At 62.7% G+C, this 55,895-nt stretch carries 51 protein-coding genes, 4 tRNA genes, 2 rRNA genes and 1 pseudogene (1 of these 58 running past the window's edge); 27 read left to right on the top strand and 31 right to left on the bottom strand.

The window, feature by feature from the left end; translation table 11 throughout:
- The 5 genes from HGB41_RS17035 to HGB41_RS17055 form a co-directional block, all read right to left on the bottom strand.
- A 23S ribosomal RNA gene (locus HGB41_RS17035) occupies window positions 1–1,161 on the bottom strand; it reaches 1,446 nt to the left of the window's first position.
- 243 nt (window positions 1,162–1,404) lie between these two features.
- Window positions 1,405–1,480, bottom strand: a tRNA-Ala gene (locus HGB41_RS17040).
- Between the two features lie 19 nt (window positions 1,481–1,499).
- A tRNA-Ile gene (locus HGB41_RS17045) sits at window positions 1,500–1,576 on the bottom strand.
- A 91-nt stretch (window positions 1,577–1,667) separates the two neighbouring features.
- Window positions 1,668–3,200 (bottom strand): 16S ribosomal RNA (locus tag HGB41_RS17050).
- The 16S and 23S rRNA genes sit together here with 2 tRNA genes alongside, the layout of an rRNA operon.
- 518 nt (window positions 3,201–3,718) lie before the next feature.
- Window positions 3,719–4,498 carry an enoyl-CoA hydratase gene (locus tag HGB41_RS17055; RefSeq protein WP_171086610.1) on the bottom strand — a complete coding sequence of 260 codons (780 nt, stop codon included), beginning with the start codon at window positions 4,496–4,498 and terminating at the stop codon, window positions 3,719–3,721.
- Window positions 4,499–4,587: 89 nt separating this feature from the next.
- Between HGB41_RS17055 and HGB41_RS17060 the strand changes: the two genes are divergently transcribed.
- Window positions 4,588–5,889 (top strand): MFS transporter, encoded by a 1,302-nt coding sequence (locus tag HGB41_RS17060; RefSeq protein ID WP_229423084.1) that lies wholly within the window; start codon window positions 4,588–4,590, stop codon window positions 5,887–5,889.
- Window positions 5,890–5,894: 5 nt separating this feature from the next.
- On the opposite strand, the gene mltA is transcribed toward HGB41_RS17060, so the two are convergent.
- Both mltA and apaG read right to left on the bottom strand, forming a co-directional pair.
- A complete protein-coding gene (gene mltA, locus HGB41_RS17065) occupies window positions 5,895–7,130 on the bottom strand; it encodes a murein transglycosylase A (RefSeq protein WP_171086613.1) in 1,236 nt (411 codons plus the stop codon).
- Between the two features lie 163 nt (window positions 7,131–7,293).
- Window positions 7,294–7,668 carry a Co2+/Mg2+ efflux facilitator ApaG/CorD gene (gene apaG / locus HGB41_RS17070; protein WP_171086615.1) on the bottom strand — a complete coding sequence of 125 codons (375 nt, stop codon included), beginning with the start codon at window positions 7,666–7,668 and terminating at the stop codon, window positions 7,294–7,296.
- A gap of 178 nt (window positions 7,669–7,846) precedes the next feature.
- Between apaG and rpe the strand changes: the two genes are divergently transcribed.
- The 8 genes from rpe to HGB41_RS17110 all read left to right on the top strand — a co-directional run bounded on the left by rpe (window position 7,847) and on the right by HGB41_RS17110 (window position 14,785).
- A complete protein-coding gene (gene rpe, locus HGB41_RS17075) occupies window positions 7,847–8,518 on the top strand; it encodes a ribulose-phosphate 3-epimerase (RefSeq protein WP_171086617.1) in 672 nt (223 codons plus the stop codon).
- 1 nt (window position 8,519) lies between these two features.
- A complete protein-coding gene (locus tag HGB41_RS17080) occupies window positions 8,520–9,218 on the top strand; it encodes a phosphoglycolate phosphatase (RefSeq protein ID WP_171086618.1) in 699 nt (232 codons plus the stop codon).
- Between the two features lie 194 nt (window positions 9,219–9,412).
- The gene (gene trpE / locus HGB41_RS17085) at window positions 9,413–10,909 is read left to right on the top strand and encodes an anthranilate synthase component I (protein WP_171086621.1); all 1,497 of its coding nucleotides are present in this window, start codon (window positions 9,413–9,415) and stop codon (window positions 10,907–10,909) included.
- A 1-nt stretch (window position 10,910) separates the two neighbouring features.
- On the top strand, window positions 10,911–11,474 hold the full coding sequence (locus HGB41_RS17090) for an anthranilate synthase component II (protein WP_171086623.1): 564 nt from the start codon (window positions 10,911–10,913) through the stop codon (window positions 11,472–11,474).
- 229 nt (window positions 11,475–11,703) lie between these two features.
- Window positions 11,704–12,753 carry an anthranilate phosphoribosyltransferase gene (gene trpD, locus HGB41_RS17095; protein WP_171086624.1) on the top strand — a complete coding sequence of 350 codons (1,050 nt, stop codon included), beginning with the start codon at window positions 11,704–11,706 and terminating at the stop codon, window positions 12,751–12,753.
- Window positions 12,753–13,391, top strand: a complete 639-nt coding sequence (locus tag HGB41_RS17100; protein ID WP_171086625.1) for a LysE family translocator — start codon at window positions 12,753–12,755, stop codon at window positions 13,389–13,391. The genes trpD and HGB41_RS17100 overlap by 1 nt, the downstream gene beginning before the upstream one ends.
- A gap of 9 nt (window positions 13,392–13,400) precedes the next feature.
- Window positions 13,401–14,201, top strand: a complete 801-nt coding sequence (trpC, locus tag HGB41_RS17105; RefSeq protein WP_171086626.1) for an indole-3-glycerol phosphate synthase TrpC — start codon at window positions 13,401–13,403, stop codon at window positions 14,199–14,201.
- Window positions 14,202–14,278: 77 nt separating this feature from the next.
- Complete coding sequence (locus HGB41_RS17110) at window positions 14,279–14,785, top strand: energy transducer TonB family protein (RefSeq protein ID WP_171086627.1); 507 nt, start codon at window positions 14,279–14,281, stop codon at window positions 14,783–14,785.
- Window positions 14,786–14,813: 28 nt separating this feature from the next.
- Here HGB41_RS17110 and HGB41_RS17115 read toward each other — a convergent pair whose 3' ends face one another.
- From HGB41_RS17115 to HGB41_RS17140, 6 genes are all read right to left on the bottom strand, one after another.
- Window positions 14,814–16,127 carry an amidohydrolase gene (locus HGB41_RS17115; RefSeq protein ID WP_171086628.1) on the bottom strand — a complete coding sequence of 438 codons (1,314 nt, stop codon included), beginning with the start codon at window positions 16,125–16,127 and terminating at the stop codon, window positions 14,814–14,816.
- Between the two features lie 74 nt (window positions 16,128–16,201).
- Complete coding sequence (locus tag HGB41_RS17120; RefSeq protein ID WP_171086630.1) at window positions 16,202–18,022, bottom strand: M61 family metallopeptidase; 1,821 nt, start codon at window positions 18,020–18,022, stop codon at window positions 16,202–16,204.
- 93 nt (window positions 18,023–18,115) lie between these two features.
- Window positions 18,116–18,697, bottom strand: a complete 582-nt coding sequence (locus HGB41_RS17125; RefSeq protein ID WP_171086632.1) for a nucleotidyltransferase family protein — start codon at window positions 18,695–18,697, stop codon at window positions 18,116–18,118.
- A 4-nt stretch (window positions 18,698–18,701) separates the two neighbouring features.
- Window positions 18,702–19,160: a (2Fe-2S)-binding protein gene (locus tag HGB41_RS17130; protein ID WP_171086634.1), complete on the bottom strand. Its 459-nt coding sequence runs from the start codon at window positions 19,158–19,160 to the stop codon at window positions 18,702–18,704.
- 16 nt (window positions 19,161–19,176) lie between these two features.
- Complete coding sequence (locus tag HGB41_RS17135) at window positions 19,177–19,896, bottom strand: DsbC family protein (RefSeq protein WP_171086636.1); 720 nt, start codon at window positions 19,894–19,896, stop codon at window positions 19,177–19,179.
- Between the two features lie 37 nt (window positions 19,897–19,933).
- Window positions 19,934–21,151 carry an FAD-dependent monooxygenase gene (locus HGB41_RS17140; protein ID WP_171086638.1) on the bottom strand — a complete coding sequence of 406 codons (1,218 nt, stop codon included), beginning with the start codon at window positions 21,149–21,151 and terminating at the stop codon, window positions 19,934–19,936.
- Between the two features lie 121 nt (window positions 21,152–21,272).
- On the opposite strand from HGB41_RS17140, the gene HGB41_RS17145 reads away from it, so the two are divergent.
- A tRNA-Phe gene (locus HGB41_RS17145) sits at window positions 21,273–21,348 on the top strand.
- Window positions 21,349–21,588: 240 nt separating this feature from the next.
- Here HGB41_RS17145 and HGB41_RS17150 read toward each other — a convergent pair.
- The gene (locus tag HGB41_RS17150; protein WP_171086640.1) at window positions 21,589–23,142 is read right to left on the bottom strand and encodes a cryptochrome/photolyase family protein; all 1,554 of its coding nucleotides are present in this window, start codon (window positions 23,140–23,142) and stop codon (window positions 21,589–21,591) included.
- A 183-nt stretch (window positions 23,143–23,325) separates the two neighbouring features.
- On the opposite strand from HGB41_RS17150, the gene HGB41_RS17155 reads away from it, so the two are divergent.
- Together HGB41_RS17155 and HGB41_RS17160 are read left to right on the top strand one after the other, a co-directional pair.
- Window positions 23,326–24,021, top strand: a complete 696-nt coding sequence (locus tag HGB41_RS17155; RefSeq protein ID WP_212761012.1) for an SDR family NAD(P)-dependent oxidoreductase — start codon at window positions 23,326–23,328, stop codon at window positions 24,019–24,021.
- An 81-nt stretch (window positions 24,022–24,102) separates the two neighbouring features.
- A complete protein-coding gene (locus HGB41_RS17160) occupies window positions 24,103–24,267 on the top strand; it encodes a DUF2256 domain-containing protein (RefSeq protein ID WP_371868543.1) in 165 nt (54 codons plus the stop codon).
- 158 nt (window positions 24,268–24,425) lie between these two features.
- Here HGB41_RS17160 and HGB41_RS17165 read toward each other — a convergent pair whose 3' ends face one another.
- Together HGB41_RS17165 and HGB41_RS17170 are read right to left on the bottom strand one after the other, a co-directional pair.
- Complete coding sequence (locus HGB41_RS17165; protein WP_171086646.1) at window positions 24,426–24,866, bottom strand: FxsA family protein; 441 nt, start codon at window positions 24,864–24,866, stop codon at window positions 24,426–24,428.
- 309 nt (window positions 24,867–25,175) lie between these two features.
- Window positions 25,176–25,718 carry a hypothetical protein gene (locus tag HGB41_RS17170; RefSeq protein ID WP_171086648.1) on the bottom strand — a complete coding sequence of 181 codons (543 nt, stop codon included), beginning with the start codon at window positions 25,716–25,718 and terminating at the stop codon, window positions 25,176–25,178.
- 217 nt (window positions 25,719–25,935) lie between these two features.
- On the opposite strand from HGB41_RS17170, the gene HGB41_RS17175 reads away from it, so the two are divergent.
- Window positions 25,936–26,391 (top strand): fasciclin domain-containing protein, encoded by a 456-nt coding sequence (locus HGB41_RS17175; RefSeq protein WP_171086650.1) that lies wholly within the window; start codon window positions 25,936–25,938, stop codon window positions 26,389–26,391.
- 64 nt (window positions 26,392–26,455) lie between these two features.
- Here the strand turns inward: HGB41_RS17175 and HGB41_RS17180 are convergent, their stop codons facing one another.
- Window positions 26,456–28,528, bottom strand: coding sequence for a M13 family metallopeptidase (locus tag HGB41_RS17180; RefSeq protein WP_171086652.1), 2,073 nt, complete (start codon window positions 28,526–28,528; stop codon window positions 26,456–26,458).
- Window positions 28,529–28,728: 200 nt separating this feature from the next.
- Entirely contained in the window at window positions 28,729–29,874 is a 1,146-nt protein-coding gene (locus HGB41_RS17185; RefSeq protein WP_171086654.1) for a branched-chain amino acid ABC transporter substrate-binding protein, read from the bottom strand.
- A gap of 197 nt (window positions 29,875–30,071) precedes the next feature.
- Between HGB41_RS17185 and HGB41_RS17190 the strand changes: the two genes are divergently transcribed.
- Window positions 30,072–30,524 (top strand): nuclear transport factor 2 family protein, encoded by a 453-nt coding sequence (locus tag HGB41_RS17190; RefSeq protein ID WP_171086655.1) that lies wholly within the window; start codon window positions 30,072–30,074, stop codon window positions 30,522–30,524.
- Window positions 30,525–30,592: 68 nt separating this feature from the next.
- Here the strand turns inward: HGB41_RS17190 and HGB41_RS17195 are convergent, their stop codons facing one another.
- Window positions 30,593–31,468 (bottom strand): class I SAM-dependent methyltransferase, encoded by an 876-nt coding sequence (locus HGB41_RS17195; protein WP_171086657.1) that lies wholly within the window; start codon window positions 31,466–31,468, stop codon window positions 30,593–30,595.
- Between the two features lie 312 nt (window positions 31,469–31,780).
- On the opposite strand from HGB41_RS17195, the gene HGB41_RS17200 reads away from it, so the two are divergent.
- Entirely contained in the window at window positions 31,781–32,287 is a 507-nt protein-coding gene (locus tag HGB41_RS17200; RefSeq protein WP_171086659.1) for a host attachment protein, read from the top strand.
- 74 nt (window positions 32,288–32,361) lie between these two features.
- On the opposite strand, the gene HGB41_RS17205 is transcribed toward HGB41_RS17200, so the two are convergent.
- Window positions 32,362–33,693, bottom strand: coding sequence for a GGDEF domain-containing protein (locus tag HGB41_RS17205; RefSeq protein ID WP_229423085.1), 1,332 nt, complete (start codon window positions 33,691–33,693; stop codon window positions 32,362–32,364).
- Window positions 33,694–33,916: 223 nt separating this feature from the next.
- Between HGB41_RS17205 and HGB41_RS17210 the strand changes: the two genes are divergently transcribed.
- The 4 genes from HGB41_RS17210 to uvsE all read left to right on the top strand — a co-directional run bounded on the left by HGB41_RS17210 (window position 33,917) and on the right by uvsE (window position 38,518).
- Complete coding sequence (locus HGB41_RS17210) at window positions 33,917–34,255, top strand: zinc ribbon domain-containing protein YjdM (protein ID WP_171086663.1); 339 nt, start codon at window positions 33,917–33,919, stop codon at window positions 34,253–34,255.
- A gap of 137 nt (window positions 34,256–34,392) precedes the next feature.
- On the top strand, window positions 34,393–36,204 hold the full coding sequence (locus HGB41_RS17215) for a hypothetical protein (RefSeq protein ID WP_229423086.1): 1,812 nt from the start codon (window positions 34,393–34,395) through the stop codon (window positions 36,202–36,204).
- A gap of 320 nt (window positions 36,205–36,524) precedes the next feature.
- On the top strand, window positions 36,525–37,442 hold the full coding sequence (locus HGB41_RS17220) for a CAP domain-containing protein (RefSeq protein ID WP_229423087.1): 918 nt from the start codon (window positions 36,525–36,527) through the stop codon (window positions 37,440–37,442).
- Window positions 37,443–37,609: 167 nt separating this feature from the next.
- Window positions 37,610–38,518 carry a UV DNA damage repair endonuclease UvsE gene (uvsE, locus tag HGB41_RS17225; RefSeq protein ID WP_171086667.1) on the top strand — a complete coding sequence of 303 codons (909 nt, stop codon included), beginning with the start codon at window positions 37,610–37,612 and terminating at the stop codon, window positions 38,516–38,518.
- 179 nt (window positions 38,519–38,697) lie between these two features.
- On the opposite strand, the gene HGB41_RS17230 is transcribed toward uvsE, so the two are convergent.
- A complete protein-coding gene (locus HGB41_RS17230; RefSeq protein ID WP_171086669.1) occupies window positions 38,698–39,393 on the bottom strand; it encodes an alpha/beta fold hydrolase in 696 nt (231 codons plus the stop codon).
- 59 nt (window positions 39,394–39,452) lie between these two features.
- Window positions 39,453–40,370 carry a serine O-acetyltransferase EpsC gene (epsC, locus tag HGB41_RS17235; protein ID WP_171086671.1) on the bottom strand — a complete coding sequence of 306 codons (918 nt, stop codon included), beginning with the start codon at window positions 40,368–40,370 and terminating at the stop codon, window positions 39,453–39,455.
- 241 nt (window positions 40,371–40,611) lie between these two features.
- Here epsC and HGB41_RS23875 point away from each other — a divergent pair, with 241 nt between their 5' ends.
- The 4 genes from HGB41_RS23875 to HGB41_RS17255 all read left to right on the top strand — a co-directional run bounded on the left by HGB41_RS23875 (window position 40,612) and on the right by HGB41_RS17255 (window position 43,812).
- Window positions 40,612–42,417 carry a methyl-accepting chemotaxis protein gene (locus HGB41_RS23875; RefSeq protein WP_371868540.1) on the top strand — a complete coding sequence of 602 codons (1,806 nt, stop codon included), beginning with the start codon at window positions 40,612–40,614 and terminating at the stop codon, window positions 42,415–42,417.
- 107 nt (window positions 42,418–42,524) lie between these two features.
- Window positions 42,525–43,010, top strand: a complete 486-nt coding sequence (locus HGB41_RS17245; RefSeq protein ID WP_171086675.1) for an acyl-CoA thioesterase — start codon at window positions 42,525–42,527, stop codon at window positions 43,008–43,010.
- Window positions 43,011–43,018: 8 nt separating this feature from the next.
- Window positions 43,019–43,657 carry a lipocalin family protein gene (locus HGB41_RS17250; protein ID WP_229423088.1) on the top strand — a complete coding sequence of 213 codons (639 nt, stop codon included), beginning with the start codon at window positions 43,019–43,021 and terminating at the stop codon, window positions 43,655–43,657.
- Window positions 43,658–43,736: 79 nt separating this feature from the next.
- A tRNA-Phe gene (locus HGB41_RS17255) sits at window positions 43,737–43,812 on the top strand.
- Window positions 43,813–43,888: 76 nt separating this feature from the next.
- Here the strand turns inward: HGB41_RS17255 and HGB41_RS17260 are convergent.
- The 6 genes and pseudogenes from HGB41_RS17260 to HGB41_RS17285 all read right to left on the bottom strand — a co-directional run.
- Window positions 43,889–44,476, bottom strand: a pseudogene (locus HGB41_RS17260) (glutathione binding-like protein); the annotation flags it as partial.
- 87 nt (window positions 44,477–44,563) lie between these two features.
- Window positions 44,564–45,424, bottom strand: coding sequence for a patatin-like phospholipase family protein (locus HGB41_RS17265; protein ID WP_171086677.1), 861 nt, complete (start codon window positions 45,422–45,424; stop codon window positions 44,564–44,566).
- Window positions 45,425–45,449: 25 nt separating this feature from the next.
- Window positions 45,450–46,226 carry a molybdopterin-binding protein gene (locus tag HGB41_RS17270; RefSeq protein WP_171086679.1) on the bottom strand — a complete coding sequence of 259 codons (777 nt, stop codon included), beginning with the start codon at window positions 46,224–46,226 and terminating at the stop codon, window positions 45,450–45,452.
- Window positions 46,223–47,134, bottom strand: a complete 912-nt coding sequence (locus tag HGB41_RS17275; RefSeq protein WP_212760997.1) for a cytochrome b/b6 domain-containing protein — start codon at window positions 47,132–47,134, stop codon at window positions 46,223–46,225. Before HGB41_RS17275 ends, HGB41_RS17270 begins: the two co-directional genes overlap by 4 nt.
- Before the next feature lie 102 nt (window positions 47,135–47,236).
- Window positions 47,237–47,554 (bottom strand): pentapeptide MXKDX repeat protein, encoded by a 318-nt coding sequence (locus HGB41_RS17280; RefSeq protein WP_171086681.1) that lies wholly within the window; start codon window positions 47,552–47,554, stop codon window positions 47,237–47,239.
- A gap of 142 nt (window positions 47,555–47,696) precedes the next feature.
- Window positions 47,697–48,479, bottom strand: coding sequence for a DUF1223 domain-containing protein (locus HGB41_RS17285; protein WP_171086684.1), 783 nt, complete (start codon window positions 48,477–48,479; stop codon window positions 47,697–47,699).
- Window positions 48,480–48,691: 212 nt separating this feature from the next.
- On the opposite strand from HGB41_RS17285, the gene HGB41_RS17290 reads away from it, so the two are divergent.
- Together HGB41_RS17290 and HGB41_RS17295 are read left to right on the top strand one after the other, a co-directional pair.
- The gene (locus tag HGB41_RS17290; protein WP_171086836.1) at window positions 48,692–49,255 is read left to right on the top strand and encodes a sigma-70 family RNA polymerase sigma factor; all 564 of its coding nucleotides are present in this window, start codon (window positions 48,692–48,694) and stop codon (window positions 49,253–49,255) included.
- Window positions 49,252–49,893 (top strand): DUF1109 domain-containing protein, encoded by a 642-nt coding sequence (locus HGB41_RS17295; protein ID WP_171086685.1) that lies wholly within the window; start codon window positions 49,252–49,254, stop codon window positions 49,891–49,893. The genes HGB41_RS17290 and HGB41_RS17295 overlap by 4 nt, the downstream gene beginning before the upstream one ends.
- 530 nt (window positions 49,894–50,423) lie before the next feature.
- Here the strand turns inward: HGB41_RS17295 and HGB41_RS17300 are convergent.
- The 3 genes from HGB41_RS17300 to HGB41_RS17310 all read right to left on the bottom strand — a co-directional run bounded on the left by HGB41_RS17300 (window position 50,424) and on the right by HGB41_RS17310 (window position 53,145).
- Window positions 50,424–51,314, bottom strand: a complete 891-nt coding sequence (locus tag HGB41_RS17300) for a hypothetical protein (RefSeq protein ID WP_171086687.1) — start codon at window positions 51,312–51,314, stop codon at window positions 50,424–50,426.
- A gap of 58 nt (window positions 51,315–51,372) precedes the next feature.
- Window positions 51,373–51,960, bottom strand: a complete 588-nt coding sequence (locus tag HGB41_RS17305; RefSeq protein ID WP_171086689.1) for a TerD family protein — start codon at window positions 51,958–51,960, stop codon at window positions 51,373–51,375.
- 69 nt (window positions 51,961–52,029) lie between these two features.
- Complete coding sequence (locus HGB41_RS17310) at window positions 52,030–53,145, bottom strand: toxic anion resistance protein (protein WP_171086692.1); 1,116 nt, start codon at window positions 53,143–53,145, stop codon at window positions 52,030–52,032.
- A 159-nt stretch (window positions 53,146–53,304) separates the two neighbouring features.
- Here HGB41_RS17310 and HGB41_RS17315 point away from each other — a divergent pair, with 159 nt between their 5' ends.
- Window positions 53,305–54,165, top strand: a complete 861-nt coding sequence (locus HGB41_RS17315; protein ID WP_171086694.1) for a DMT family transporter — start codon at window positions 53,305–53,307, stop codon at window positions 54,163–54,165.
- A gap of 88 nt (window positions 54,166–54,253) precedes the next feature.
- Window positions 54,254–55,654 (top strand): FAD-binding oxidoreductase, encoded by a 1,401-nt coding sequence (locus tag HGB41_RS17320; protein ID WP_171086695.1) that lies wholly within the window; start codon window positions 54,254–54,256, stop codon window positions 55,652–55,654.
- Window positions 55,655–55,895: the final 241 nt, after the last annotated feature.

Raw genomic sequence — 55,895 nt, forward strand, 5'->3', positions numbered from 1 at the left:
GCATATCCGCAGCTTCGGTGACTGGCTTAGCCCCGTTACATCTTCCGCGCAGGACGACTCGATCAGTGAGCTATTACGCTTTCTTTAAATGATGGCTGCTTCTAAGCCAACATCCTGACTGTTTTAGCCTTCCCACTTCGTTTTCCACTTAGCCAATCTTTGGGACCTTAGCTGGCGGTCTGGGTTGTTTCCCTCTTGACGCCGGACGTTAGCACCCGACGTCTGTCTCCCAAGCTCGCACTCATCGGTATTCGGAGTTTGCAATGGTTTGGTAACTCGCAATGAGCCCCTAGCCATAACAGTGCTCTACCCCCGATGGTGATACTTGAGGCACTACCTAAATAGTTTTCGGAGAGAACCAGCTATTTCCAAGTTTGTTTAGCCTTTCACCCCTACCCACAGCTCATCCCCTAATTTTTCAACATTAGTGGGTTCGGACCTCCAGGGCGTGTTACCGCACCTTCATCCTGGCCATGGGTAGATCACTTGGTTTCGGGTCTACACCCAGCGACTGTCGCCCTGTTCGGACTCGATTTCTCTACGGCTCCCCTATTCGGTTAACCTCGCCACTGAATGTAAGTCGCTGACCCATTATACAAAAGGTACGCAGTCACGGAACAAGTCCGCTCCTACTGTTTGTATGCACACGGTTTCAGGATCTATTTCACTCCCCTCCCGGGGTTCTTTTCGCCTTTCCCTCACGGTACTGGTTCACTATCGGTCGATTACGAGTATTTAGCCTTGGAGGATGGTCCCCCCATGTTCAGACAGGATTTCTCGTGTCCCGCCCTACTTGTCGTACGCTTAGTATCACCGTTTGAATTTCGTGTAAGGGGCTATCACCCTCTATGGCGCCTGTTTCCAAAGGCTTCCACTATCCAATCGACTATCACGTACAGGCTCATCCCATTTCGCTCGCCACTACTTTGGGAATCTCGGTTGATTTCTTTTCCTGCAGCTACTTAGATGTTTCAGTTCGCCGCGTTCGCTTTGCATACCTATGTATTCAGTATGCAATGACCATAAAGGCCGGGTTTCCCCATTCGGAAATCTGCGGATCAAAGTGTGTTTGCTCACTCCCCGCAGCTTATCGCAAGCTACTACGTCCTTCATCGCCTGTAATCGCCAAGGCATCCACCATGTGCACTTATTCGCTTGTCCCTATAACGTTGGCCCCTGCTGACACAGGGATCGTTATAGAAAATCAAGAGTACAGCTTGTTGCATGTTTGTTGATACTTGTATTGCTACCCTAAGCACGTGCTGTCGCACATGCTTAAAAAACTTTTACTTCTTCCAGATTGTTAAAGAACGAAACAGCTTCAATCTCTAAAAGATCAAACCTAAATCTCAACCAGGAACTGGTCGACTTACGTTTGGGCTTTCAGAATGTGTAGGCAGTGAATGGTGGAGGATGACGGGATCGAACCGACGACCCCCTGCTTGCAAAGCAGGTGCTCTCCCAGCTGAGCTAATCCCCCAGGATCTAACTAAACGTGTTGGTAGGGCTGGTTGGACTCGAACCAACGACCCCCGCGTTATCAACACGGTGCTCTAACCAGCTGAGCTACAGCCCCGACTTGGAACACTGCTACTGTTTCTTCTAATAATTAACAGTCGATAAGAGTGGACGCTCAATGAATGGGTTCTAACCCGGTGCTACTCTAGAAAGGAGGTGATCCAGCCGCACCTTCCGATACGGCTACCTTGTTACGACTTCACCCCAGTCACGAATCCTACCGTGGTAAGCGCCCCCCTTGCGGTTAAGCTACCTACTTCTGGTAAAACCCGCTCCCATGGTGTGACGGGCGGTGTGTACAAGACCCGGGAACGTATTCACCGCGACATGCTGATCCGCGATTACTAGCGATTCCAACTTCATGTAGTCGAGTTGCAGACTACAATCCGGACTACGATACACTTTCTGGGATTAGCTCCCCCTCGCGGGTTGGCGGCCCTCTGTATGTACCATTGTATGACGTGTGAAGCCCTACCCATAAGGGCCATGAGGACTTGACGTCATCCCCACCTTCCTCCGGTTTGTCACCGGCAGTCTCATTAGAGTGCTCAACTGAATGTAGCAACTAATGACAAGGGTTGCGCTCGTTGCGGGACTTAACCCAACATCTCACGACACGAGCTGACGACAGCCATGCAGCACCTGTGTTACGGCTCTCTTTCGAGCACACCTCGATCTCTCGTGGCTTCCGTACATGTCAAGGGTAGGTAAGGTTTTTCGCGTTGCATCGAATTAATCCACATCATCCACCGCTTGTGCGGGTCCCCGTCAATTCCTTTGAGTTTTAATCTTGCGACCGTACTCCCCAGGCGGTCTACTTCACGCGTTAGCTGCGTTACCAAGTTAATTAAAACCCGACAACTAGTAGACATCGTTTAGGGCGTGGACTACCAGGGTATCTAATCCTGTTTGCTCCCCACGCTTTCGTGCATGAGCGTCAATCTTGACCCAGGGGGCTGCCTTCGCCATCGGTGTTCCTCCACATCTCTACGCATTTCACTGCTACACGTGGAATTCTACCCCCCTCTGCCAGATTCAAGCCTTGCAGTCTTCATCGCAATTCCCAGGTTGAGCCCGGGGCTTTCACGACAAACTTACAAAACCGCCTGCGCACGCTTTACGCCCAGTAATTCCGATTAACGCTTGCACCCTACGTATTACCGCGGCTGCTGGCACGTAGTTAGCCGGTGCTTATTCTTCAGGTACCGTCATTAGCCAAAGGTATTATCCTCAGCCGTTTCTTCCCTGACAAAAGAGCTTTACAACCCGAAGGCCTTCTTCACTCACGCGGCATTGCTGGATCAGGCTTGCGCCCATTGTCCAAAATTCCCCACTGCTGCCTCCCGTAGGAGTCTGGACCGTGTCTCAGTTCCAGTGTGGCTGGTCGTCCTCTCAGACCAGCTACTGATCGTAGCCTTGGTAGGCCTTTACCCTACCAACTAGCTAATCAGATATCGGCCGCTCCAGGAGCATGAGGTCTTGCGATCCCCCACTTTCATCCTTAGATCGTATGCGGTATTAGCGTAACTTTCGCTACGTTATCCCCCACTCTTGGGTACGTTCCGATATATTACTCACCCGTTCGCCACTCGCCGCCAGGTTGCCCCGCGCTGCCGTTCGACTTGCATGTGTAAAGCATGCCGCCAGCGTTCAATCTGAGCCAGGATCAAACTCTTCAGTTTAATCTCTGTTGCTGACATTTCTGTCACCCTTGTTTTACCAAGGGGTCGCTCACTCAAAATACTGACCGTTACTCATTGCTGAGCAACGTATTTCTTTTTTGTGAACATTTGATAATTTAAGTAATCAAGAACCGAAGCTCTTGGCACCTTCATCAAACGCCCACACTTATCGACTGTAAATTTTTAAAGAACGGTATTCGGTACTGCCTTGCTGCACTCGACGAAGCGTTGTGTTCGTCAGCAGCAGGAAAGAGAGTATGCAGTAATTCGCGTTGCTCGTCAATCCTGTTTTTTGCTTCGTTGCAGATTTCTCTGCGGACTTCATTAGCGTAACTACTTGATTACGTTAACGTTTTCAGTCCCCACATCAGCACTTACTGCTGAGTGTCCCGAAGCGGAGGCGAACTATAGCAACCGGCTGACGGTTACGCAAGAGCTGATTCAACTGTTGCATTTCTGCCGCCAGGCGCCGTGCCGGCGCCTGGCGGCGGGGCTTGCGCCCCGTCCTATATAGGAGCTTAGAGCCCGTCGAAATTCGGCTTGCGCTTCTCGAGGAAGGCCGACATGCCCTCTTTCTGCGCCGGGGTGCCAAAGCCCGCGTGGAAATAGCGGCGCTCATAGCGCACACCTTCGTTCAGGGGCATCTGGTAAGCCTGGTTGACGCAATCCTTGATCTGCATGGCGACCGACACCGGCATCTCGGCGATGCTCTGGGCGACCTTCAGCGATTCTTCCATGACGGTTTCGGCCGGATACACACGCGACACCAGGCCGGTGCGTTCGGCTTCGCCGGCGTCGATCATGCGGGTGGTCAGGAGCATGTCCATCGCTTTCGACTTCGAGATCGCCCGCGGCAGGCGCTGGGTGCCGCCGGCACCCGGCGTCACGCCGACCTTGATTTCCGGCTGGCCGAACTTGGCATTGTCTGCAGCGATCAGGAAATCGCACATCATCGCCAGTTCGCAACCACCACCCAGGCAATAGCCTGACACTACGCCCACCACAGGCTTACGGATATCCAGGATGTGTTCCCAGTTGCGGCCAATATAATTACCGGGATAGGTATCTGCCGTATAGGTGTAATTTGCCATGGCGGCAATGTCGGCCCCTGCCGCGAAAGCCTTCTCGCTGCCGGTCAGGACGATGACGTTGACTGCCGGATCGGCATCGAAGGTGCGCAATGCGTCGCCCAACTCATTCATCATGTTGTCGTTCAGCGCGTTCATCGCCCTAGGACGGTTCAGGCGGATCACGACGACTTTGCCGTGCTGTTCGATGAGCAGATCTGCATATTCCATGTTGGCATCCCCTTGTTGAAGTTAGACGGATTGGAGCTGTGGATGGGGATTGTAACGTCTTGAACAGCGCCAAACACAGGTATGATTATTTGTTCAGCAACATCCTGTGTGAGATCGCTATTCCCTCGTTCGGCAACAACTGGCTGCAACAGCGCGTCCCGGTCGACTCGGTGATGCGCAATCCGGATTTTCGGCGCTTCTGGTTCAGCAGCATTTTGGCCCAGTTCGGTGCCCAGGTCACCCTGCTGGCCCTGCCGATCTGCGCAGTGCTGTTCCTGCATGCGACCCCGGGCCAGATGGGCATCCTCGCCGCATTCGAATCCCTGCCCTTCCTGCTGTTCGGCCTGCCCTCCGGCGTGCTGTTAGAGCGCAACCGGCGCCTGCCGATCATCATGTGCAGCGACTTCATGGTGGCGATCGCCCTCGCCACCGTCCCTGCAGCCTGGTGGCTCGACATGCTCACCATCCAGTGGCTGTATGCGGTCGGTTTCGTGATTGGCGCCGGCCACGTGGTGGGCGGCAGTGCCGAACAAGTCTTCCTGACCTTCCTGGTCGGGCGCGAAGGCCTGGTCGACGCCCAGGCGAAGTTCGCCACCACCGAATCGGCCGCCCGCGTGATCGGCCCCGGCCTGGCGGGTGGCCTGGTGCACCTGCTCGGCGCGCCCGTCGCCATCCTGTGCAATGTGGCGAGCTTTGTGATCTCGCTGCTGAACCTGCGCCGCATCCGCACCCGCGAGCCGCAGCCGCCACCTTCGAACTCCCATCCGCTGCGGGATATTCAGGAGGGCCTGGCCTTCGTCTGGAACCAGCCCCTGCTGCGCACGCTGGCCTGGGTCTCGGCCTGCTGGCATTTGCTGTTCTATGGGTTCTCGGCCCTGCACGTGATCTTTGCCACCCGTGTGCTCGGCATGACGCCTGGGACCATGGGCATGGCGAACATGCTGGGCGGCCTGGGCGTGCTGGCGGCTTCGCTGCTGGTCAAGCCGCTCTCGCAGCGCTTCGGTACCGGCGGCGGGATCCTGATCGGGCTGTGCGTTTCCGCGCTCGGCTTCGCGCTGGTGCCGGCGATTCCGCCCGCGCTGTTTGGCAGTGCGGCGTGGACGGTCGCGGCCTATGCCATCGTGGTGTTCTGGATCGACTGCGGCGCGACGCTGTTCTTCGTGCCGTATATCGCGCTGCGCCAGCGCGTGACGCCGGATGCGGTGCTGGGGCGGATGGTGGCGACGATGCGCGCGCTGACCGTGGCGGCCGCGCCGCTCGGCGCCCTGCTGGCCGGCGCGCTGGGAGAAGGCTTCGGCGTGCGCGAGGGCCTGGCCTGCATCGCCATTGGTGCTGTCGTGCTGGCGGCAGGCGGCGTGTTCGGCACCCGCCTGCGCGACGCAAAAGCGTAGCCTGCTTACGGAACCGCAGGACGCGGCAGCAGCACCCAGATCGTGCCGCGCTGCTTCATCTTGCCCGCCCTGTCCATCGCATCGGGGCCGAAACCGTAGAAGAAGTCCGCCCGCACCGCGCCGCGAATCGCGCCGCCGGTATCCTGGGCCATCATCAGCCGCTGCATCGGGGCTTCACTGGCCGCCTCGGTGGTCGCCAAGAACAGCGGCGCGCCCAGCGGCAGCAAGGTCGGATCGATCGCCACCGACCGGCCCGGGGTGAGCGGCACGCCAAGTGCGCCTTTCGGCCCGAGCGACGGATCCGGCAACTTCTCTTCGCGGAAGAAGATATAGCTGGGGTTCACATTGAACAGCTCCTGGCGGCGACCCGGATTGGCGGCGATCCAGGCGCGGATACCCTGCGCGGTCGACTGCTCGGCGGTCAGCTCGCCCTGCTCTACCAGCCAGCGGCCGATGGTCTTATACGGATGACCGTTCTGGTCGGCGTAGGCAACGCGCACGGTTTCTCCCGTGTCAAGCTGCACGCGGCCCGAGCCCTGCACCTCGAGGAAGAAGGATTCGACCGGATCGTTCACCCACAACAGCTCCTTGCCCGCCAGCGGCGCGCGCGCAATCTCGGCGCGGGTATTGTAGGGAAGCACGGTCTTGCCCGACAAACGCCCGCGCAGGCGCATGTTCTTCAGTTGCGGGTAGACGCTGCCCAGGTCCACGGTCAGCAGGTCGGGCGGCACGCGGTAAAGCGGCGTCTGGAATGCGCCGCCGCGCTTGCGCGAGCCGTACAGCATGGCTTCGTAATAGCCGGTGATCAGTCCCGTGTCCGCACCGTCGCTGCTGCGCACCAGGTTCGGGACGAACCAGGTTTCGAAGAACCGGCGTACCGCGGCGGCATCGCCCGCGTCGATGGTGCGCGCCGCAGCGCAGACGGTTTTCCAGTCGGCCTTGTTGAGCGTCCGGCACGACTGCATGAAGGCCGGCCAGGCCTGGCGCAAGTCGTCCTGCTCCCAGCCCGGCAAGGTGCTGAAGCTCGTCGGGGTGAACAGGGGGGCAGGCGCCGGTGGCTGGGTTGGCTGGGCCGGCGGCGGCTGTTCGGGCACATACACCGGCCCGACCGGCGGCGGCATGCGCACCGGCTCGGTGGGCTTGGGTGGCTGCGGCTGCTGTGGCTGTGGCGTGGTCGAACAGGCCGCCAAAAAGGCGACGAGGGCAAGCGAAGCGGTTACACTGCGGCGTGTTGAAAGCATAAGGACGATTATGTGGATCTTGATGGTGGAAGCCGGCGTGGCGCTGTTCCTGCTCGTCTTTATCGTCTGGTGGACGATGTTCGCCGGCCGCAAGGATGTTCCTCACGACGAGCCGGCACCGAAAGACAGGGACGCCGGCGACCAGCAGTAGTATCGGCAGGATTCAGTGCAGCGCGTGCGGCAGCGTCAGCACGAATTCCGGAATCGGCACTTCGAAGCGGTGGCCATCCTCGGCCACGCAGAAGTATTCCCCATACATCGAGCCCTGGGCCGTCGCCATCTGGGTGCCGCTGGTGTATTCGAACTCTTCGCCCGGCTTGAGCAGCGGCTGGTGACCGACGACGCCCAGGCCGCGCACTTCCTGCACGGTGTTGTTGGCGTCAAGGATCACCCAGTGGCGCGAGATCAGCTGGGCGGCTACGCTGCCCGTGTTCTTGATGGTGATGGTGTAGCTGAACACGAACTGGTCCCGGTCCGGTTTGGACTGTTCCGGCAGGTGCTGGGTCCTGACGGTGACAGCGAATTCATAGGCGGACATGATATTTCCTTGCGTGATCGTCAATACGATTGTTGAGAATGCGCGGCTGTCGAGCCGCTGCGCCATGTGGCGCAAACGACAATGATACTCCGCGCCGCCCCTGACCCGCGTCCTCCCACAGCACCTGGCTCCCTCATCGGCGTAGAATAGCGGCTTCACTTTACCTGCATTCCCGCCCATGACCACCTACCGCATCGCTCCCAGCATCCTGTCCGCCGATTTCGCCCGCCTGGGCGAGGAAGTGCGCAATGTCGTCGCCGCCGGCGCCGACATCATCCACTTCGACGTCATGGACAACCACTACGTCCCGAACCTGACCATCGGCCCGCTGGTATGCCAGGCAATCCGTCCGCATGTGCAGGTGCCGATCGACGTGCACCTGATGGTCAAGCCGGTCGACCGCATCATCCCGGATTTCGCCAAGGCCGGCGCCAACATCATCACCTTCCACCCGGAAGCCTCGGACCACATCGACCGCACGCTGCAGCTGATCCGCGATAACGGCTGCAAGGCCGGCCTGGTGTTCAACCCGCATACGCCGATGCATTACCTCGACCACGTGATGGACAAGATCGACATGATCCTGATCATGTCGGTGAATCCAGGATTCGGCGGCCAGTCGTTCATCCCGCAGGCGCTCAAGAAAATCGCGATCGCACGCCGCATGATCGACGAGTCGGGCCGCGACATCCTGCTGGAAGTCGACGGCGGCATCAAGGCCGACAATATCGCCGAAGCGGCAGCCGCGGGTGCCGACACCTTCGTCGCCGGCTCGGCGATTTTCGGCAAGCCGGACTACAAGGCCGTGATCGACGAGATGCGCGCCCAGCTGGCCAAGGTCGGCAAATAAGATGCGGGCCGGCGCAGCGGCCATCCGGGCCGCCATCATCGACCTGGACGGCACCATGCTCGACACGGTGCCCGACTTCGAGGCGGCCCTGAACGGCATGCGCGCCGACTTCGGGCTGGCGCCGGTCACGCAGGACATCATCAAGCCGCTGATCGGCAAGGGCTCGGAAAAGCTGGTGCGCGATGCGCTGCTGCTGGATTGGGAGCCTGAGCGTGTCGATGCCGCCTTCGACGAGGCGCGCGCCGGCTACCAGCGCCACTACCTCGCCATCAACGGCGACCACTCAACCCTGTTCGACGGTGTGCTCGAAGGCCTGGACGCGCTGAAGGCACTTGGCCTGCGGCTGGCCTGCGTCACCAACAAGCCGATGGCCTTTACTACCCCGCTGCTCACGCAAAAGGGCCTGGCCGGCTATTTCGAGCTGGTGTATGGCGGCGACTCCTTCCCGAAAAAGAAGCCGGACCCGATGCCGCTGCTGGGCGTGTGCAGCGCTTTCGACCTGTCACCAATCCAGGTGGTGGCCATCGGCGACTCGTCGAACGACGCGGAAAGCGCGCGCGCGGCCGGCTGTTATGTACTCACCGTGCCATATGGTTATAACCACGGACGGCCTGTACAAGAAATTAATTCCGATGGTATAGTTAGTTCGCTGCTCGATGCAGCACACCTGATCGCTGCCCACAACCGCACGACAACCTGAACTTATCTAACCATGTTTTTCACCAAAAAACACACTGTCAACCAGACCGGCGCCCTCGAGGCCTGGCTGTGGCGACGCTGGCAATCCTGGGCTAACTGACCCGCGCTGATTGCTGCCGGATGCATTCGTTCTCCGGCAGGTTTTTTGAACTGAACCACCGCCCTACCCTCATCTCGGGCGGACTGGAGAAAAGCATGACCGAACTCGAATTCAAGTCGCTGGCCAACCAGGGCTATAACCGCATCCCATTGATCGCGGAAGCCTTCGCCGATCTGGAGACCCCACTCACGCTCTACCTCAAGCTGGCCCAGTCGCAGGGCGCCGGGAAGAACACCTTCCTGCTCGAGTCGGTCGTCGGCGGCGAGCGCTTCGGCCGCTATTCCTTCATCGGCCTGCCGGCATCGACGCTGCTGCGCACCTCGGGCCAGCTGACCGAGGTCGTGAAACACGGCGAAGTCGTCGAGACGCACGAGGGCAATCCGCTCGACTTCATCGAAGCCTACCAGGCGCGTTTCAGGGTGGCCCTGCGTCCCGGCCTGCCCCGCTTCTGCGGCGGCCTGGCCGGCTATTTCGGCTACGACACCGTGCGCCATATCGAGCCCAAGCTGCTTGATACCGCCCCGCCGGACGCACTCGGGCTGCCGGACATCCAGCTGATGCTGACCGAAGAGCTGGCGGTGATCGACAACCTGTCGGGCAAGCTGTACCTGATCGTGTATGCGGATCCGGCCCAGCCGGAGGCCTACATGAAGACCCGCCAGCGCCTGAAAGACCTGCGCATGATGCTGCGCCGGAGCGTGGATGCGCCGGTGACCTCGAGTTCCGTCCGTACCGAAGCGGTGCGCGAGTTCAGCAAGGAAGACTACCTGAAGGCCGTGGCGAGGGCCCACGAATACGTGATGGCCGGCGACCTGATGCAGGTGCAGATCGGCCAGCGCATCCGCAAGCCCTATGTCGATTCGCCGCTGTCGCTCTACCGTTCGCTGCGCTCGCTGAATCCGTCGCCGTACATGTACTACTACAACTTCGGCGACATGCAGATCGTCGGCTCGTCGCCGGAAATCCTGGTGCGTAACGAAGCCCTGCCGGAGGGCGGCAAGAAGGTCACGCTGCGCCCGATCGCCGGCACCCGCCCGCGCGGCGCGACGCCGGAACGCGATACCGAACTGGCGGCCGAGCTGCTGTCGGATCCGAAGGAAGTCGCCGAGCACGTGATGCTGATCGACCTGGCGCGCAACGACGTCGGCCGCATCGCCGACACCGGCAGCGTGAAAGTCACCGACCGTATGGTCATCGAAAAGTATTCGCACGTGCAGCACATCGTCTCGAATGTCGAGGGCAAGCTGAAAGACGGCATGTCCAATCTCGACGTGCTGCGCGCCACCTTCCCGGCCGGCACCCTGACCGGTGCGCCGAAGGTGCGTGCAATGGAAGTGATCGATGAACTCGAGCCGGTCAAGCGAGGGATCTACGGCGGCGCCTGCGGCTACCTGAGTTTTGGCGGCGAGATGGACGTGGCGATCGCGATCCGCACCGGCGTGATCAAGGACGGCAACCTGTACGTGCAGGCTGCGGCGGGCATCGTGGCGGACTCGATCCCCGAGATGGAATGGCAGGAAACCGAAAACAAGGCGCGCGCCGTATTGCGCGCGGCCGAGCAAGTGCAAGACGGCCTGGATGGGGAGTTCTGACATGCTGCTGATGATCGACAACTACGACTCGTTCACCTATAACATCGTCCAGTACCTGGGCGAGCTGGGCGAGGACGTGCACACCGTGCGCAACGACCAGATCACACTCGAGCAGATCGAGACGATGGCGCCGGAGCGCATCTGCATCTCGCCGGGCCCGAAGGCGCCGAAGGATGCCGGCATCTCGCTCGACATCCTGCGCGAATTCAAGGGCAAGCTGCCGATCCTGGGCGTCTGCCTGGGACACCAGGCCATCGGCGAAGCGTTCGGGGGCAAGGTGATCCGCGCCAAGCAGGTCATGCACGGCAAGACCTCGCTGATCGCCCACACTGGCGAAGGCGTGTTCAAGGGCTTGCCGAGCCCGTTCACCGTGATCCGCTACCACTCGCTGGCCATCGAGCGCGCTTCGCTGCCGGACTGCCTGGAAGTGACCGCCTGGACCGACGACGGCGAAATTATGGGCGTGCGCCACAAGGAGTTCGATATCGAGGGTGTGCAGTTCCATCCGGAATCGATCCTGTCGGAGCATGGACATGCGCTGTTGAAAAATTTTCTCGTGCGCTGACGTAGACCGCAGCCTTACCGTACACCACCGCACTTCAGACCGTCGTTCCCGCCACTGGCGGAACCGACTTCCGGCGAAGGCCGGAATCCAAGTTGCATGCTCAGCTCGCAAGCTTGATGTCGGCGTAACGCGACGAACTTAGGTTCCGGCCTTCGCCGGAACGACGGTGCTGGGGAAAACTCATAGAAGTATGCTGCAGAGTCACACTCTCACTAAAACTGGACCCGACATGCCGATCACCCCACAAGAAGCCCTGCTGCGCTGTATCGAACACCGCGAGATCTTCCACGACGAGATGCTGCACCTGTTCCGCCAGATCATGTCGGGCGAGATGTCGCCGACCATGGTGGCGGCGCTGACCATGGGCCTGCGCGTGAAGAAGGAAACCATCGGCGAGATCACCGCCGCTGCCCAGGTGATGCGCGAATTCTCGACCAAGGTGCCGATGGCCGACACCACCAGGCTGCTCGACATCGTCGGCACCGGCGGTGACGGCGCGAATACCTTCAACATCTCGAGCGCCTCGATGTTCGTGGCCGCCGCCGCCGGCGCACGCGTGGCCAAGCACGGCGGGCGCAGCGTGTCGTCCTCGAGCGGCAGCGCGGACGTGATCGAAGCGCTGGGCGCCTGCATCGACCTGAAACCCGAGCAGATCGCGCAATCGATCGCCCAGACCGGCATCGGCTTCATGTTCGCCCCCAACCACCATGCGGCCATGAAGCACGTGGCGCCGGTGCGCCGCGAACTGGGCGTGCGCAGCATCTTCAACATCCTGGGGCCGCTGACCAACCCGGCCGGTGCGCCGAACATCCTGATGGGCGTGTTTCACCCCGACCTGGTCGGCATCCAGGTGCGCGTGCTGCAGCGCCTCGGCGCCCAGCATGCGATGGTGGTCTGGGGCCGCGACAACATGGACGAGGTCTCGCTCGGCGCTGGCACCCTGGTCGGTGAGCTGGTCAACGGCGAGATCCGCGAATACGAGATCCACCCCGAAGACTTCGGCATGCCGATGATCTCGAGCCGCAACCTGAAAGTGGCCGATACGGCCGAATCGAAGCTGCGCGTGCTGGAAGCGTTGCGTGGAGAGCCGGGACCGGCGACCGACATCGTGGCGCTCAATGCCGGCACCGCACTGTACGCGGCCGGGGTGAGCGCTTCGATCGAGGAAGGCCTGGCGAAAGCACGCGCGGCGATCGCCTCCGGCGCGGCGACCGCCAAGCTCGAGCAGTTCGTGCAGGTGACCCGGCAGCTGGCAGGGTCACAGGTCGGTGCGCGCTGATGTTCGGCATCCACGACCTGGCGCTGTTCGTCATCTCGGGACTGCTGCTGAACATCATGCCGGGACCGGATTCGCTGCTGATCATGGCGCGCAGCGCCACCCAGGGCTGGCGCGCGGGCGTTGCGGCCGCGCTGGGTATCGGCGCCGGGACCATGGTCCATGTGCTGGCGGCGGCGCTCGGGCTGTCGGCGATCCTCGCCACCTCGGCTACCGCCTTCACGGTAGTCAAATACATCGGGGCGGCCTACATCCTGTATATGGCGATTGGCCTGCTGCGCAGCCGCCGGAGCAGCGCCACGACGGCTGCGCAGCTGGCGGTGACGCCCCTGCCCTACCGAAAAATCTTCGCACAGGGCGTGCTGACCAATGTGCTGAACCCGAAGGTGGCGCTGTTCTTCCTGGCCTTCGTGCCGCAGTTTATCGATGCGGCTTCGCCGACCAAGACGCTGGCCTTCATCGTCCTGGGCTGCATTTTCAACGTCAACGGCATGCTGTGGTGTTGCGGCCTCGCGCTCTTCACCGCCTTTGCCAGCGCCCGCATCAAGATCAACCAGACCGCCTCGCTGTGGCTCAACCGGGTTACCGGCGGCCTGTTCGCCTGGCTCGGCATCAAGCTCGCCCTGGCTGAGCAGAATTAAAGGTTTTCCATGTCCGACATCCTCAACAAAATCCTGGCCGTCAAGGCCGACGAAGTGGCCGCGGCGAAGAAGCACCGCGACCTGTTCAGCCTGCGCCGCGAGGTGGAAGGCGATCCCGAAGCACGCCGCGGCATCCGCGGTTTCGAAACCAGCCTGCGCAGCAAGATCGCGGCTGGCCATGCCGGCATCATCGCGGAAGTGAAGAAGGCCTCGCCGTCGAAAGGCGTGCTGCGGCCGGACTTCCAGCCGGCGGCGATCGCGCAAAGCTATGCGGAATATGGCGCGGCCTGCCTGTCGGTGCTGACCGACGTGCAGTTCTTCCAGGGCTCCGTCGATTACCTGCGCCAGGCTAGATCCGCCTGCGCGCTGCCCGTCATCCGCAAGGACTTCATGGTCGACCTGTACCAGGTCTACGAAGCACGCGCGATGGGGGCGGATGCGATCCTCCTGATCGTGTCGGCGCTGGACCACGGGCTGATGGCGGAACTGGAAGCCTGCGCGCACGAACTGGGGATGGACGTGCTGGTCGAAGTACACGATGGCGACGAGCTGACCGCGGCGCTCAAGCTGCAGACGCCGCTGGTGGGCATCAACAACCGCAACCTGCGCACTTTCGAGGTAACGCTGGAGACGACGCTGGGACTGCTGCCGCGCATTCCGCCGGAACGCATCGTCGTGACGGAATCGGGGATCATGGGGCCGGCCGACGTGAAGCGCATGCGCGAGGCGGAGGTGCACGCCTTCCTCGTCGGGGAGGCATTCATGCGCGCGCCGGAGCCTGGGGTTGAGTTGCAGCGCCTGTTTGGGTGATCCGGAACTCCGGATGAATTGACGAGTCAAAGGAGAGCGCTCTCGAAGCGCCAACCTGCGATCTTCATTCATCCACCATGAACATCCCTCTTGGCAATAAAGCGCGGCCCCCAATCCTGCCAACTGCGCTGCTGGCAGTCCTGTGCGGATGCGCGGGCCCGCCCCCTCCCGATGCGGCACCTGAAAGCCGGGTTACCGTCATCGTCGCCCCACTGCCGGCGGCCGCTCCCGTCCCGCCCCCGTCGCTGACATTGGAAGCCTACAAGGCGAGCGTGGCGCGCCGCATCGTCGACCGCAACGCGGACCGCATCTTCAGCGGCCAGCTACCGCCGATGCTGCCCGCCATCGTGGTCGTCAACATTACCGTGGACAAGGAAGGCCAGCTGACCGACGTGCAGGTGCAGCGCTCGCGCGACCCCGAGGCGTCGCAGGTTGCGCTGGCGTCGATGCGGCGCAGCGGTCCGCTGCCCCGGCCCGATGGGCTGCTGGTGAGGAACAGCAGCGCGATGACCTTCTCGGAAACTTTCCTGTTCGACGCGAGCTACCGCTTCCAGCTACGTTCGCTCGCCGGACCGCAGGAGTGAGATTCCGCCCCCGAGGAGGCGGGTGCGTTCAGCGCCCGAGTACGTTCAGCACGGCCAGGCTCATGGCCTGTGCGGCGGTCTTGATCGACGGTTCCGGCACCGGTGCATAGAACGGTGAATGGTTGAAGGCGATTGGCTTGCCGCCCTCGCGCGCGGCCTCAAGCACCGCTTTCGGGTCGTAGATGCCGGTGAAGAAGAACATCGACGGCACGCCTTCATTGACGAAGACCGAGAAGTCTTCGCTGGCCGTCATGGCCGGCATGCGCTGGGCATTCGCGGCGCCGAAGGCATCCCTGAACACGGCCTCGGTTTTGTTTACCAGCGCTTCGCTGTTGACGATGGCCTCGCCGCCGCTGATGAACTTGAGGTCCGGCGCCGGTGCACCCGCCATGGCGGCGGACGCATTGGCGACACGGCGCACGCCCTCCAGCAGCTTGGCGCGCACGGCCGGGCTGTACGAACGGATGGTCCCGCGCACCAGCACGCTGTCCGGGATGATGTTGCCGACGGTGCCCCCCTGGATCGCGCCGATGGTGACGACGCCGAATTCCTTCGGGTCCTTCTCGCGGCTGATGACCGTCTGCACGTCCACCACGAAGCGCGCGGCGATGGTGATCGGGTCGACTGACTTGTCCGGCGCCGAGCCGTGGCCGCCGCGGCCCTTGAACACGAATTCGATGGTGTCCGAATTCGACGAGACCGGACCGGAATTGAAGCCGACCGTCCCGTGCGCCAAAGGCCAGGAATGCAGCGCGAACGCGTAGTCAGGCTTGGGGAAGCGCTTGAACAAACCGTCGTCCAGCATCGCCCTGGCGCCGCCGGCGATTTCTTCCGCCGGCTGGGCGATGAATACCAGGGTGCCCTTCCATTGCGACTTGAGTTCCACCAGCGTACGTGCGCTGCCGAGCCAGCTCGCCATGTGCACGTCGTGGCCGCAGCTATGGGTGACGAAGCTTTCGCGGCCGTCGCTCATGGCGCGGACGCGGCTGGCATACGGAAGGCCGGTTTTTTCTTCCATCGGCAGGCCGTCCATGTCGGTGCGCACCAGCACCGTCGGGCCGGCGCCGTTCTTCAGCACGGCGACCACGCCGGTCTTGCCGACTTTTTCGGTGACCTCGAAACCGAGCTTGCGCATTTCGGCGGCCAGCTTGCCGGCGGTGCGGGTTTCCTGGAAAGCGATTTCGGGGTGGGCGTGGAGGTCTTTGTAGACGGTGTCGAGCCACGGATACATGGCGTTGACGCGGGTGGTGACGTCGGTTTTCAGGGGGGCTGGGAGCTGGGCAAATGCAGGGGTCGTGGCGAGGGCGAGGATGGCGGCGATGCTGTACAGGGCAGTTTTCAAGTGGACCTCAAGGCTGGCACTGGTTGAACGCGTGGGCGGAATCCGCCCACCCTACGGGATGCGGCAACGCGGCCTCAGATGGCGCTTGGACGCGGAAGTAGCGACGACTTCTTGCCGGCGACCGCCTGCGACAGGGTGATGCTCGGCACGCGGTCACCCTGCAGGGTCACGTCAAAGCTCATCAGCTCATCGCGGCGGAAAGCGTGCACGACCACCTTGTCGCCGACGCGGTAGCGCGCCACCAGCGTGTCGACGTTCGAGGGGTTGCCGTTGACGCGCAGGCCGTCGATGGCGATGACGATGTCCTGCGCCGACAGGCCGGCCCGGTGTGCGGCGCCGCCTTCGTGGACCTGGGTCAGCTTGGCGCCCGCCGGGTCGCGGCCGATGCCGGCGTCGAGCGAGGCCTTGGCGTTCTTGCGCTCATCCGCCAGCTTGACGCCGAACGGCGCGTACAGCTTGGCCAGCGGCAGGTCTTCTAGGCCGCGCACCCAGCGCTCGAACAAAGTGCGCAGCTTCGCGCCGCAGACCTCGTCGAAGATCGCCTCGACTTCCGCTTCCGTCACGCCGCGCCCCACACCGGCGTAAAAGTCGCGCCCGAAACGCTCCCACAGCGCCAGCATCACGTTGTCGAGCGATTTGGCGCCGCCGGTCTTGGCGCGGATGGTCAGGTCGAAGGCCAGCGCAATCAGCGAGCCCTTGGTGTAATAGCTGATGATGGCGTTCGGCGAATTCTCGTCCTGGCGGTAGTACTTGCTCCAGGCATCGAAGCTCGAATCGGCCACGCTCTGCTTGGTACGGCCAGTGCCGCGCAGGACACCGCCGATGGTCTTGGCCTGCAGCTTCAGGTAGGTGGCTTCGCCAATGATCCCGGCGCGCACCAGCATCAGGTCGTCGTAATAGCTGGTGAAGCCCTCGAACAGCCAGAGCAGCGGCGTGTAGTTCTCGGTCTGCAGGTCGTAGGGCGCGAACACCGCCGGTTTGATGCGCTTGACGTTCCAGGTGTGGAAGTACTCGTGGCTGCACAGGCCGAGGAAGCGCAAATAGCCTTCGCCCGGCTCGGCGCTCTTGGCGCTGGCCGTGCATGGCAGGTCGGCGCGGGCGCAGATCAGGGCGGTCGAGGCGCGGTGTTCCAGGCCGCCGTAGCCGTCGCCGACCGCCATCGTCATGAACACGTAGCGCTCCATCGGCGCGCGCCGGGTCTGAGGTTCGAAGAAGGCGATCTGGGTTTCGCAGATCGCCTTCAGGTCGGCCTGCAGGCGTGCCATGTCGAGGTTCGGCACGCGGCCGGTGATGACGATGTCGTGCGGGATGCCGCAGGCGTCGAAGCTGGCCAGCTCGAAGTCGCCCATCTCCACCGGGTGGTCGATCAGTTCGTCGTAGTCGCCCGCGACATAGGTGCCGAAGCCGTAGCGTTTTGCGCCCAGTTCGCGCATCGCGGTGGCGACGCGCCAGCCTTTCGCGGCCGGGTCGGCGGGACGCTGGATGTCCACCTGATGCGCCAAACCTTCCTGGCCGGCCACGCGCAGGAACACGCTGGTGCCGTTGAAGAAACCATGGGTCTGGTCGAGGTGGGCGGCGCGCACCGACAGGTCCCAGGCATAGACCTCGTAGTGCAGGGTCAGCGGGCCGGCCGTGCGCGCGGCGCGCCACGAGTGCTTGTCCAGTTTAACCAGCGTGACGTCAAGGCCGCCGCTTTCGGCGCGGATGCGCACGATGTTGCGGGCGAACTCACGAATCATGTAGCTGCCCGGGATCCAGGCCGGCAGCGCGAATACCTGACCTTCCGGATCTGGCGCTGCGACCGTGACGGTCACGTTGAAGAGGTGGCCGGCCAGGTCTTTCGGCACGATGGTGTACAGGATGGCGGGCTGCTTTTTCTGGGATGGTTTCTTCATGATGGGATCGTGGTCGTCCGGCAGGTCTTATAGTTGTTGTTCTCTCTAGTGTAATCCGATTCGATCACGGCGGGAAACTATGACATGCATATGTCATACCGGAAGGTCTGACGGACTGTCGATATCGCGCAGGATGCCGGGGTCGTCGACCTCGATCCCGGTGACCGGATGGGTCTGCAGCAGGCGGCGCGCGCCCTGGTCGCCGCCCAGCGCCAGCAGGGCATCGAGGTGCCCCGCGCCGAAGGCCACCGGGTTGCCGCGCCGGCCGCCGCTCACCGGCACCGCGATCGTGTGGCCGTCGGCGCCATGCGCCACGGCGTCGCGCAGCGCGGCCAGCGTGGTGTCCTGCACGAAGGGCATGTCGCCCAGTGCTACCAGCCAGCCTTCCGACGGTAAAGAGTGACGAATCGCATGGACGAGCGATGCGCCCATGCCGGTGTCGGCGTGCGCGCATACGGTGACTTCGCAGCCGAGTGCGCGCAAGGCATCGGCCACGCCGCCATCTTCCGGCGGCACGACTGCCACCACGCGGGGAACGCAGGCGAGCAGCCGGCGCGCACTGGCGGCCACCACCAGCTCGCCGCCGGGCAGCCGCTGCAGCAGCTTGTTGCGTGCTCCCGAAGGATCGAAACGGCGTCCCCGTCCGGCGGCAAGCAGGATGCCGGTCGGGGCCATTGTCTCAGGCCAGCGTGTCGGCGGCATCCTTGATGGCCGCGCGGATGCGTTGGTAGGTGCCGCAGCGGCAGATGTTGCCGCTCATTGCGCCGTCGATGTCGGCATCGCTCGGGCGCTTGTTGGTGCGCAGCAGGGCCACGGCACTCATCACCTGCCCGCTCTGGCAGTAGCCGCACTGCGGCACGTCGTGCCTGACCCACGCGTCCTGCACCGCCTTGCCGATCGTGTCGCCCTCCATCGCTTCGATGGTCGTGATCTTGTGGCCCTGCGCGCTGGATATCGGCGTGACGCAGGAACGGACCGGATTGCCGTCCAGGTGCACGGTGCAGGCGCCGCACAGCGCCGCGCCGCAGCCGAACTTGGTGCCGGTCATATCGAGCTGGTCGCGCAGCGCCCACAGGATGGGCGTGGCGGGATCGGCGTCGACCTCCAGGACCCGCCCGTTGATGTTCAAGGTGAGCACGTGCCGCTTCCTGTACTTACTTCAGCGACTGCAGCTTGGCTTCCAGCGACTTCAGGTCGACCGCGCCCGGGATGCGGGTGCCGTCGGTGAAGAAGATGGCCGGCGTACCCGTGATCTTGAGTTTCTGGCCCAGGGCGGCAACCTTGTCGTTCGGCGAGTCGCAGGCGCTTGGCGCCGTCGGCGGCAGCTTGCCGTTGATCATCCAGTCGTCCCAGGCCTTGATGCGGTCAGGGGCGCACCAGATGTTCTTCGACTTCACGAACGAATCCTCGGACAGGATGTTGTACATGAAGGTATAGATCGTGACGTTGTCGATGTCCTTGAGCGTGGTCTGGCGCAGGCGCTTGCAGTAGCCGCAGTTCGGGTCTTCGAACACCGCGATCGTACGCTTGCCATTGCCCTTGACCTGCTTGAGCGCCATCTCCAGCGGCAGGTCGGAGAACTTGATCTTGTTGATCTCTTCGATACGCGCGGTGGTCAGGTCGGTCGAGGTCTTGGTGTCGTAGATACGGCCGATGAACAGGTAATCGCCCTTCTTGTCCGTATACAGGATGTCGCCGGCCACGCGCACTTCGAACAGGCCGCTGTACGGCGTCTCGCGGATCGATTCGATCTTGGCGCCGCCCAGGCGCGGTTCGAGCGCCTTCTTGATGTTCGCCTCGGTGGCGTTCTGCGCCTCGACGCAGGATGCGAGCAGGCCCGTCGCCAGCAGGACGGCGACCTTCGTTTTCAACATGGTATTTCCTTAAAAGTTACTTGCCCGGCTTACCGGATTACTTGCCCATTGCATGCGCCATCAGGCGACGCTTTACACCAGGAAATTTATCGAGCAAGTTTAATCCGAAATTGCGTGCTATGCGCACCGGTTCGAGGTTGGCGCCGAACAAGCGCTCGAGGCCGTCGGTTGCCCATTGCATGAGCAGCACGTCTTCCTTGCGCTTGCGGGCGTAGCGGGCCAGCACGCGCTCGTCGGCAATCCCGCGCCGGTCTTCGCGCTCGCGCAGCACCTCGAGCAGGTCGACAATGTCGCCGAAGCCCAGGTTCATGCCATGGCCGGCCAGCGGGTGCACCGCATGGGCGGCATCGCCGACCAGGGCCACGCGCGGGGCGACCGGCGAGTGCGGACGCACCAGCGCCAGCGGCACCGCCTTGACGTCTTCCGGCTGCAGCGGCCGTAGCACGCCGAGCTTTTCGTCGGCGTATTCGGCAAGGCGGATCGCCATTTCGCCGAGCGATTCTTCCATCAGCGTGTCGGCCAGGGTTTCCGGGGCCGACCACACCAGCGAGACCCGGTTGCCCGGCAGCGGCAACAGCGCGATGATGCCGTCGGCGCAGGTGAACCACTGGTAGGCCACGCCATGGTGCGGCGTGTCGCAGGAAAAATTGGTGACGATGGCGCGCTGGTGGTACATGCGGTAATCGACCCCGATGTCGCACTGCCCGCGCACCCAGGATTCGCGGCCGTCGGCGCCGACCACCAGTTCGCAGGCGATTTTCGTGCCGTCGTCTAACAGCACCGCCGCGCCCAATTCGCTGCAAGCAAGGTCGACGGCGCAGCCCGAAACCAGCTGGACGTTGGCCGCGAACTTGAGCGCGGCATCGAGCGCGCCGTTCAGGTTGCTGTCCTCGACGATCCACGCGAGCGTGCCGACGTGGGCGCCAAAGGCGTCGAAACCGAGATTGCCGCCCTGCTTGCCGTCGCCGTGGATGTCCATCGCATCGACCGCCTGCACCCGTTCCAGGTCGAGGGCGCCCCAGACCTTGAGCGAGGCCAGCAGGTCATGCGCCGTGTGGTTCAGGGCGTAAACCCGTGCATCCCACGGCCTGTCGGCTGCCGACGAGACCGGTTTTTCCGGCGCCGGGCGCGACGGCGGCACCAAGAGGGTGACGCTATACCCCGACTGGGCAAAACCAAGGGCGGCGGTCTTGGCGATGGCGCCATTGCCGACGATGCAGACGTCGCTGCGGTGCTGGGCGGTGGTCGTAGTCATGAGAGACATTATAGCGAGATGTCAACATACCGCCCCGGGCGCCTCCAAGCGCGCGGCAATTGCTCCGTTACTGCTGGGGCTTGCGCAGATGAAAAACGCTGGCTATAATCATGCCTCTCTTGGCCTGGTAGCTCAGTTGGTAGAGCAGAGGATTGAAAATCCTTGTGTCGGTGGTTCGATTCCGCCCCGGGCCACCAAGAATTCAGCAGCAAAGCAAAACGCCAACCCATGCAGGTTGGCGTTTTTGTTTCTGGAATCCAAAGTCTCGCGGCCGGTCAATTGCCGGTCGGGGCTCACCTCCCACTTCCGAGCTCGCGGCCAAGCACAAACTGAAACTGCCAATCTTGCTCGGGAACTCAGGCAAGCAGTGGTACAACTGCATTCATGAGCTGCGTTTTCGGTAGGCGAGCCGATCACGGTTAGAGGAAAGCGCAGCGTCACAGCAAATCCAGGTTCGCCGTGATCCATTGAGCCTGCCGTTGGCAGTCCACAACCGCAGCTTCGTCCATTTTCTCCAGCTGTCGGTACACCATGCCAATGCGTGGATTCCTTGCCAAGGCAGGCGCGTTGCGACGGAAAAAATCCCAGTACAGCGCGTTGAACGGACAGGCAAGATCGCCAATGCGGCTTCTTTTATCGTAGTGGCAGCCTTTGCAATAATCGCTCATCCGGTCGATATAGGCGGCACTGGAGACATAGGGTTTGGTTGCCAATAAACCGCCGTCGGCGAACTGGCTCATGCCCACCGTATTGGGAAGTTCGACCCACTCGAAGGCGTCGATGTAGATGCCCAGATACCACCGGTGCACCTCCCCAGGATCCAGGCCTGCAAGCAGGGCGAAATTACCAATAATCATCAGGCGCTGGATGTGATGTGCATGTGCCTGCTCCAGCGATTGCGTTATCGCGTGATTCAGGCAGTTCATCGTGGTTTTGCCATCCCAGAACCAGGCTGGCAGCGCCCGCGTATGGCCGAAAAAGTTCTTTTCCGAGTACTCGGGCATCTTTGCCCAATACACGCCGCGCACATATTCACGCCACCCTAAAATCTGCCGGATAAAGCCTTCTACTGCCGCCAGTGGTGCATGCCCCGCATGATAAGCGGCCTCAGCTCTGATGACGACTTCGCGCGGATTCAACATCTTGACGTTCAAAGCGAACGACAACAGCGAATGGAATAAGCGCCACGCGTTGACGCTCATCGCATCTTGAAAATCACCGAAGTGCGGCAACGCCTTATCGATAAACGCATCCAGTTGTTGCAAGGCCTCTTCCCGGTTCAGCGCCCATGCGAGCTGATCGGCTTTTGGATTGCCAAAGCTTGTCACGCCCGCATCCACAATCGTTTTCCACAAGCTGGAATGATCATGCAAGGTCCGAGGATCGCTCGGCTCGGCCGGTTTGCCGCGCCACGGCTTGCGGTTGGCGGCATCATAGTTCCACTGGCCACCCACCGGCTTGCCGGCGTCTTCCATCAGGACCCGGTGCTCGACGCGCATCTGGCGGTAGAAAAACTCCATCAGCCATTGCTTGCGCCCCGCAAAAATGTCGGCGGCCTGATTACGGGTTGAATAGAAATGGTCGCTATCGACCATTAAATAGGGGACCCGCGAGCGACGTCCGTGCTGATACAACTGCTCATCAAGGCGCCATTCGTCTGGCGCCTGGTATTCAACAGCGGTCGCCCGGTACTGAATGATCAGTGCGTCGATATTGGCGGGAATCGATTGTAAGTTCTGCGGGTCGTCGATCGCCAGATAATGCACATGGTGGCCAGCCTCGCGTAGCTGGCGCGCCAGGTCACGCATCGCGGCAAAGATCGCCAGGATTTTTTGTGCATGATGGAGTACATAGTCGGTTTCTTGCCGCACCTCCATCAAGACATAGATTGTTGCGTCGTCAACGTCGGTAAACCAGCGATGCTGCAGATTGAGCTGGTCGCCAAGGATCAGCCTGATCGTGCGCCCTGATGTGCGTTCTGTCGTAGTCATCTTTACCTTGTTACATTTCGGCGATTAAGCAATCGTCGGTCGCCACGACCCGGCAGTTTAACGGAGTCGCGTGGTGGTCGCCGCCGTTCACTTTGCCAAACGATTCGGTCGTCTCCGCTCGTGTCCCGCCATACCTCCGGTACACTCAGTTCCCAGTCCGATTACGAGGAGAATTACATCATGATGAGCAGTCTTCCCGACCAGTTTCACGCATTGGTGATAGGAGCCTCGGGTGCGATCGGGGCAGCCTTTGTCGACTTGCTCAGGAGTTCGCCGCGCTGCGCATCCGTGTGTGGCCTGCACCGCCACTCAACGCCGCGCCTCGACTTCACTGACGAAAACAGCGTCGCCGACGCAGCACGTGTCCTCGGTGCCGGCCCACGTTACCACCTGATCATCAATGCGGCGGGCCTGTTGCACAGCGAAGCCTTCATGCCGGAGAAACGCCTGGCCGACCTGAATTACATGCAGATGCAGGCGACCTTCCAGGCGAATACCTTCGGTCCCGCGCTGGTGATGCGCCATTTCGTCGCGCTGCTGGCCAGCGAACGCGCCATCATGGCCATGCTGTCAGCAAAGGTGGGCAGCATCGGCGACAACCGGCTGGGTGGCTGGTACAGCTACCGCGCTTCCAAGGCCGCCCTCAATATGATGGTCAAGACAGCCGCAATCGAAGTCGCACGCAGCCAGAAAAACAGTGTGCTCGTTGCACTGCATCCGGGCACCGTCAGCTCACGCCTATCGCAACCATTTCGGGGCGAAACCGTCGGGCGCCCTGCACGTGACGCCGCTGCCGAAATGCTGCATGTCATCGATGCGCTAACGCCGGCAAACAGCGGCTCATTCCGATCCTACAATGGCGCCGAATTGCCCTGGTAGCTTGCCGTCCACGATAAGCCGGCCATGCAGGCAGGAATGACCTGTCTTGCGCATCACGGCTGTACAATTACTGCCATGAAAATGCGCAAGAAATCCGAGCTTCCGTCCAAGATATGCGCGCACTGCTCGCTTACTTTTACCTGGCGCAAAAAGTGGGAGCGCGACTGGGATCAGGTCAAGTATTGCTCGGAAAGATGCCGCCGCGCCTCCAAGCCGGCAGCAGAAGAATGCCGGAACGAGAATTGAACATCCTTGTGCCGGTGGCTCGATTCCGCCCCGGGCCACGAAGAATTCAGCAGTAAAGCAAAACGCCAACCCATGCAGGTTGGCGTTTTCGTTTCTGGGGTTCAAAACCCTTGTGTTGTTAGCCTTGAAGAAGTATCCGCCAAACTCAAGGCGATCCTTCAGTCTTTCTTTTCCTTGAACTCACCCTCGATCACCGTGTCATCGGTGCTTTTGGAAGGCTTTTGGCCAGTGAATTTGTAGACAGACGATACCATTCGATTGAATATCGCTCTCCTCAACCAGGGGTAGGTGAGAAGAAAAGCCAAAGCAAACCCTGTGAATCCTGCCGGCACGTATTCGCCCCGCCACAGGAAGTTCAACAAGCACAGTGCGAGGATGCCCACGATGAGCGGTCGACGGGCAGGTTTCGGTAACAGGCCGACTATGCGCAGCTTACCGTTGCTTATCCAGGGAAATCTTGCAAAAAGACCAGCAAGAAGGAGGCCTGCGATGACCCGGCCAGTGCCGAGGTAATCGGCCAACACCCCGACGACAAGGAAACCGGTGTAGGTCATCGTGCTGGCCAAGGCTGCCAGCCCCAATAACGCAACGGCGATCATGAGCTTTGGCGTACGTATCGCCGTTCTGAGTAAAAGACCTAGGATTTGTGTACTCCTGCAAATGGGCGTCGGAAGGCTAGGGCAAATTTTATCAGTCCTCCCATGCTTGAGCTTTTCAAGCAAAACTGATAATGCGCGGCGCGAGCGATGGCCGAGGTTTGGTAGCCCAGATGCGAGCGCAGAGGATTGAACATCCTTGTGCCGGTGCCTCAATTCCGCCCCCGGGCCACCAAGAACTCAGCAGCAAAGTAAAAACGCAACCGAAGAGGTGGCGTTTTTACTTTGCCGTTGCATCACCACTGGCCGGACTCAGGTCCTGGACGCGACCCGCGTCATGACAAATTCCGCGCGCGGCTTGGCATGCCGCTCCAGCCGATAGCTCAACACCTTCCCATCCTCGCTGAGGCTGACGGTCCAGACATTGGTCTCCGCCCCGGGAACCATGCGGGCAGTGGCGGCATCGGCAAGGAAGGCTTGCGAGCGCGCCGTGCCGCCCTCCTTCGCCATGCCGCCGTACATGGTCACCGCGTCGGGCGTGCCGTCCGGGTGGCGGTGGTCGTGCCGCAGCTCCAGGCCGGCTGCCGGACGGGTGAAGATCCAGGTGCGCGAACGGTCCTCGCCGACCAGCACCGGCATGCGCACGCCTGCAGGTGTGCAGACGACTTCGGTCGATATCTTCTTGCCGCGGAATTCGCTGTTCGGATCGATCGCATAGGCCAGGCCGCCTTCGAAGCGCTGGCCGCACATGCCCTGCAGCGTGGCCATGAACTGGTCGCGTGCGTCGGTGGGCGCCGGCGTGGCGCAGCCGGCAAGCAGGGACGTCGCGGCGAAAGCGGCAAGGATGGGTTTCATGTTGTCTAGGAGTTGGTTGCTGAACAATGAGGGTAGCACGCCTGCTCCCTGGCTCAGGCAACCCGGTTCAGTTATCAAATAGCGGTTCACCATCTGCCGACTGACACCATTTTGAACCGCATTTGGTGCGCGCAATGCGGTTCACCCCTAGACATATTGGCAAATACCGCTTAACTTCCAATACAACAGCGGTACAAACCCACCTCAGGAGTTCAAAATGAAGAAACTGGTACTCGGCGCCGTCATGGCATTCTCCCTTTCCGCCGCACAGGCCGCAGACATCGTCGACACGGCAAAGTCGGCCGGCAGCTTCAACACCCTGGTTGCGGCGGTCCAGGCAGCGGGCCTGGTCGACACGCTCAAGGGCCCAGGTCCGTTCACTGTCTTCGCACCAACCGACGCAGCCTTTGCCAAGATCCCGAAGGCGAAGCTGGACGCACTGCTGAAGGACAAGGCAGCGCTCACCAAAATCCTGACCTATCACGTGGTGCCGGGCAAAGTGATGGCGGCGAGCGTGAAGCCGGGCGCGGTCGTGACGGTCGAGGGCAGCAGCCTGATGGTGAGCGCCAAGGGCAAGAACGTGATGGTCGACAAGGCCAAGGTCGTCAAGACCGATGTGGAAGCAGACAACGGCGTTATCCACGTCATCGACTCGGTGATCATGCCGAAATAAGCGCGGCCAGCCATAACGAACAACGCCACCCGAGGGTGGCGTTTTCTTTAGCTCGAGGGCTGGATTACCAGAAAATCACGCGCTCCTGCGGCGCCAGGTACATCTTGTCGCCCGGCTTGACCTCGAAGGCTTCATAGAAGCCCGGATGGTTGCGCAGGCTGCCGTTGACGCGGAATTCCGCCGGCGAGTGCGGGTCCGACTTGACCTGGGCCACCAGTGCCGCATCGCGCGCCTTGCCCTTGCGGGCCTGGGACAAGCCCATGAACAAACGCTGCTCGGCGCTGAAACCGTCGATCACCGGCCCCGGCTTGCCCTTCAGATAGATCTTATAGGCGCGGCTGGCCATGATGGCGCCGGCGTTGTCGGCGATGTTCTCGCCCAGGGTCAGGTCGCCATTTACCGTGTAGCCGGGCAGCGGGCTGTAGGCGCCGTATTGCGCGACCAGCACCTTGCCGCGCGCTGCGAATTTCTCCGCATCTTCCCTGGTCCACCAGTTACGCAGGTTGCCGTCGCCGTCGAACTGCGAACCCTTGTCATCAAATGCGTGGCTGATCTCGTGGCCGATCGAGATGCCGACCGAGCCGTAGTTCACTGCCGGCTCGGCGTCGGCGTCGTACAGCGGATACTGCAGGCGCGCCGCCGGGAACACGACCTCGTTCAGGGTCGGGCTGTAATAGGCGTTCACGGTCTGCGGCGACATGCTCCAGGCGCTGCGGTCGACCGGCTTGCCGAGGCGACCCACGTTGTACTCGTGGCTGAATTCCCGCGAGCGCATCACGTTGCCAACCAGGTCGCCGCGCACGACCCTCAGCCTGGCGTAATCGCGCCACTTGTTCGGGTAGCCGATCTTGACCTTGATCTTCGAGAGCTTGACCTGCGCCTGCTTCTTGGTCTCCGGCGACATCCAGTCCAGCAGTTCGATGCCTTCACCGAAGGCGGTGATGAAGTTCTTCGCCATGTCCTGGACCTGCTGCCTGCGCTCGGCCGGGAAGTGCTGGGCCACATAGGCCTTGCCGACCACTTCGCTCAGGTTGCGGTTGATCTCGGCGACCGCGCGCTTGTCCAGCGGGCGGTTCTCCTTGGCGCCGGACAGCACGGTGCCGCGGAAGGCGAAGCCCTCGTCCACGAAGGGCTGCGACAGGTAAGGCGCGTAGGCGCTCAGCAGGCGGAACTCGAAATAGGGCTTCCACACTTCGAGGGGCGTGGCGGCGATCAGCTTGTCCAGGGCGGCGAGATAGGAAGGCTGGTTGACGATCACCGACCCGGCCTTGCCGGCGCCGGTGCCTTGCAGGTAAGTCTTCCAGTCGAAGCCGGGAGTCAGCTTACCCAGTTCGGCCACAGTCATCTTGTTGTAGCGCTTGACCGGATCGCGGTTCTCGACCTTGGTCCACTGCACGCGGGCGATCTCGGTTTCCAGGGTCACGATCTGCTGGGCCTTGGCCGCCGCATCCCGGTGGCCGGCCAGCGCCAGCATCTTCTCGATGTGCGCCTCGTATTTGGCGCGGATGTCCTTCAGGCGCGCGTCATCAAGCGACAGGTAATAGTCGCGGTCGGGCATGCCGAGGCCCGACTGCGAAATGCCGACGATATAGCGGGTCGATTCCTTGTTGTCCTGGCCGACGTACATGTCGAGCGGTGCGTCGGCGCCGATGCGCGCAAAGCGCGCCATCAGGGAAGCCAGCGCGCGCTTGTCCTTCAGCGCGGCCACGCGCGCCAGCTCACCTTTCAAGGGGGCCAGGCCCAGTGCATTGCGGCGCGCTTCGTCCACGTAGCTGGTGTAGAAGTCGCCCATCTTCTGCGCGTCGGAGCCGGCCGGCGCGTTCTTCGCCGCGGCGGCGCCCTCGATGATGGTGCGGATCTGCTGCTCGACCCGGTCCTGGGCGATATTGAAGGCGCCCCAGCTCGAACGGTCCGCCGGGATGTCCACGTCCTTGAGCCATGTACCCTGGGTGTAGCGGAAGAAGTCGTCCTGTGGGCGCACGGCGCGGTCCATCGCCGCGACCTCGATACCGGATGCCGCGCCTGCGCTAGCCGCCGATGGCGCCGTGCCATGTGCGCCGTCATGCCCGCCGGCGTGGGCCACGCATTGGGCTGCGAACAGGCCCGCCACCAAACTACTGCACAAGCTGCGCTTCATGTCTCTCTCCGTATTGTTGGGAACCGGTCGATGCTAATCGAACCCGATGAGCTATGCCAAGCGCATTTTAGTAGCATGTTGTGCCAGAACCCCCGTCAATACAGGCGCTATGCAAAATGTGCTGGGCCGGCGCGGCGGCATTTGGGCAAAGAAAACGCCACCCGCAGGTGGCGCCGAGTGATACCGCTGCTGGTGCTGCCCTACTTCTCGCGCACCACCTGCAGTTTGGCCTTCTTGCCCTTGCGGTAGGTGTACAGCGTCATCGCGGCATCGCGCAGGTCGCCTTTGGGGTCGAAGGCAATGGTGCCGGTGACGCCCTCGTGCCGGATGCCCGCCAGCACCGGCAGGAATTTCGCCGGATCGCTCGATTGCGCCTTCTGCATGGCGGCGGCGAACACCATCACCGCATCGTAGGCATACGGTGCGTAGGTCTCAACCGGCAACTTGAAGCGCTCGCGGTAGCGTTCCGTGAAAGCGGTAAAGCCTGCCTCCTGCGCGCCGGTGACGCCGCCCGCCACCACGCAGAACACCTTGTCGTCGCCGAGCGCGTCGCCGGCCAGCAACGGCAGTTTTTCCGAGCACACCCCGTCGCCGGCGACCAGCCTGGCCTGCAGCCCCAGGGTCTTCATCTGCTTGAGCATCGGGCCGGCCACGGCATCCATGCCGCCATAGAAGATCACGTCCGGCTTGTGGCCACGGATCTGGGTCAGGATGGCGTTGAAGTCGGTGGCCTTGTCGTTGGTGAACTGGCGGCTGACCACGGTCGCTCCGCCCAGGCGCCGTACTTCCTTCGCGAACTGGTCTGCCAGCCCCTGGCCGAAGGCGGTGCGGTCGTCGATGACGGCGATCTTTTTCGCCTTGAGGGTATTGATGGAATAGGCCGCCAGCGTGCGGCCGATCAGGTTGTCGTTCGCCACGACCCGGAACGCGGTCTTGTAGCCCTGCTGGGTGTACAGCGGGGTCGTGGCGGCCGGCGAAATCTGCGGGATGCCGGCACTGGCATAGATCTTCGACGCCGGCACGGTCGTGCCCGAGTTAAGGTGGCCGACCACGCCGGCGACGCGTGCATCGACCAGTTTCTGCGCGACGGCCGTTCCGGTCTTCGGGTCGGCGCCGTCGTCCTCAGCCTGCAGGATCCACTTGAGCTTGCGCCCACCGATCGCCACGCCCTTGGCATTGAGCTCGTCGATGGCCATGCGGGCGCCGTATTCGATGTCCTTGCCCTGGTGGGCGCCGGTACCGGAGAGCGGCGAGGCGGTGCCGATCTTCACTTCGGTTTGCGCATGCACGCCGGGGACGGCGGCGAGCGACAGGACAATGGACGGGATCACGGCGAACGAACGCATGGGCAGCCTTTTCTCGGATGGATGCGTTCGATTGTACTGCCGCCTTGCAAGACAGCCAATCGGCAGGCGTGCACCATGCGATGGACGACCCAGGACCCTGCTTGATTTCCGCGCGCGCGACGCTAGGCTGAAGACATCGGCGTGCGGCGCCATGGCCGCCCGGCCTGGTGCTCAAGCCGACTCATCGAGGAGATGTCATGACTATTCAAGAAAACAAACGCCTCGTCATGGAAGCGTATGAGTTGTTCAAGAAGGGGGACATACCAAGCCTGCTGGAGCGGTATCGCGACGATGCCGAGTGGATCGGCCCCGATTCGGACATCGTGCCCTTCGCCGGCACCTACCATGGCAAGGCCGGCATCGCGCAGTTCTTCCAGAAGCTGGGCGAGTCTTCGCAGGCCACCCGGTTCGAGGTCAGGGATTGCATCGCCGAGGGCGACAAGGTGGTCGTCATTGGCGAGGCAAGCTGGCTGGTCAAGGCGACCGGACACAGCTACGACGTGCCATGGACGCACGTGATCACGCTACGCGACGGCAAGGTGGCCAGCTTCGAAACCATTTATGACCCCACGACCGCCGAAAAGGCATTCGGCGCCGACACGGGCGCTCAACCGGCAGCGGCCTCGAAGGGGGCACAGCTACCCCATTGAACGCGCGCACGGCCGGCCGGGACGCTTGCCCCGGTCGGCACTGTGCTTCCCTTGTCAGTGCAGCACGGTCAGTGCAGCACGTCAGGTGGACGCTTGATGATGACCGCCTCCAGGTATTCGCAAGGCACCACCAGCGAGTCGTCGCCCGAGACATTGAAGCGCTCGAGCAAGGCCACGATCTCGCCCTGGAGTGCCTGTTGTCCCGCCGGGTCGAGCGCATTGAAGGCCTTGTGCACCGGCCCGTAGTAATCGCGGAACACTTGCAGCCAGTGCGCGGTGGAACCGTAGCGCATGTTGAACATCTTGCGCTCGGCACGGATACTCGCAGCACTACTGCCGAACAGCTGGCGCAGGTAGTCTTCGGTTCCCCAGCGCGGCGGCGGGGTCAGGCCGGCCGGTGGCGGCACGTACTTGCCGACCGTCTTGAACAGGGTGCCGATGAAACCGTCCGGGGTCCAGTTGGCGATACCGATCCGGCCGCCCGGCCGCACCACCCGCATCATCTCGCTGGCAGAACGGGCGTGGTCCGGCGCGAACATGATGCCGAAGGTCGATAGCGCAACGTCGAAACTGCCGTCGTGGAAGGGCAGCGCCTCGGCGTCGGCTTCGCGGAAATCGACGGCCAGGCCCTCGGCCGCGGCGCGGGCGCGGCCTTTTTCCAGCAGCGCGGGAACATAGTCGGTGGAGGTCACGTGGGCAAAGCGGCGCGCCGCCGCGAGCGTGGCATTGCCGTTGCCCGCGGCGATGTCGATGACGCGCTCGCCGGCGTGGATGTCGGCAGCCTCGGCGAGCGACTCACCGACGATCTGCAGCGTCACCCCGATGATGGCGAAGTCGCCGCTGGCCCAGGTGGCCTGCTGGCGCTGCTTGATCGCTGCGAAGTCGGGGGTGGGAAGGCCGGGCGCCTGGTCCGGCGCCGGTGTGGAGGGGGTGGGTTGGTTCATGACAGGTCTCCTCGGGAAGTCCCGGCGGTTGAAACCACGATTAGACTCACGGGAAGCGAAAAAGATCGCCGCCCCCGGTGCCTGCCCGGAACCGTCCGCTCATCCATGCGCACGTTAGCGCGGCGTTGGTGCGCCGGGTTTCTGGAGCCGGGGCTATACTCGGTTGTAGCCTGATCGACATGCACTGGCCCTGTCATGGGGCCGGATGGCTGGCGATCGCTGGTCCATAGCGCTTACGTCGTTCCCGGCTGTTGCGCACCTGCTTGCCGCGGAACGAACACACCAATAATCCATATATTGACAGGGGGTAGCATGCCAACAACCTGGATTCTTTCGGCCAATGCAGGCCGTGCACGGTTCTTCTCGGAGTCTGACCCGGCCAAGCCGTTGCAGGAAATCGAAGACATGGTCAGTCCAGGGGCGCAGCTGCGCACCCAGGACACTGAAACCGATAAGCTCAGCCCCACCGCTGCGTCGAGCAGCCGCCACAGCATCGGCGGCAACGAGGGCGCGGGCATGGCCCACAACGCCAAGGCAGGGGCGCCGAATAAACTGTACCAGCCTGCACAGACGCCGGACCAGCACCAGGCCGAACTGTTCGCCAGGGACATCTCTAATTTCCTGCTGAAGGGGCACCAGGACGGCCGCTTCCAGAGCTTGATCATTGCCGCCTCGCCTGAGTTCCTCGGAACCCTGCGCCCGCATCTGGATGCGCAAGTCAAAGGGCTGATCAAGTCCGAGTTCAACAAGGACTATACCCACTCCAACGCGCAACAGCTGCGCGAGCAGTTGCATGCACAGGCGGCGAAGGCTGAATAAGGCCTATTGCCCCATCACCAGCGCCAACCGATACGGTTGGCGTTTTTTTTGGGGCAAGCGCCGGAAGGAAAACCTCAATGCGCGGCGCTGCGGCGCTGGCCCGATGAGGCCGCGCAGATCTGGTTGCGCCCGCCCTCTTTCGCTTCGTACAGCATCGCGTCCGCGCGCAGGAACAATTCGTTCTCGCTCTTGTATTCGGGATAGGCCGCGACCCCGCCGCTGAAGGAGAAATGGCGGAAGTCGCCGGCGCCGACCTCGAACGGAATGGCGCAGAACGCCTGGCGCATCGCATCCAGCCTGGCCCATCCTTGCTCGAGCGTGCAATCCCAGAACACGACCACGAATTCTTCGCCGCCGAAACGGCTGAGCAGGTCCGATTCGCCAACCTGCGAAGCCAGGGTCAGCGAGAGGCGCTTGATGACGATGTCGCCGAAGTAATGGCCCCAGGTATCGTTGATGGTCTTGAACTTGTCGATATCGATGACGCCGAACGCAAGCTGGCACCCTTCCAGTCCCGCGCGCCGGATCAGGTCCTGGGCCTTTTTCTGCAGGCCGACCTTGTTGAGCAGGCCGGTTGCGCGGTCCTTGCCGATCAGGTCGCGGCCAATGCGGATCTTGCTGGCCCGGTTGACGAGCTGGGCCGCCAGCAAATCGGCATCGGCCACCGGCACGATCGCGTCGAAGCCGCTGGCCAGCGCGCGCCGGGTCAGCGCCGGATCCGGCTGGCGCTGCAGCAGCGCGATTTCGCGCACCGGGTCCGCTTCCATGTTCTTCCTGAGCACCCGCACCAGCGACTCGGTGCGCGCGTATTCGGCGTCGGTGATGAGCACGATGTCGGGCTGGAGCTCCTTGACCCGCAGGTGCAGGGTCTGGGCGTCGAGGTGGTGGGTCAGCTCGATGCGCTCGTCCAGCAGGGCCGCCGGGTCCAGCCCGGCCAGCTCGCCCAGGTAGATCAGCCGCACCAGGTCGCCGCGCTTTTGCTGGACGAACAGGTTGAACAGCTTGTCGACCAGCACGTCGTTGGCGATCGGTTTTTCAGCATAGGCCAGGCAATTGCTGTCCACCAGGCGTTGTTGCAACAAGAAACGGCTCCCCTGGCGCGCACTCTGCAGGTAAACATAGCTGTGTTTGCACGGCAGGCGCTGCAGCAATTCGCCGAGCATCAGGGTCTTGCGGCTGTCCTGCATGTCTGCCTGCATATTGTGCAAGGCATCCAGGTCGATCACGTACAGGCTGTGGCACCCATCGGCTTCGACCGCGGCCACGAAATTGCTGACCTCGCTAAAGAAGAGGATGTCGAAATCGTATTTGTGCGCGCATAGCAGCAACTCGGACCGGTTGTCCTTGATGAAAAAGTTTTGAGACAGGAACAGTACCTTGTTTTTATAGAGTGGCACGTCGCTCATCATGTTCTCGTCAGCGTTCATCGTTGCGGTAAATACCGTTCTTCAACGTCAACCATACACAAGAATTGGTGTCTCATGTGCAATTCTTATGGGCCTGTTGCGAAAAAATCCGGCATGTGGCCAGTTCGCGCGGCTGGGATGCCCGCCGTGCGGGATGCCCCAGTGGTTGCTGCGCGAAGTCCGGGGTGCGACAATCTCCGTTTCCCTTACGCCGACCATCACCATGAGCGCCCTGCCTCCCTGCCCGCAATGCCAGTCCACCTATACCTACGAGGATGGCTCGGGTCAATACGCCTGTCCGGAATGCGCCCATGAATGGCCAGTCGCGGGCGTCGCTGCAGACGCTGCCCGGGTCTACCGCGACGCATCGGGCACGATCTTGCAGGATGGCGACACCGTCACCGTCATCAAGGACCTGAAACCGAAGGGCTCGGGCGGCGTCATCAAGCAGGGAACCAAGGTCAAGAACATCCGGCTGGTCGACAGCGACCACGACATCGACTGCAAGATCGAGGGCTTCGGCGCCATGAGCCTCAAGACGGAATTTGTCAGGAAGGTCTGATCTAACTCAAGCAGATTACTGGAGCCGGGGTCTTTTTCCCGGTCTTTTCGAACTCCCCGCCCTCCCATTGACTCCAACCCGGATGCCACCGATGCATCCGGGCCTGGCACGCCCTTGTCGCGAGCGGGAGGACAGCGATGAAAACAGCACATATCTTTACGGCGGCCGGCGCCCTGGCACTGGCGGGCGCGGCCACGCTTGCCGCGGTCTCGTCGGCACAGGACGCACCCAGGGCGGCGCAGCCCACCTTCGATCCGCTGTTCGCCGGCGGGGCCAGCTGCACGCCGGCGCGCGCAGGCCGTCCGCCCTTGCTCGACCGCCTCGTGCTGGCACAGGCGGAAACGGCACCATTCAAGCCGGGCCAGCAAAAGCCGGCACCGGGCGACAGCGCCATGCCGCCCCTGTACGACAACCTCGGCACCCTGCACGTCCCGATTACCACCAGCAATCCCAAGGCGCAGGCCTATTTCAACCAGGGCATGCGCCTGACCTTTGCCTTCAACCATGCCGAGGCGGCACGCGCCTTCCGCGCCGCACAAGGCTTCGATCCCAACTGCGCCATGTGCTACTGGGGCGAAGCACTGGTGCTGGGCCCGAACATCAATGCGCCCATGTTCCCCACGGCAGCGGCACCGGCGGCCGCGGCGGCAGCCAAGGCCGTGTCCCTGGCCGGCAAGACCACGCCGCACGAGCAGGCCGTGATCCGCGCCGTCGCCAGGCGCTACCTGCCCGAGCCGCCGCAAGACCGTTCCGCGCTCGACAAGGCCTATGCGGACGCCATGGCCGAGGCCGCGCGCGCCTTCCCGAACCACGACACCATCCAGGTGCTGTTCGCGGAATCGCTGATGGACCTCTCGCCCTGGGATTACTGGCAGGCCGGCGGGGCGGAGCCGAAAAACCGTACCGCCGAGATGATCGCCGCACTGGAGCGGGTGCTGGAGCGCAATCCCAGCCATCCGGGCGCGGCTCATTACTACATCCATGCCATGGAAGCCTCCACGCATCCGGAGCGGGCACTGCCGGCGGCCAAGGTGCTGGCGCGGCAGATACCGGGCGCAGGCCATATCGTCCACATGCCCTCGCATATCTATTACCGGCTGGGCATGTACCGCGATGCCCTGCAATCCAATCTCGACGCCATCGCGATCGACGAGCAATACTTCAGCCGCTCGCCCAGCGACCCGGTCTACCGCGGCGCCTACTATCCGCACAACATCCACTTCGTGATGGTCTCGGCCCTGATGGGCGGTGACGGTCGCACGGCGCTCGAGGCCGCCGGCAAGCTGGACAAGTCGATCCCCGCCGAGGTGCTGAAGGAATTCGCCAGCCTGCAGCCGGTCAAGGCAGCGCCCTATTTCTCGCACGTGCAGTTCAGCTCGCCGGAGGTGCTGGTGGCCTTGCCCGACCCCGGTCCCGATTTCGTGCTGGTGAAGGCAATGTGGCATTACGCCCGCGCGGTCGGGTTTGCTCGCAAGGGCATGCTGCTTGAGGGTAATCGCGAAGTCGCCGCCCTCGACCGGCTCGAAAAGACCGCCGATTTCAAGCCGATTGCGGACTGGGGCATCCCGGCGCGCGAGGTCGTCCAGACGGCACGCGCCGTTGCGCGCGGGCGGCTGGCCGATGCGCAAGGCAAGCTACCCGAGGCGATCGCCGCCTACCGCGAGGCCATTGCCGTTCAAGACAAGCTGCCCTATATGGAGCCGCCCCACTGGTATTACCCGGTACGCCAGTCGCTGGGTGCGGCGCTGCTGCGCTCCGGCCAGCTCGATGCAGCCGAACAGGTGTTCCGCGATTCACTCGCACGCATCCCGAGCAATGGCTGGGCCTTGCGCGGCCTGATCGAGGTCTACCAGAAGCGCGGCGATGCGCCCGCGCTGGCTGCGGCGCAGAAGCGCTTCGAGACGACCTGGCTGGGCGAACCGGGCGGGCCGCCGCTGGCGCGCCTGTAACAGCGAGCGCTTGCCAGCTCACGAGACAAGTTCGGACCGCGCAGCAGCCGGCCATGGCGCGGGCCGTGCGTCCTTGTGGCTGTAGCGCCTTGTTACAGACAAGCGCTTTCCCGGCACGGGGCCGGCTGCTATAGTGGAATCTAACGCACAGGGAGCTACTCGCCTGTCCGGCCATGAAAACGCTGACCTTCCGGTCGGCGTTTTTGCATTGTTGCCCGAGTTTATCTCTTGTCAATTCAGCTTTGTCATGCCGGCGCGGCTGTGCCGGCGGTAACCGATACCACTGCATGACCGCGCCCTGCGCGACGAGGAAGACCATCTTGCACCCGCCTATCCCGACCCTGGCAGCCCTTTCCTTCGCCCTCCGGCCGGGCGCCCTGCCGCTCCTGCTGGCACTGGCGGTGTGCTGGCCCGGCCAGGCCGCCGCCGCGCCATCGCCGGCCGACGGTGCCGAAGGTTTGACCACCCTGATCAATGCCTACCGCGCGGCGCCCGGCGCCTGCAACGGCCGCGCCGTAGCATCGGTGGATGCGCTCACGGCGCACCCGGCGCTGGCACGCGTGCGCATCGGTCCCGCCACCTTCATCGAGACGGCCCTCGAACGCGCCGGCTACGCGGCCGACCATGCCGAGACCATCAGCGTGACGGGCCCGCAGAATGCGGTCGATGCGATGACCGTCCTGCAGGAAAAATACTGCAAGACCTTGCTCAACCCCCGCTTCTCCGCGGTCGGCAGCTACCGCGACGGCAATGCCTGGACGGTCCTGCTCGCCCGCCCGTCGCCACCGCTGCCCTCCGCCACCTATCCGGACTGGCGCGATGCCGGCCAGGAAATCCTGGCCAGGGTCAATGCGGCGCGGGCCAGCGGGCGCACCTGCGGGTCGCAAGCCTACCCGCCGGCGGCGCCGGTCAGATGGGACGCGGAACTGGGCCAGGCTGCCCTGGCGCACAGCCAGGACATGGCGGCGCGGCGCTATTTCAGCCACAAGGCCAAGGATGGCAGCACGGCCGCCGAGCGTGCCCGGCGCGCAGGCTACCACTGGCAGCGCGTGGGCGAGAACATTGCGTTCGGCCAGCGCTCGCCCGAGGAAGCCATGGCCGGCTGGCTGGAAAGCCCGGGCCATTGCGCCAACATCATGAACCCCGGTTTTACCGAGATGGGCGCCGCCTACGGCATGGCGAGCGAGCACCGTGCAGGCATCATCTACTGGACGCAAGTGTTCGGCCGCCCAGGCTGATGCCGGGACGAAGCCGGGACACCAGGAGGCCGCAGGCAGGCGGGCCTGCGGTGCCGCCCGAAACAGTCGCTTGGGATAGACTTGACCGGCAAAAGACGAGCGCGGCCCTCCGGTACGCGCGGGTCAATCCAGCCAACGCTTATCGATCGCCCAGCGCGACAGCCTCCATGCCACCTCATCTCGGCCTCGTTTGCATCACCGCCTCGAAAGACGTCCGTTACCGCACGGTGACGCGCAAGCGCCTGCTCGAACAATCCGATGAGGGGCAACGCCGGATTCTCGAAGATATCTACCGCGACAATATCCAGACCTTCGACAACGCCATGCGGTATTGCGAAGCCGAAGGGATCGGGCTGTACCGCATTCCCTCGTCGATCTTTCCCTTTGCCGACGAAGCCATCGGGCGCGAGGTGCTGGCGCCGTTTGCCGCCACGCTGGGACGCTCGGGCCGGCGCGCGACCGAACGCGGCATGCGGCTGGTGATGCATCCGGACCAGTTCGTCGTGCTCAGTTCGGATTCGGAAGGGGTGGTGGCGAACAGCATCAAGATCCTGCAGATGCACGCCGAAATCATGGACTTGCTCGAACAGCCGCGCTCGCCGTGGGCCTTGCTTGAGGTGCATGGCGGCAAGGGCAACCGGGCAGACGCCCTGGTGGAACGCATCGCCACCCTGCCCGATGGCATTCGCTGCCGCCTGGGACTGGAAAACGACGAATACGCCTACGGCGCCGAGGATATCTACGAGATCTGCATGCGCAGCGGGGTGCCGATGGTATTCGACGCCCACCACCACATCGTGCACGCGAAACTGTCCAGCTACGAAGACCCCAGCGTCGGCGCCATGCTGCTCAAGGCGCGCGAGACCTGGGCCAATCCGGCCCACCAGCTGGTCCACATCTCGAACGGCCGCGAGGGCTTCAACGACCGCCAGCATTCCGACCTCATCGCCGACATGCCCTCGTCTTACCTCAGCGCGCCGTATATCGAGATCGAGGCCAAGCTCAAGGAAGAAGCGATCCGCGGCCTGCGGGCCTGGTCCATGACAGCACCGGCAGGCGCCCTAAAGTCTATCTGAATAAGCATCGAGGCACTACTCCATCATGCGGCCGTCGTAGGGTGGTCGGGTCTCCCCGACCGCGCGTTCAACTTTGGCATGCACTACGGCGATGCACGATCTAATCGAACGCGCGGTCGGCAGAGCCGACCACCCTACGAACTTCCACTGTTCCAAACTTGGAGTCTGCCAGATCGACCTTAGACTGGTGCCACCCGTTCCAGCCATGGCAGCACGGCCGCAAGCAGCGCCTCGGGCGCCTCGAGCGGCAGCATGTGGCCGCTCTCCTCGATCACGACATACTCCGCACCAGGGATGCCGGCGTGGAGCTCTTCGGATTCCTCGCGGCTGCGCAGCCGGTCCTGCCCTGCCGCGATGACCAGGGTCGGGCAGCGGATCTCGTGCAGGCGGCCGCGGTCGCCGGCGCGCTCCAGTGCCGACTGCCGGCGGAACACCTCGCCGCCCAGGCGCACGCCCATGGCGCGCACGCGTTCGATCAGCACCTCGTTGCCGCGCTCCTGCGGGTGCAGCGCGGTGGCGATCGCGGTGCGGCTCAATCCCGAGAACGATACCGAGGCCGCCGCCTTGCCGACCGTGCCGCGGCTTTGCCGCAGCGCCGGCGAGTCGGGACGGGTCGAGGTAGCGATCAGCACCAGCGCCTGCACGCGGCCGGGCGCCATGCGCACGATCTCGCGCGCGACATAGCCGCCCATGGAAAAGCCGACCAGGATGAAATTGCAGGGCGCGTTGGCGAGCGCGCGGCTGGCCATCGCTTCGATGGTGGCATCGTGACGCAGGTCGGCGTGCACCAGCGGCCCGAACTTGTCGAGCCGGCCAGCGACGTCGTCCCAGAGCGTCTCATCGAGCATATAGCCGGGGACGAGGAGGAGTGACATCGCGCCATGATAGCAAAGCGCCCGCGGCGGACGGTGCGCCCCGCGGGTGCGTTATTGCGTCAGGTATTACGCGACTGGGCCTGCGAGACGTTGCTGCCCGGCGGCACGCTCTGGGTCAGCCAGACATTGCCGCCGATGGTCGAGCCGGCGCCCACGGTAATGCGCCCCAGGATGGTGGCGCCGGCATAGATGACGACGTCGTCCTCGACGATCGGGTGGCGCGGCGCTCCTTTGACCAGCGCGCCATTGGCATCCACCGGGAAGCGCTTGGCGCCCAGCGTCACCGCCTGGTACAGGCGCACGCGCTCGCCCAGGATCGCGGTCTCGCCGATGACGACGCCGGTGCCGTGGTCGATGAAGAAGCTGCCGCCGATGGTGGCTGCCGGGTGGATGTCGATGCCGGTCAGCGAATGGCCGATGTCGGCGACCAGGCGCGCCAGGAAGGGCACGCCGAGGCGGTGCAGGCAATGCGCCAGCCGGTGGTAGAGGATCGCGATGGTGCCGGGGTAGCACAGCATGATCTCGGCTACCGAACTGGCCGCGGGGTCGCCGGCCAGCGCGGCCTGCACGTCCGACACCAGCAGCGCGCGGAGTGCCGGCAGGCTGGCTGCGAACTCGTGCGTGATGGCGCGCGCGCGGTTTGCCAGCAGCGCCTCGTCGTCCTCCTCCAGCTGGGGAGAGAAGCGTAGCGCGCGGCGTACCTGCTCCACCAGCCGGTCGAGCGTAACGTTGAGCGTGTCGCCGACAAAATAATCGATGCTCTCGTCATTCAGGTCGGGCCGCCCGTAATGGGTCGGGAACAGCGCCGCCGAGACGCCGTTCACCACCTGCGTCAGGACGTCGCGCGAAGGCAGCTCGCGCACGCGTCCCTGGTGGCGGATGTTGTGGGTCGACTCGCGCGAGGTGCGCAGTGCGTCGATGATCGGGCCCAGGTGCCATTGCACGGAGCCGCTGGAGGGAGGGAAATCGCTGTTCATGTGCCGAGCCTACCCGATCCACCCAGGCAGGGGAACGATTCAAATCACACTTAGATATATGTAAATCGTCATGAAGCATTCGCCGGCGGTTTGATCCAACCGCTGGCCCCGGGTCTGCATTTTGCTCTACGTTAATAGTTTTGCGGAACATTCAGGCCTTGCAGCACCCATCCGGCCGACTGTTCATTCTCGGGCATCGCTTGCCGCACCCCGCATGCCCCGCCACGACCCAGGAGCCACCGTGTTCAAAGCAGCGTCCCATGTCCGTGCCCAACTGCGCATCGCCTTCGCGTTCGTGATCGTCATCTCCTTCCTGTCCACCGCCATCGCGATCTGGCGCCTGCAGGTGCTGTCGCAGGAAACCGAAGCGCTGACCCAGCGTCCGCTGGTCAAGGAGCGCCTGATTTCGCAATGGCTGCTCAACCTGTCCGTGTCGGCCAAGCGCACCTCTGCGGTGGCGCGCTCCACCGACCTGGAGCTGGCCAAGGTGTTTGCGCTCGAGAGCACTGAATCGAGCCAGCGCACCAGCGTCCTGCAAAACAAGGTGGGCGGACTGCTCGATACGGCGCAGGAAAAAGCGCTGTTCGATGCCGCCGTCGAGGCGCGCGGCCACTACCTCGCAAGCCGCGACCGCGTGATGCAGCTCAAGTCGGGCGGCAGCGCCGAGCAGGCGATGACGGTGTACGAACGCGAGTTCCTGCCGAGCACCCGGGAATACCTGGCCAAGGTGTCGGAACTGCAGGCGCTGCAGCACACCACCATCGATGCCGCTGCCCGCGACGTGCTCGAGAGCGCCGGCGACAGCACCGGCATGCTGGTGCTCCTGTGCGGGCTGACACTGGCGGGCAGCCTGGCCGCTTCCGCCCTGTTCGCGCGCTCCCTGTTCCGCCGCCTCGGCGGTGAACCGGCGGAGGCGGCGCGCATCGCCAACGAAATCGCCGCCGGCAACCTGGACGTGCGGGTCACTTTGCGCCAGGGCGACGAATCCAGCCTGCTGCATGCCCTGCAGCGCATGCGCGACAGCCTGGCGGACATCGTCGGCAAGGTAGGCGAAGGCACGGTCACCATCGCCTCGTCGGTGGATGCGATGGCGAGCGAAGCGCAGGACCTGTCGCGCCGCACCGAGAGCCAGGCCGCCACGCTGGAACAGACCGCGTCGTCGATGAACGAACTGGCGCATGCAGTCGAGCACAGCGCCTCCAATGCCGAAGAAGCGAATGGGCTGGCGCTGGCGGCGTCGAAAGTGGCCCAGCAGGGCGGCGACATGGTGGGCCAGCTGGTCGACACCATGGGCGCGATCAACGAATCCTCGGCGCGCATTGTCGACATCATCGGCGTGATCGACGGCATCGCCTTCCAGACCAATATCCTGGCGCTGAATGCGGCGGTGGAAGCGGCGCGCGCCGGCGAGCAGGGGCGCGGCTTTGCGGTGGTGGCGGGCGAAGTGCGCTCGCTGGCGCAGCGCTCGGCGGCGGCGGCCAAGGAAATCAAGGAGCTGATCGACGACTCGACCCGCCGCGTGTCGAGCGGCGCCGACCTGGCCGGCCGCGCCGGCACCACCATGACCGGCATCGTCGAGAGCATCGGGCGCGTGACCGCGATCATGGGCGAGATCGTCCACTCGAGCCATGACCAAGCCAGGGGCATCCAGCAGGTGCACGGGGCAGTAGCGGACATGGACAGCGTGACCCAGCAGAATGCGACGCTGGTGGAAGAATCGGCCGCCGCCACCGAGTCGATGAAGGACCAGGCGGCCCGCCTGGCGCAGCTGGTCTCCGTCTTCAAGCTGGCGGACAAGCCGGCACGCGCCGCAGCGCGCCTGAAGGGAGCGCCCCTCGCCAAGGCTGGCGCAGCGGCCCCGGGCAACGCAAGGACCGATGCAAAGATGGAGGCCAAGCCGGCCGCCAAGGCGGCTCCCAAGGCCGACCACGCCGCCAAGCGCGAGGTGCCGGCCGCTCCAGCCAAGCGGGCCAAACCCGCCGAGCGTCGTGCCGCAGCAGCTGCCTCGAGCAAGTCCAGCGCCGAGGAAGCCTGGGAAGAATTCTGAGCGCCACCAGGGCCGCGCCAACGCGGCCCTGTCCTCTCCACCTTGTCGGCATTGCCTGCCGCGCATTTCTGAAGCACCATAGGACTTTGCCCTGAAGCGAGTCCCGTATGAACCTGCCTTCCCACCAGCTGTCGATGACGGTCCTGATGACGCCGGACACGGCGAATTTTTCTGGTAACGTCCACGGCGGCACCATCCTCAAGCTGCTCGACCAGGTAGCCTATGCCTGCGCCAGCCGCTATGCCGGCCGCTACGTGGTGACGATGAGCGTCGACCAGGTGAGCTTTCGCCAGCCGATCCACGTCGGCGAGCTGGTGACTTTTCTGGCCTCGGTGAACTACGCCGGCCGTAGCTCGATGGAGATCGGCATCAAGGTGATCGCCGAGGACATCCGTTCGCAGGCGGTGCGCCATGTGAACAGCTGCTTCTTCACGATGGTCGCGGTCGGCGACGACCGCAAGCCGGTGGCGGTGCCGCAACTGGCGCCGTCGACGCCCGAAGAAGAGCGCCGCTTCGAGGAAGCCAAGGGCCGCAAGGCGGCGCGCCTGGAGCTTGAGCGCCAGCATGCCGAGCGCGCCGCCGCGCGGACCTGAGTTTTGAGATGCAAGCCAGCCGTGCGGCGCAGGACGCGCCGGCTGGCTACCATGGGCGCTCGACCATTCCCGGAGTGCGCATGAAAACCACCCTGCTGGCGCCGCTGGCCCTGCTGTTTGCCTTCAACGTCCACGCCGCAGGCCCGGCAGCGGGCGATGCGGCCAATGCCGCCCCACTCGCCACCATCCCGTCGCTCGACGTCAAGCGCTACCTCGGCACCTGGTACGAGATCGCCAAGTTCCCCAACCGCTTCCAGAAGAAATGCGTTGGCTTCACGACTGCCACCTACAGCGCCCGTGCCGACCGCCGGGTCGACGTGGTCAACCGCTGCCGCCTCGCGGACGGCAATGACAATGTCGCCACCGGCATCGCGCGCCAGCCGGAAGGCCCGAGCTCGCCGAAGCTGGAAGTGCGTTTCGCACCGGCCATCCTCTCCTTCTTGCCGATGGTCTGGGGCGACTACTGGGTGATCGACCTCGATCCCAATTACCAGCTGGTGGCGGTCAGCGAACCGAAGCGCGAATACCTGTGGATCCTGTCGCGCACGCCCAGGGTCGACCCGGCGGCCTATGACGCCCTGCTGGGCCGGCTGTCCGCCCAGGGGCTGGACATGAACCGCCTGGTGCCGACGAAACAGGCGCAATGAGGCCAGGATCGCGTACGAAGCCCGCCTTTTGGCGGAACACTACCGTCGGGCTCCCGCGTATGCTAGAATGCGAGCCCTTGGCCTGGTAGCTCAGTTGGTAGAGCAGAGGATTGAAAATCCTTGTGTCGGTGGTTCGATTCCGCCCCGGGCCACCAAGAACATCGTTCACGCAACGCCCACTCATCGAAGTGGGCGTTGTCGTTTCTAGGATTCGTAGTCCTCGGCTCCGGTCTATATCCGGGTGGAGCCACCTGCAGTCCGACCATCGCTAATGCGTTTGGACGCCTCATCGACTACCGGTTCGCTGTTGACCTGCGCTGCAATCGCATAGGCACGCACGGTCGCCGGGCGCTGCCGCACACGTTCGAACCAGGCGGCCAAGTGCGGAAAGTCCTGCAGGTCCTAGCGCTGGTGTTCGTGCGTACGATCCAGGGATAGCAGGCGATGTCCGCGACCGAGTACTCGCCCGCAATATATGTGCGCCCGTCCGCCAGGTGCTTGTTGAGCACCGCATAGAGGCGCGCCGTTTCCTTGACGTAGCGTTCTATGGCCTACGCGATAGTTTCCGGCACGTATTGGGTGAAGTGGTGGTTCTGTCCCGCCATTGGCCCAGCCCGTCCATCTGCCAGAACAGCCATTGCAGGGCAAGGGTGCGCCGCGCAGGTCTTGTGGCAAAAGTTGCCCTCTCTTTTAAGCCAGGTGCAGCAAGATGGCGCCCGACTCGAACACGTAAATCGGCGCGTCACCTTCCGCCGGCGCCTGGTCGACAATAGTGGGAATACGGTTATTTGGCGAAATGTGCAGAAACTCGGGCTGGAAAAAAAATCCTTCAAAAGCAGCGTCTGGGTAATGCTATGCATCCGCCGACTGACAGTTGCGAAAGCGTTCGCTTGTATATATTCGCTCTCAGTGATGATGTTCAAGCAGTTGCATCGGAATTGCGGGCTGCTGCATGCCATTCGCCATAAGCCAGGTTTTGGTACTGGCTTTCGCACGCGAGATTAAGGTGCCACACGCGCTGTAATCGTAGGGAGAAACGTCCAGTGGGCAAAGCGGCGGAACGACAATCAATTGTGCCGCCGATGCATAGCGTTGCAGGTCAGCTACGAGCTGGCGCGCGATGAGCAAGCTCAGAGCATGCAGCACCTGCGCGATCAGGGTTACCGGCGGCCGTTGAAGTGCACAAGCAAAACCGGTCGGCAGCACGACGATTCGCTTCGCGCCCAAATCAATCGCAACAGAAATGGGCGTGTTGTTCGCTACGCCGCCATCGACCAGATCGCGTCCGTTCACTGTTACCGGCGGAAATATTCCCGGAATCGCAGCACTCGCCATCACGGCTTCAACCACCGGCCCGCGCGAGAGCACGACCTCGCCTCCTGACAAATTGTCGGTTGCCACGATATGCAATGGCAGGACCGTGTTTTCAATCAAACCATAGTTCAGGTTCGCTTCCAGCAGTCTCCGAATGCCCGAAACACTCACTAACGATGGACGCCGGAAAACTAACATGGAGAGCATTGAGCGCATTGTCAATGGCATGATCTCGTTGCGTCGCACCTCACTCCACAGCTGCTCCAACCTCAAAACGCCAGAACCGCTCGGCGCTTGGGCAAAAAACGCAGCATTGATCGCTCCAGCTGAGGCTCCAATGACAATATCCGGATGCACGTCGTGCGCGACTAGCTCATGGAGCATGCCAACTTGCACCGCGGCCAAGCTTCCGCCGCCAGCAAATACGAAGGCCGTCATTGGATTTATGGTCATTTGGCGTTTCCCTCAGGTCTTCGGCTCAGATCCCCGCATACCACTGATATCCATTGCTGTCTTCCCAGTAGCCTCCTTTTCCACCATAGACATTTTCAAGGCTGCTCACCAGTTCAATCCGCATCAGGTATTTCGCATGTTTATACCCTAATTGCCTTTCCACTCGCAGCCTGAGCGGTGCTCCGTTCGGAATGGGCAAGGGATTGCCGTTGAGTTCGTAAGCCAGGATGGTTTGGGGATGATAAGCATCGTCCATATCGATGCTTTCGTAATACAGGCTAGTGCCATCGCTTTCCATGGGATCGGCGCAGTGAAATACGGCAAAGCGCGCCGCTGGCGTCGGCTGTACCGCGTGCAACACCTCGGCCAAAGGGGTCCCTTTCCATTTTCCGATCGCGCTCCACCCCTCCACGCAGTCATGGCGGGTGATTTGGGTACGGCTTGGCAGTGCCCGCAGCTGCGCCAGCGAAAAATTTTTTGTTTCGGCTACTAGCCCGTCTACTCTTAATGCCCAGTTGGCAAATTGATCGGTGGCTAGTGCCTGGTACAGCCGGCTTTCTGGGCTGGCGGTGCCATTGCTGCGGAAATACGGCGATAGATCGGCTTCAGTAAATTCTTGCGCCATCGATTTTCGCGGGATGAGGGCCTTATGAACGCCCCTGCTGAAATCCTCGGAGCTACTCAGGATTCTTGGGAACCAAGTTGTTTCGTTGAGCCGGTCGCATCCGGCGACGAACAGTGTCGCCATGGCCCCCAGCGAGCGACGCAGGAAGCGGCGCCGGTTCGAGTGGTCGGAGTTCATGAGGAAGGCTCTTTTTCAGGGTTGGATTGGATAGCGTAATACCCAGTGATCATTGAACGCAAATGATTCCAGAGACCGCTGACCATCACTTCGAAAACATGAATCAGTACGAAAGAAAGCAACAAGCAGGCGACGATGAAATGAATCGAGCGTGCTGACTGCCGCCCGCCAAACAGATCCACCCATCCGGTCATCAGGCTATTGAGCATCGGTGACATCGCCATGCCCGTCACGACGATCAGGGGCAGCAGGATGAAAATAACGATGAGATATGCCAGCTTTTGCAATACGTTGTAACGCCGCGCAGCCTCACCTTCCGGGTGCTTGAAGCGCAGATGCTCGATGATCGAGGCGCCGATGCCTCGCAGGTCCCGCCCGTCAGGCAACAAGTCGCGCCGAAGATGGCCGCTTAGCAGCGTGTATGCGATGTAGAAGAAGCCGTTCAGGACGAACAGCCAGGCAAAAAAGAAATGCCACAGGCGCGAATCCGCGAGTGAGTAGGCGCCTGGAATGGTCAGCCATGATGGGAATGCACGTTCGTTGTGCGTGCCGCTGGCTGAAGTCGACACACCCAATACGCCCGTCGTGTCAAATTCAACTCCACCGATACGCAGTCTCCCGCGCTTCTCACCAGATTGTGTTGGTTTCGCTTCGCCTCCCGGCGCCTGACCGTCAGTAGCGGCAAGCACGGTCTCCGACCTAATTTCGAGAAACGCCGGCTCGTTTGAATAAGAAGACGCGCCCCAGTAAAGCGTGGGATGGGCATTGAATATCCCCAGGCCGCTCATTAACAGGACGATCAGGCAGAGAAGATTAATCCAGTGACTGATTCGTACCGGCAATCGATGCCGATAATATCGCGTGCTGGCACGCGGCATATGCAGGGGCAAGGGATTTTCGGTAGGCATGTGCCTGCTCCGTTCACTGCTGATGCATCAAGCTGTTCATATGGACCCAAGCGGACTGCGCTCTAGTCTGGCGCGGGAAAGCGCAGTCTCGCTATACCGGGATTATTTTTTCGTCTCGTCCTTGCCCATTGCGCCATCCTTTTTCATGTGGCTAGCTGCCATATCGTCCTTTTTCATTTCATCCTTACGCATGTGATCCTTGGCCATGCCGTGTTTTTTCATGCCATCCTTCCCCTTTGCCATATGCGTCTTCGCCATGCCATCCTTCTTCATGCTGTCCTTGGCCATGTGGTCTTTGGCCATGCGGTCCTTGGCCATGCTGTCGCCAGCCATGGCGTCCTTCGTCATCGCGTCTTGCGCGAAAGCGGCGCCGGAGCCCAGCAAGCAGGCAGAAAAAACTGCGATTCTTATCTTGTTCATGGTGATTTCCCTTCTTTCGTGATTTGATTGGATTCAGCCTGCCTGGCAAAAGCACCAGATCAAAAGCAGAAAAATGAAAACGCAACTACCCTGGTTGCTGCCGCGGAGATCGTCCGCTTCCTTCACACGCTTTGCTGCATTGTCAGCTCCGACTCGGGTCGCACTGACCGATGCTTACCGCCTGCTGGACGATGCCGTCGTCCAGGTCTTGCACGAACGCCACCGCCTGTAGATTCTGCAGGTTCCAATTACCTGGAATACGCATCGCCTGGTGCAACTGTGCTCTACCCCTGCTCAACCTGACTGGCGGGAACCAGGCTCGTACGGTATCGTCGTGCATCAGGGTCGCGCCGCCGTTTTCCCCGCGCAGCACCTTCGAGACCAGCCTGCTCTCGCTGACGGCCAGGTAAAGTACCTGCCGGGCCTGTGGATCACGTCCTGTAGCGACGGCCTCAAGCTGGACGGTATCGCCGGCCGCCCGGGTCCACGTGAGCGCAACGCTTGCCTCTGCCGGTTTTTGATTGGTTTTGCGAATTGCGTCCGGGAACTGGCCGCGCCAGTTCCGTAACTCCCTGCCATTCATGAAAAACTGCGGCGTGTAGACCAGCCTGCTTTTCCCATGGCTGGCCAACAGCTTCTGGCGCAGATCGAACTCCTTTTGTGCGAAGCCATCCTTCCAGCCAATCCGATCCCAATACGTCACATGCAAGGCAAGCGGAATGATCACTGCGTTGCGGCCGGCTTTGCCCCGTAGCTGGCTCAATTCCCGGTCGGCCGGTGGGCAACTCGAGCAGCCTTCGCTTGTGTATAGTTCAACCAGAGCGGCCGTACCCGGGCCGCTCTCGGCCCGGCAGCTGTTTTGACCAAAGGACGGGGTCGCAAGACAGAATGCAAATCCTGAAATAGCCACTGCAATCGGTTTCATACGGTAATCTCGTCGTTGATTCGGCTGCTGTTGAAGATAATTCGCGCCCCCGGGCAATTTGGTTACAGGACCCGTGAAAAATATCGCGCGCAGCAGCGAGCATGCCGAGGGCACGCGTCTGGATGCGAAGCCGGCGCTGATTCGAACCGGCTGAAGGGAGATGACGAGCAATATTTTTTGATTTGCTGTAACCGTCCTGGCATCCGCAACGAATAAGAAAAGGAGAATGCGTGAGCGCAAGCGAAAACCGGTTCCGCGAACTGCTGCTTCGCGCTCTGTCAGGAGATGCACCGGCCTACCATCTGTTTTTGAGAGAGTTATGTCCGTATTTGCGGGCGTACTTCAGGCGTCGCCTGGGAGGGTTGCCGGATGAAATTGAAGACCTGGTGCAAGAGGTGCTGCTGGCGGTGCACAACCAGCGCCACACTTACGAGAAAAGCCAACCGCTGACTGCCTGGGTCCATGCCATCGCACGCCACAAACTGGTGGATTTGCTGCGCCGGCGCGGCAAGCGGGAGATGTTGAATATACCGCTCGACGATGAAACCGAATTTTTTGCACATTCCGAGATCGACGCCGGCGATGCGCGGCGCGATGTGATGAAACTACTCGACCGCTTGCCCGACAGGCAACGCCTTCCGATTCAGCATTTGAAGCTGGAAGGCATGTCGGTGGAAGAAACGGCGCGCCTGATGGGAATGTCGGTATCGGCTGTCAAAGTGGGCGTACACCGTGGCCTGAAAATGCTGGCTGAACTGATCAAGGACGAACGATGAAGACAGAAGAGTTCATTAATATGCTGGCCGCTGGCGCCGCGCCGGTGAGCTCAGCTGCGGCCGCAAGCCGCTTTGCCTGGGGGCTGGGCTGCGGCTTGATGGGAGCGATCCTTCTGATGGCCCTGGTGTTCGGTGTACGGAATGATATTGCGCAAGCGGCTATGCTGCCGATGTTCTGGGCGAAAGTGCTGGTGCCGGCCATGGGCGCCTTGACCGCATTGCCGCTAACGATACGACTCTCGTACCCGGGACGGTCTTCGGGGTCAGCACCGCTGGTGCTGGCGGCCCTGCTGCTATTTGCGTGGGGCAGCGCCGGCGCGGCCCTGCTCGATCAACCACCTGCAGAACGTGCGGAAATCATTTTTGGAGCCACCTGGAAAACATGCGCGTTCAATATTGCGCTGCTGGCATTGCCCTTGCTCGGCGCCGCATTTTGGGTCATCAAGGGTTTGGCGCCGACCCGGCCGGCGTGGGCCGGCGCCAGCGCCGGTTTGCTTGCGGGCGCCGGCGCCGCCTCCGTGTACGCATTGCACTGCCCGGAAATGGCAGCGCCGTTCCTCGGCATCTGGTACGTGCTTGGAATTGCCGTACCAGCAGTGTTCGGTGCCGTGCTGGGGCCCCGGTTGCTGCGTTGGTGATAGCACGCTGCGCGAAGATTGGAAAATCCTTGTGTCGGTGGTTCGATTCCGCCCCGGGCCACCAACAATAAATAACGCCAACCCGCTCGGGTTGGCGTTGTTGTTCCGGCATATGAATCAAGGGCGCGCGGCTAGATCGTGCCCTGCCTGCCACCGGTTTTGCCCGGAATGACAACGCTCTCCAAGTCGTCGTTCCCATGCTGGAACAAAGCGGGGGACGTCTGGAAGGGTGCCTTCTTGCGCTGGCACCCAGTCTGTTTGCATTGCTCGCCAAATTTCAATTCCATGTAGGCGGGACAATTCTTGTAGTCATGATCAACGCAGGGCATATTGCCTCCCAAAATGTTGATGGCTTACGAAACTGCTTCCATCTTCAGAGTACACCACAAGCCGAAGGTTTGCTTAAAAATAGTGCACGCCTTCCTTTACGTTCGAACCGGCAAGATGCCGGATCGTGCCCCCGGTACCCATCCCTCATTCATTGTGGAATGCCGGCGATGCGGCTCCGCCCCGGGTCCGGCAATACACCCTTAATTCCCGCCCTGCGCCTGTGCCATCTCGAGCGCGGGCAAGGTGACCGTCAGGAAGGAGGACACCTGGCCGACCAGGTCGGCGGCCTGCTGGCGCACCTGCCCCATCTGCAGCACCGACAGCTCTGCCTGGCGCACTGCCTGCTGGACCAGCGTGCGGCGCTGCACCAGTGCGTCCGACAAGGCCGCATCCAGCGCGCCACCGGCGAGCTTTGCCACCACGGCCAGCGCAGCCCCGTGCAAGGCCAGGTTCTGCGCCGATTCTTCCAGGTTGTGCGTGGCCACCTCGCTGTCCGCCATGAGCTGCAGCAGCTGCGTACGGCTTGACGCCAACGCTGCCTTGTACTCGGCGGGCGATGTCGTGCGGCGGAACAGCTTGCCGAACACGCCGGTTGGCGCCCTGGTGCTCTCCAGCGCGGCCTCGAGCAGCGCGGGCACTGCCATTTGCGAGAACTTCAGCACCAGCTCGGTAATGGGCTGGAGCAGCGCGGCCTGCTCCATCAAGGGCCCCTCGGCCCAGTCGGTGACCAGCTTCAGCCTGACCGGCAGGAGACGGCGGAACAGCGCGGCCAGGCGCTGCTCCGCGTGCTCGACCAGACCCGGATAGTCGGCCCAGGCGAGGCCCAGGGCATCGCGCACCGCCGGATGGTCTTCGCTCTCGAACAGCGCCTTGGCCATGGCCTTCGAGGTGGCGCCGGTGCGCGCCGCGGTTGCGGGAAGCTCGTCGAAGGACAGCGCCCTGGGCGGGCTGGCGGGGACAGGCGACGCCGGTACGCTGCCCTGCTCGGCGCCGAAGTCGAGCGCCTGCGGCACAGCAGGACGTTCGACGGGCTCCGGGGACGGCTCCGGCTCCGCGCCGAAATCGAATGCCTTGGGCGTATGGTGTGTCATCGGCTGGCGTCGTGGGCCATGAGCGCGGCGACTGGAAGGCAGCAGTACCCGGCCGTCCTCAGACGGTGCCGCCGAGCTTGCGGATGAAGGTCGCCAGGTTCAGCTTGAAGCCGGCGCCGACGGCATGGAAGCGCCATTCGCCATCCTTGCGGTACAGCGAACCGAACTGCAGCGCGGTCTTGTCCGAATAGTCTTCGTCCAGGTCGTATTCGGCGATCACTTCGCCGGTCTCGTCGTTGTACACCTTCACGTAGGCGTCGGTGACCCGGCCAAAGGTCTGCTTGCGTGCCTCGGCCTCATGGATGGTGACCACGATCGGCATTTCCATGACGGCCGCGTCGACCTTGCCGAGATCGACGGTGATCACTTCGTCGTCGCCATCCTTGTCGCCGGTGCGGTTGTCGCCGGAGTGTACGACGGCGCCATCCGGCGAGGTGGTGTGGTTGTAGTAGACGAAGTGGGCGTTGCTGAGCATGACCGGATGGTCGCTCGCATCTTTCTTGCACAGGAAGACAGACGAGTCGAGGTCGAAGGCCTGGCCTTCGGCCGCGTTGACCTTCCATCCGAGGCCGATACGAACACGCTGCAAGCCCGGGGCGGTTTTTTCGAGATTGATGCGATGGCCAGTTTCGAGCGTCGTCGACATGATGTTCCTTATGATGAGAATGGTAGTTTCGCTGGGATGCGCGCCCGCAGCAACGGGCGCGGTCGCTGCTCAGGCCCCGGCTGGCGAAAAGCGTTCGATCAGCTCGCGCTCGAGTTGCTGCAGTTTCGGCAGCTCGTCCCTGCGGCGCTGCTGGCCCTCGTTCGAGATCTGCTCGAGCTTGTCGAAGGCAGTCATGAGCTGCGCCTGCACGTGCTGGGCGGTTTCCAGGCTGACCAGGGAACGCTGCTTGGCGCGGGCCACGGTCTCGGTATTTTCCAGCAGCATGTCGGCCTGGGCGCGGAACGCCGCGTCGGTAGCGTCGTAGGCAGCATTGGCGACCGCCGCGCTCTGCTTGGCCTCGAGCTGCAGCAGGTAGAGCGAGAACACGTTGCGCCAGGCCGGAATCGACACGTTGACGATGTCGGTGAAGGTGTCCGTCAGCGCACGGGCGTTGTCTTGCGACAGGCGGATCTGCGGCACCATTTGCGTGGCCATCAGCATGGCGCGGCGCAAATCGTCGATGCGTTTTTCCAGGCGCTCGAGACGGCGCTTGAGCTCGGTGGCCTGCTGCGCCTCGAAGGCATTGGCCGGCGCGGCCTGCTGCGCGACCGCCTGCCTGAGTTGCCCGGCCCAGGCTTCGCCCTTCTTCACGTCGGTGTCGAGCCCCTGGTAGTACATTTCCAGGCCCTTGTACATCTCGTCGAAATCCTGGATACGGCCCCGGTGCACGTTGGCATGGCGCGTCATTTCCGACACCAGGGTGTCCATGCGCGATTCGACCACCTGGTATTGCGACAGCATCTTCTCCTTGACCGAGCCGAACATGTTCGTGACGCGCGACAGCAAACCGCCCGAACGCAGCTTGGACGGGTCCAGGCCCTTGGAGGTCGCGATCAGTTCGTTCAGCTGGGTGCCGAACACATCCGCATCCGACGCACGCACGGTGCCGAGCAGCTTGGCCGACACCTTCGCCACACCCGCGCCGGTGTTGCCGCCCAGGGCCTCGATTGCCTTGTCGTCGATACCTGAGATATCGACACGGACCAGCGGTGCCGGGCTCGCCTCTGGACGCAAGGCAGGCAGCGCGTCAGACATGCCGGCAGGATTCAGCAAGGGCGCCAGGACGGGCGCGGGCGCCGCGGGTGCTGCGTTCGCTTCTTCGTCGGAGGAGAACAGCGGTTTCATAACATTCCTTCAGGTTGGGAAGTGACAACGTGAATAGCTTACCACCGGACAATCCGCCTGCGCGAGTATCGCTCTTGCGCGCCATGGGCTGTTCGTTCAGTATAACCAATCCACATACGGCCATTCATGTGAACCGGGAGTGCTGTCAGGAGCTTGCCCATGCCATCTGCGCGCATCGTCGCCTTGACGCTGCTGGCACTGCTTGCCTTTGCAGGAAACTCGCTGCTGTGCAGGGCTGCGCTATCCCGCACGCATATCGATCCCGCCAGTTTCACGACCGTGCGCCTGCTGGCGGGCGCGCTCATGCTATGGATGCTGGTAAGGCTGCGTGGCGGCCCCAATCCCGGCAAGGGGAATTGCTTGTCCGCGCTGGCCCTGTTCGGGTACGCAGCCGGCTTTTCCTTTTCCTATCTTCACCTGTCCGCAGGAGCCGGGGCGCTGATCCTGTTCGGCGCCGTACAGGCAACGATGATCGCTTATGGGCTCTGGTCGGGCGAGCGCCTGCGCCCAAGGCAGCTTGCGGGCTTGCTGCTTGCCGGCGCCGGCCTGGCCGGACTGCTGTTGCCGGGCTTGTCCGCGCCCCCATTGGCGAGCGCTTTACTCATGCTGGGCGCCGGTATGGCCTGGGGCATCTATTCGGTGCGCGGCAAGGGCGCGGGTGACGCCCTCAAGGTCACTGCAGGGAACTTCTTGCGTGCGGTACCGATGGCGCTGGCGCTGAGCCTCGTGCTGCTGCACAGCGCCTCGTTCGACCCGGCGGGAACCTGGTATGCCGTCCTGTCCGGCGCACTCACCTCGGGTGTCGGCTATGCCGTCTGGTACACGGCACTTCCTTTCCTGAAGTCGACGACTGCCGCGGCAGTGCAACTGGGTGTTCCCGTGATTGCGGCGGTGGGCGGCGTTGCCTTCCTGGATGAGCCGCTCACGCTGCGACTGCTTGCCGCATCGATCGCGATCATCGGCGGCATTGCGCTGGTAGTCCTTGCCGGTAAGCCCCTTCCTGCCGACACGCGGGCATGAGCATTTGCAACGCCTCTGCTTGCGTCAGCCCGCACCGTCTTCCTATGATGAAGGGAAGCTTTCCCACCAACCGTCCTGGAGGTATGTGATGAATACGCTGGCGAATGGGCAGTTCAATCAACTTAAGGGTGTCATCCGGGGAACAATCCTGCAAACGAACGATGCGGGCTATGACGAGGCCCGCACGGTCTGGAATGCGATGATCGACCGGCGCCCGGCCATCATCGTGCGCTGCGCCGGCACCGCGGACGTGCGCGCCTGCGTGGCATACGCGCGCGACCACGGGTTGCCGCTCGCCGTGCGCGGCGGCGGCCACAACATCGCCGGCAGCGCCCTGTGCGACGACGGACTGGTGATCGACTTATCAGGCATGAAGTCGGTCCAGGTCGATCCCCAGCAACGCCGCGCCTGGGTAGAAGGCGGGGCCACCTTGCGCGACTTCGACCACGAAGCCCAGGCCTACGGACTGGCGACTCCCCTGGGCATTAATTCGACCACGGGCGTGGCAGGGCTGGCGCTGGGCGGGGGCTTCGGCTGGCTCAGCCGCACGCTGGGCCTGGCGGCCGACAACCTGCTGTCGGCCGAGATGGTCACGGCCGACGCGCAGCGCCTGCATGTGAGCGCGGCGGATCACCCCGACCTGTTCTGGGCCATCCGTGGAGGCGGCGGCAACTTTGGCGTGGTCACCCGCTTCGAATTCCAGCTGCACCCGGTGGGTCCGGAGATTACGGCCGGGCTGATCGTGTTCCCGTTCGACCAGGCCAGGGCGGTCTTGGCGCAATACCGTGATGCCGTCGATGCCATGCCGGCCGAGCTGACGGTCTGGGCCGTCCTGCGCAAGGCGCCTCCCCTGCCCTTCCTGGCGCCGCAGGTGCATGGCCAGGAAGTGCTGGTGCTGCCGGTGTTCTCGCCGGTGCCGGGCGAGGCCGTCAATGCGGCAATCGAGCGCATCAGCAAATGGGGCGAACCGCTGGGCATGCATGCCGGTCCCATGCCGTATGCGGCCTGGCAGCAGATCTTCGACCCCTTGCTCACGCCAGGTGCGCGGAACTACTGGAAATCGCATAACTTCGCCCGGCTGGGCGACCAGGCCATCGAGGTTGTCCTGCGCTATGCCGCCAACCTGCCCACCCCGCAGTGCGAGATTTTCCTGGGATTGCTGGGCGCGCAAGCCAGCGTGCCGGCGACGCAGGCGACGGCCTATCCACATCGCGACGCCTTGTATGTGATGAATGTGCATACGCGCTGGGACGATGCGGCCGACGACGCACGCTGCATCGCCTGGGCACGCGATTTCTTCAAGGACGCTGCGCCGCATGCAAGCGGGGGCGTGTACGTCAATTTCATGCCCCAGGACGAGGGCGAGCGCACGCTTGATGCGTACGGCACGAACTACCAGCGCCTGGCGCAGATCAAGATGCAATACGATCCCGACAACCTGTTCCGCACCAACCAGAACATCCGTCCTGCCACGGGCACGACCGCCTGACGGGGCAGCGGAGGAAAGCGCTCGCGCAGCTCGATTGAGCGTCGAGCGCGGGCGCAATCGATCACGGCAAACCACGACACGACATCCTGTGCTGCCGGCAGCAGCCTTCCCTCGCAATCCCCAATCAATGTTTCGTGATTATCTCGAAACGCCATCAATTGCAAAGGTGTGCAGCCGATCGCGCGATCGGTGTACGCTTCTCTTCAAACAATGAGAACTTTGCTCTCGCGCACCTGCGACG

The sequence above is a fragment of the Telluria aromaticivorans genome (genome assembly GCF_013003915.1).
Lineage (GTDB): Bacteria > Pseudomonadota > Gammaproteobacteria > Burkholderiales > Burkholderiaceae_D > Telluria > Telluria aromaticivorans.

Bases quoted from the DNA above. Each gene is read 5' to 3' on its own strand.
- HGB41_RS17055 (WP_171086610.1), bottom strand. From the start codon at position 4,498: ATGGAATATGCAGATCTGCTCATCGAACAGCACGGCAAAGTCGTCGTG.
- mltA (WP_171086613.1), bottom strand. From the start codon at position 7,130: ATGCTTTCAACACGCCGCAGTGTAACCGCTTCGCTTGCCCTCGTCGCC.
- apaG (WP_171086615.1), bottom strand. From the start codon at position 7,668: ATGTCCGCCTATGAATTCGCTGTCACCGTCAGGACCCAGCACCTGCCG.
- rpe (WP_171086617.1), top strand. From the start codon at position 7,847: ATGACCACCTACCGCATCGCTCCCAGCATCCTGTCCGCCGATTTCGCC.
- HGB41_RS17080 (WP_171086618.1), top strand. From the start codon at position 8,520: ATGCGGGCCGGCGCAGCGGCCATCCGGGCCGCCATCATCGACCTGGAC.
- trpE (WP_171086621.1), top strand. From the start codon at position 9,413: ATGACCGAACTCGAATTCAAGTCGCTGGCCAACCAGGGCTATAACCGC.
- HGB41_RS17090 (WP_171086623.1), top strand. From the start codon at position 10,911: ATGCTGCTGATGATCGACAACTACGACTCGTTCACCTATAACATCGTC.
- trpD (WP_171086624.1), top strand. From the start codon at position 11,704: ATGCCGATCACCCCACAAGAAGCCCTGCTGCGCTGTATCGAACACCGC.
- HGB41_RS17100 (WP_171086625.1), top strand. From the start codon at position 12,753: ATGTTCGGCATCCACGACCTGGCGCTGTTCGTCATCTCGGGACTGCTG.
- trpC (WP_171086626.1), top strand. From the start codon at position 13,401: ATGTCCGACATCCTCAACAAAATCCTGGCCGTCAAGGCCGACGAAGTG.
- HGB41_RS17110 (WP_171086627.1), top strand. From the start codon at position 14,279: ATGAACATCCCTCTTGGCAATAAAGCGCGGCCCCCAATCCTGCCAACT.
- HGB41_RS17120 (WP_171086630.1), bottom strand. From the start codon at position 18,022: ATGAAGAAACCATCCCAGAAAAAGCAGCCCGCCATCCTGTACACCATC.
- HGB41_RS17125 (WP_171086632.1), bottom strand. From the start codon at position 18,697: ATGGCCCCGACCGGCATCCTGCTTGCCGCCGGACGGGGACGCCGTTTC.
- HGB41_RS17135 (WP_171086636.1), bottom strand. From the start codon at position 19,896: ATGTTGAAAACGAAGGTCGCCGTCCTGCTGGCGACGGGCCTGCTCGCA.
- HGB41_RS17140 (WP_171086638.1), bottom strand. From the start codon at position 21,151: ATGACTACGACCACCGCCCAGCACCGCAGCGACGTCTGCATCGTCGGC.
- HGB41_RS17150 (WP_171086640.1), bottom strand. From the start codon at position 23,142: ATGACTACGACAGAACGCACATCAGGGCGCACGATCAGGCTGATCCTT.
- HGB41_RS17155 (WP_212761012.1), top strand. From the start codon at position 23,326: ATGAGCAGTCTTCCCGACCAGTTTCACGCATTGGTGATAGGAGCCTCG.
- HGB41_RS17160 (WP_371868543.1), top strand. From the start codon at position 24,103: ATGCGCAAGAAATCCGAGCTTCCGTCCAAGATATGCGCGCACTGCTCG.
- HGB41_RS17165 (WP_171086646.1), bottom strand. From the start codon at position 24,866: ATGATCGCCGTTGCGTTATTGGGGCTGGCAGCCTTGGCCAGCACGATG.
- HGB41_RS17170 (WP_171086648.1), bottom strand. From the start codon at position 25,718: ATGAAACCCATCCTTGCCGCTTTCGCCGCGACGTCCCTGCTTGCCGGC.
- HGB41_RS17175 (WP_171086650.1), top strand. From the start codon at position 25,936: ATGAAGAAACTGGTACTCGGCGCCGTCATGGCATTCTCCCTTTCCGCC.
- HGB41_RS17180 (WP_171086652.1), bottom strand. From the start codon at position 28,528: ATGAAGCGCAGCTTGTGCAGTAGTTTGGTGGCGGGCCTGTTCGCAGCC.
- HGB41_RS17185 (WP_171086654.1), bottom strand. From the start codon at position 29,874: ATGCGTTCGTTCGCCGTGATCCCGTCCATTGTCCTGTCGCTCGCCGCC.
- HGB41_RS17190 (WP_171086655.1), top strand. From the start codon at position 30,072: ATGACTATTCAAGAAAACAAACGCCTCGTCATGGAAGCGTATGAGTTG.
- HGB41_RS17195 (WP_171086657.1), bottom strand. From the start codon at position 31,468: ATGAACCAACCCACCCCCTCCACACCGGCGCCGGACCAGGCGCCCGGC.
- HGB41_RS17200 (WP_171086659.1), top strand. From the start codon at position 31,781: ATGCCAACAACCTGGATTCTTTCGGCCAATGCAGGCCGTGCACGGTTC.
- HGB41_RS17205 (WP_229423085.1), bottom strand. From the start codon at position 33,693: ATGAGCGACGTGCCACTCTATAAAAACAAGGTACTGTTCCTGTCTCAA.
- HGB41_RS17210 (WP_171086663.1), top strand. From the start codon at position 33,917: ATGAGCGCCCTGCCTCCCTGCCCGCAATGCCAGTCCACCTATACCTAC.
- HGB41_RS17215 (WP_229423086.1), top strand. From the start codon at position 34,393: ATGAAAACAGCACATATCTTTACGGCGGCCGGCGCCCTGGCACTGGCG.
- uvsE (WP_171086667.1), top strand. From the start codon at position 37,610: ATGCCACCTCATCTCGGCCTCGTTTGCATCACCGCCTCGAAAGACGTC.
- HGB41_RS17230 (WP_171086669.1), bottom strand. From the start codon at position 39,393: ATGTCACTCCTCCTCGTCCCCGGCTATATGCTCGATGAGACGCTCTGG.
- epsC (WP_171086671.1), bottom strand. From the start codon at position 40,370: ATGAACAGCGATTTCCCTCCCTCCAGCGGCTCCGTGCAATGGCACCTG.
- HGB41_RS17245 (WP_171086675.1), top strand. From the start codon at position 42,525: ATGAACCTGCCTTCCCACCAGCTGTCGATGACGGTCCTGATGACGCCG.
- HGB41_RS17250 (WP_229423088.1), top strand. From the start codon at position 43,019: ATGCAAGCCAGCCGTGCGGCGCAGGACGCGCCGGCTGGCTACCATGGG.
- HGB41_RS17265 (WP_171086677.1), bottom strand. From the start codon at position 45,424: ATGACCATAAATCCAATGACGGCCTTCGTATTTGCTGGCGGCGGAAGC.
- HGB41_RS17270 (WP_171086679.1), bottom strand. From the start codon at position 46,226: ATGAACTCCGACCACTCGAACCGGCGCCGCTTCCTGCGTCGCTCGCTG.
- HGB41_RS17275 (WP_212760997.1), bottom strand. From the start codon at position 47,134: ATGCCTACCGAAAATCCCTTGCCCCTGCATATGCCGCGTGCCAGCACG.
- HGB41_RS17280 (WP_171086681.1), bottom strand. From the start codon at position 47,554: ATGAACAAGATAAGAATCGCAGTTTTTTCTGCCTGCTTGCTGGGCTCC.
- HGB41_RS17285 (WP_171086684.1), bottom strand. From the start codon at position 48,479: ATGAAACCGATTGCAGTGGCTATTTCAGGATTTGCATTCTGTCTTGCG.
- HGB41_RS17295 (WP_171086685.1), top strand. From the start codon at position 49,252: ATGAAGACAGAAGAGTTCATTAATATGCTGGCCGCTGGCGCCGCGCCG.
- HGB41_RS17300 (WP_171086687.1), bottom strand. From the start codon at position 51,314: ATGACACACCATACGCCCAAGGCATTCGATTTCGGCGCGGAGCCGGAG.
- HGB41_RS17305 (WP_171086689.1), bottom strand. From the start codon at position 51,960: ATGTCGACGACGCTCGAAACTGGCCATCGCATCAATCTCGAAAAAACC.
- HGB41_RS17310 (WP_171086692.1), bottom strand. From the start codon at position 53,145: ATGAAACCGCTGTTCTCCTCCGACGAAGAAGCGAACGCAGCACCCGCG.
- HGB41_RS17315 (WP_171086694.1), top strand. From the start codon at position 53,305: ATGCCATCTGCGCGCATCGTCGCCTTGACGCTGCTGGCACTGCTTGCC.
- HGB41_RS17320 (WP_171086695.1), top strand. From the start codon at position 54,254: ATGAATACGCTGGCGAATGGGCAGTTCAATCAACTTAAGGGTGTCATC.